Annotated in this window: 55 protein-coding genes (1 of these 55 cut by a window edge); 22 read left to right on the forward strand and 33 right to left on the reverse strand. The window is 66.3% G+C overall.

What is annotated here, in order from left to right:
- Positions 1 to 22 carry the 3' end of a hypothetical protein gene (locus tag D3D02_RS02285; RefSeq protein ID WP_121568362.1) on the forward strand. 263 nt of this gene lie to the left of the window's left edge, so only the last 22 of its 285 coding nucleotides appear in the window; the start codon falls outside the window, past its left edge; its stop codon occupies positions 20 to 22.
- 38 nt (positions 23 to 60) lie between these two features.
- Here the strand turns inward: D3D02_RS02285 and D3D02_RS02290 are convergent, their stop codons facing one another.
- Positions 61 to 906, reverse strand: coding sequence for a ZIP family metal transporter (locus D3D02_RS02290; RefSeq protein WP_121568363.1), 846 nt, complete (start codon positions 904 to 906; stop codon positions 61 to 63).
- Positions 907 to 1,060: 154 nt separating this feature from the next.
- On the opposite strand from D3D02_RS02290, the gene D3D02_RS02295 reads away from it, so the two are divergent.
- Both D3D02_RS02295 and D3D02_RS02300 read left to right on the forward strand, forming a co-directional pair.
- On the forward strand, positions 1,061 to 1,369 hold the full coding sequence (locus D3D02_RS02295; protein ID WP_121568364.1) for a MazG-like family protein: 309 nt from the start codon (positions 1,061 to 1,063) through the stop codon (positions 1,367 to 1,369).
- A gap of 98 nt (positions 1,370 to 1,467) precedes the next feature.
- The gene (locus D3D02_RS02300) at positions 1,468 to 1,932 is read left to right on the forward strand and encodes a YbaK/EbsC family protein (RefSeq protein WP_121568365.1); all 465 of its coding nucleotides are present in this window, start codon (positions 1,468 to 1,470) and stop codon (positions 1,930 to 1,932) included.
- Positions 1,933 to 1,946: 14 nt separating this feature from the next.
- Here D3D02_RS02300 and D3D02_RS02305 read toward each other — a convergent pair whose 3' ends face one another.
- The gene (locus D3D02_RS02305) at positions 1,947 to 2,975 is read right to left on the reverse strand and encodes a HAMP domain-containing sensor histidine kinase (RefSeq protein WP_121568366.1); all 1,029 of its coding nucleotides are present in this window, start codon (positions 2,973 to 2,975) and stop codon (positions 1,947 to 1,949) included.
- A 231-nt stretch (positions 2,976 to 3,206) separates the two neighbouring features.
- On the opposite strand from D3D02_RS02305, the gene D3D02_RS02310 reads away from it, so the two are divergent.
- The 3 genes from D3D02_RS02310 (at position 3,207) to D3D02_RS02320 (ending at position 6,912) form a co-directional block, all read left to right on the forward strand.
- Complete coding sequence (locus D3D02_RS02310; RefSeq protein ID WP_233560561.1) at positions 3,207 to 3,527, forward strand: hypothetical protein; 321 nt, start codon at positions 3,207 to 3,209, stop codon at positions 3,525 to 3,527.
- 118 nt (positions 3,528 to 3,645) lie between these two features.
- Positions 3,646 to 5,739 carry an acetate--CoA ligase family protein gene (locus D3D02_RS02315; RefSeq protein WP_121568367.1) on the forward strand — a complete coding sequence of 698 codons (2,094 nt, stop codon included), beginning with the start codon at positions 3,646 to 3,648 and terminating at the stop codon, positions 5,737 to 5,739.
- Positions 5,740 to 5,751: 12 nt separating this feature from the next.
- Positions 5,752 to 6,912 (forward strand): phosphotransacetylase family protein, encoded by a 1,161-nt coding sequence (locus D3D02_RS02320; RefSeq protein WP_121568368.1) that lies wholly within the window; start codon positions 5,752 to 5,754, stop codon positions 6,910 to 6,912.
- A gap of 38 nt (positions 6,913 to 6,950) precedes the next feature.
- Here the strand turns inward: D3D02_RS02320 and D3D02_RS02325 are convergent, their stop codons facing one another.
- A complete protein-coding gene (locus D3D02_RS02325; RefSeq protein WP_121568369.1) occupies positions 6,951 to 8,060 on the reverse strand; it encodes an aminopeptidase P family protein in 1,110 nt (369 codons plus the stop codon).
- A 128-nt stretch (positions 8,061 to 8,188) separates the two neighbouring features.
- Between D3D02_RS02325 and D3D02_RS20805 the strand changes: the two genes are divergently transcribed.
- The gene (locus D3D02_RS20805) at positions 8,189 to 8,365 is read left to right on the forward strand and encodes a hypothetical protein (RefSeq protein WP_199722988.1); all 177 of its coding nucleotides are present in this window, start codon (positions 8,189 to 8,191) and stop codon (positions 8,363 to 8,365) included.
- Positions 8,366 to 8,427: 62 nt separating this feature from the next.
- The gene (locus tag D3D02_RS02330; RefSeq protein ID WP_121568370.1) at positions 8,428 to 8,661 is read left to right on the forward strand and encodes a hypothetical protein; all 234 of its coding nucleotides are present in this window, start codon (positions 8,428 to 8,430) and stop codon (positions 8,659 to 8,661) included.
- A gap of 28 nt (positions 8,662 to 8,689) precedes the next feature.
- Here D3D02_RS02330 and D3D02_RS02335 read toward each other — a convergent pair whose 3' ends face one another.
- From D3D02_RS02335 to D3D02_RS02410, 16 genes are all read right to left on the reverse strand, one after another.
- The gene (locus D3D02_RS02335) at positions 8,690 to 9,475 is read right to left on the reverse strand and encodes a CBS domain-containing protein (protein ID WP_121568371.1); all 786 of its coding nucleotides are present in this window, start codon (positions 9,473 to 9,475) and stop codon (positions 8,690 to 8,692) included.
- A gap of 41 nt (positions 9,476 to 9,516) precedes the next feature.
- Positions 9,517 to 10,992 (reverse strand): bifunctional oligoribonuclease/PAP phosphatase NrnA, encoded by a 1,476-nt coding sequence (locus D3D02_RS02340; protein WP_121568372.1) that lies wholly within the window; start codon positions 10,990 to 10,992, stop codon positions 9,517 to 9,519.
- Positions 10,993 to 11,094: 102 nt separating this feature from the next.
- A complete protein-coding gene (locus tag D3D02_RS02345) occupies positions 11,095 to 12,606 on the reverse strand; it encodes an NADH-quinone oxidoreductase subunit N (RefSeq protein ID WP_121568373.1) in 1,512 nt (503 codons plus the stop codon).
- Positions 12,606 to 14,132: a NuoM family protein gene (locus tag D3D02_RS02350; protein WP_121568374.1), complete on the reverse strand. Its 1,527-nt coding sequence runs from the start codon at positions 14,130 to 14,132 to the stop codon at positions 12,606 to 12,608. The genes D3D02_RS02345 and D3D02_RS02350 overlap by 1 nt, the downstream gene beginning before the upstream one ends.
- Positions 14,129 to 16,147: an NADH-quinone oxidoreductase subunit L gene (gene nuoL / locus D3D02_RS02355; protein WP_121568375.1), complete on the reverse strand. Its 2,019-nt coding sequence runs from the start codon at positions 16,145 to 16,147 to the stop codon at positions 14,129 to 14,131. The genes D3D02_RS02350 and nuoL overlap by 4 nt, the downstream gene beginning before the upstream one ends.
- 1 nt (position 16,148) lies before the next feature.
- On the reverse strand, positions 16,149 to 16,451 hold the full coding sequence (gene nuoK / locus D3D02_RS02360; RefSeq protein WP_121568376.1) for an NADH-quinone oxidoreductase subunit NuoK: 303 nt from the start codon (positions 16,449 to 16,451) through the stop codon (positions 16,149 to 16,151).
- Positions 16,451 to 16,810: a proton-conducting membrane transporter gene (locus D3D02_RS02365; protein WP_121568377.1), complete on the reverse strand. Its 360-nt coding sequence runs from the start codon at positions 16,808 to 16,810 to the stop codon at positions 16,451 to 16,453. Before D3D02_RS02365 ends, nuoK begins: the two co-directional genes overlap by 1 nt.
- Positions 16,807 to 17,067 (reverse strand): NADH-quinone oxidoreductase subunit J, encoded by a 261-nt coding sequence (locus tag D3D02_RS02370; RefSeq protein WP_089768442.1) that lies wholly within the window; start codon positions 17,065 to 17,067, stop codon positions 16,807 to 16,809. The genes D3D02_RS02365 and D3D02_RS02370 overlap by 4 nt, the downstream gene beginning before the upstream one ends.
- Positions 17,068 to 17,180: 113 nt before the next feature.
- The gene (locus tag D3D02_RS02375; protein WP_121568378.1) at positions 17,181 to 17,642 is read right to left on the reverse strand and encodes an NADH-quinone oxidoreductase subunit I; all 462 of its coding nucleotides are present in this window, start codon (positions 17,640 to 17,642) and stop codon (positions 17,181 to 17,183) included.
- Positions 17,639 to 18,697 carry a complex I subunit 1 family protein gene (locus tag D3D02_RS02380; protein WP_121568379.1) on the reverse strand — a complete coding sequence of 353 codons (1,059 nt, stop codon included), beginning with the start codon at positions 18,695 to 18,697 and terminating at the stop codon, positions 17,639 to 17,641. Before D3D02_RS02380 ends, D3D02_RS02375 begins: the two co-directional genes overlap by 4 nt.
- Complete coding sequence (locus tag D3D02_RS02385) at positions 18,697 to 20,367, reverse strand: NADH-quinone oxidoreductase subunit D (protein WP_121568380.1); 1,671 nt, start codon at positions 20,365 to 20,367, stop codon at positions 18,697 to 18,699. The genes D3D02_RS02380 and D3D02_RS02385 overlap by 1 nt, the downstream gene beginning before the upstream one ends.
- On the reverse strand, positions 20,364 to 21,074 hold the full coding sequence (locus tag D3D02_RS02390; protein WP_121568381.1) for an NADH-quinone oxidoreductase subunit B: 711 nt from the start codon (positions 21,072 to 21,074) through the stop codon (positions 20,364 to 20,366). The genes D3D02_RS02385 and D3D02_RS02390 overlap by 4 nt, the downstream gene beginning before the upstream one ends.
- Complete coding sequence (locus D3D02_RS02395) at positions 21,071 to 21,484, reverse strand: NADH-quinone oxidoreductase subunit A (RefSeq protein WP_121568382.1); 414 nt, start codon at positions 21,482 to 21,484, stop codon at positions 21,071 to 21,073. Before D3D02_RS02395 ends, D3D02_RS02390 begins: the two co-directional genes overlap by 4 nt.
- A gap of 164 nt (positions 21,485 to 21,648) precedes the next feature.
- The gene (gene purE, locus D3D02_RS02400) at positions 21,649 to 22,299 is read right to left on the reverse strand and encodes a 5-(carboxyamino)imidazole ribonucleotide mutase (RefSeq protein WP_121568383.1); all 651 of its coding nucleotides are present in this window, start codon (positions 22,297 to 22,299) and stop codon (positions 21,649 to 21,651) included.
- 29 nt (positions 22,300 to 22,328) lie between these two features.
- Positions 22,329 to 23,498 carry a 5-(carboxyamino)imidazole ribonucleotide synthase gene (locus D3D02_RS02405; RefSeq protein ID WP_121568384.1) on the reverse strand — a complete coding sequence of 390 codons (1,170 nt, stop codon included), beginning with the start codon at positions 23,496 to 23,498 and terminating at the stop codon, positions 22,329 to 22,331.
- Between the two features lie 68 nt (positions 23,499 to 23,566).
- Positions 23,567 to 25,465 (reverse strand): flippase activity-associated protein Agl23, encoded by a 1,899-nt coding sequence (locus tag D3D02_RS02410; protein WP_121568385.1) that lies wholly within the window; start codon positions 25,463 to 25,465, stop codon positions 23,567 to 23,569.
- 113 nt (positions 25,466 to 25,578) lie between these two features.
- Here D3D02_RS02410 and ribH point away from each other — a divergent pair, with 113 nt between their 5' ends.
- From ribH to rbcL, 4 genes are all read left to right on the forward strand, one after another.
- Positions 25,579 to 25,983 (forward strand): 6,7-dimethyl-8-ribityllumazine synthase, encoded by a 405-nt coding sequence (gene ribH, locus D3D02_RS02415; RefSeq protein WP_121568386.1) that lies wholly within the window; start codon positions 25,579 to 25,581, stop codon positions 25,981 to 25,983.
- Positions 25,980 to 27,128: a pyridoxal phosphate-dependent aminotransferase gene (locus tag D3D02_RS02420; RefSeq protein ID WP_121568387.1), complete on the forward strand. Its 1,149-nt coding sequence runs from the start codon at positions 25,980 to 25,982 to the stop codon at positions 27,126 to 27,128. The genes ribH and D3D02_RS02420 overlap by 4 nt, the downstream gene beginning before the upstream one ends.
- Positions 27,129 to 27,231: 103 nt before the next feature.
- Entirely contained in the window at positions 27,232 to 29,274 is a 2,043-nt protein-coding gene (locus D3D02_RS02425; RefSeq protein ID WP_121568388.1) for a DEAD/DEAH box helicase, read from the forward strand.
- A gap of 126 nt (positions 29,275 to 29,400) precedes the next feature.
- On the forward strand, positions 29,401 to 30,666 hold the full coding sequence (gene rbcL, locus D3D02_RS02430) for a type III ribulose-bisphosphate carboxylase (protein ID WP_121568389.1): 1,266 nt from the start codon (positions 29,401 to 29,403) through the stop codon (positions 30,664 to 30,666).
- Between the two features lie 28 nt (positions 30,667 to 30,694).
- On the opposite strand, the gene D3D02_RS02435 is transcribed toward rbcL, so the two are convergent.
- The 9 genes from D3D02_RS02435 to D3D02_RS02475 form a co-directional block, all read right to left on the reverse strand.
- Positions 30,695 to 31,288 carry a hypothetical protein gene (locus tag D3D02_RS02435; RefSeq protein ID WP_121568390.1) on the reverse strand — a complete coding sequence of 198 codons (594 nt, stop codon included), beginning with the start codon at positions 31,286 to 31,288 and terminating at the stop codon, positions 30,695 to 30,697.
- Between the two features lie 62 nt (positions 31,289 to 31,350).
- On the reverse strand, positions 31,351 to 32,319 hold the full coding sequence (locus D3D02_RS02440; protein WP_121568391.1) for a ribose 1,5-bisphosphate isomerase: 969 nt from the start codon (positions 32,317 to 32,319) through the stop codon (positions 31,351 to 31,353).
- 344 nt (positions 32,320 to 32,663) lie between these two features.
- On the reverse strand, positions 32,664 to 33,101 hold the full coding sequence (gene trxA / locus D3D02_RS02445) for a thioredoxin (protein ID WP_121568392.1): 438 nt from the start codon (positions 33,099 to 33,101) through the stop codon (positions 32,664 to 32,666).
- 81 nt (positions 33,102 to 33,182) lie between these two features.
- On the reverse strand, positions 33,183 to 33,476 hold the full coding sequence (locus D3D02_RS02450; RefSeq protein WP_121568393.1) for a hypothetical protein: 294 nt from the start codon (positions 33,474 to 33,476) through the stop codon (positions 33,183 to 33,185).
- A complete protein-coding gene (locus D3D02_RS02455) occupies positions 33,476 to 33,850 on the reverse strand; it encodes a helix-turn-helix domain-containing protein (RefSeq protein WP_121568394.1) in 375 nt (124 codons plus the stop codon). The genes D3D02_RS02450 and D3D02_RS02455 overlap by 1 nt, the downstream gene beginning before the upstream one ends.
- Before the next feature lie 130 nt (positions 33,851 to 33,980).
- A complete protein-coding gene (locus D3D02_RS02460) occupies positions 33,981 to 35,054 on the reverse strand; it encodes a hypothetical protein (RefSeq protein ID WP_121568395.1) in 1,074 nt (357 codons plus the stop codon).
- A 6-nt stretch (positions 35,055 to 35,060) separates the two neighbouring features.
- The gene (gene glpK / locus D3D02_RS02465) at positions 35,061 to 36,593 is read right to left on the reverse strand and encodes a glycerol kinase GlpK (RefSeq protein WP_121568396.1); all 1,533 of its coding nucleotides are present in this window, start codon (positions 36,591 to 36,593) and stop codon (positions 35,061 to 35,063) included.
- 192 nt (positions 36,594 to 36,785) lie between these two features.
- Positions 36,786 to 37,028 carry a hypothetical protein gene (locus D3D02_RS02470; RefSeq protein ID WP_121568397.1) on the reverse strand — a complete coding sequence of 81 codons (243 nt, stop codon included), beginning with the start codon at positions 37,026 to 37,028 and terminating at the stop codon, positions 36,786 to 36,788.
- A gap of 11 nt (positions 37,029 to 37,039) precedes the next feature.
- Positions 37,040 to 37,555 (reverse strand): macro domain-containing protein, encoded by a 516-nt coding sequence (locus D3D02_RS02475; protein WP_121568398.1) that lies wholly within the window; start codon positions 37,553 to 37,555, stop codon positions 37,040 to 37,042.
- A 154-nt stretch (positions 37,556 to 37,709) separates the two neighbouring features.
- On the opposite strand from D3D02_RS02475, the gene D3D02_RS02480 reads away from it, so the two are divergent.
- The 5 genes from D3D02_RS02480 (at position 37,710) to D3D02_RS02500 (ending at position 42,047) form a co-directional block, all read left to right on the forward strand.
- Positions 37,710 to 38,576, forward strand: coding sequence for an inositol monophosphatase family protein (locus D3D02_RS02480; protein WP_121568399.1), 867 nt, complete (start codon positions 37,710 to 37,712; stop codon positions 38,574 to 38,576).
- Between the two features lie 70 nt (positions 38,577 to 38,646).
- On the forward strand, positions 38,647 to 39,327 hold the full coding sequence (locus D3D02_RS02485) for a YqjF family protein (RefSeq protein WP_121568400.1): 681 nt from the start codon (positions 38,647 to 38,649) through the stop codon (positions 39,325 to 39,327).
- Positions 39,328 to 39,482: 155 nt separating this feature from the next.
- A complete protein-coding gene (locus tag D3D02_RS02490) occupies positions 39,483 to 39,941 on the forward strand; it encodes a CopD family protein (RefSeq protein WP_121568401.1) in 459 nt (152 codons plus the stop codon).
- A gap of 8 nt (positions 39,942 to 39,949) precedes the next feature.
- A complete protein-coding gene (locus tag D3D02_RS02495; protein WP_121568402.1) occupies positions 39,950 to 40,417 on the forward strand; it encodes a PH domain-containing protein in 468 nt (155 codons plus the stop codon).
- 1 nt (position 40,418) lies between these two features.
- Positions 40,419 to 42,047: a PH domain-containing protein gene (locus tag D3D02_RS02500; protein WP_121568403.1), complete on the forward strand. Its 1,629-nt coding sequence runs from the start codon at positions 40,419 to 40,421 to the stop codon at positions 42,045 to 42,047.
- 61 nt (positions 42,048 to 42,108) lie between these two features.
- Here D3D02_RS02500 and D3D02_RS02505 read toward each other — a convergent pair whose 3' ends face one another.
- The 3 genes from D3D02_RS02505 to D3D02_RS02515 form a co-directional block, all read right to left on the reverse strand.
- Complete coding sequence (locus D3D02_RS02505; RefSeq protein WP_121568404.1) at positions 42,109 to 42,768, reverse strand: bifunctional 4-hydroxy-2-oxoglutarate aldolase/2-dehydro-3-deoxy-phosphogluconate aldolase; 660 nt, start codon at positions 42,766 to 42,768, stop codon at positions 42,109 to 42,111.
- A 128-nt stretch (positions 42,769 to 42,896) separates the two neighbouring features.
- Positions 42,897 to 43,658, reverse strand: coding sequence for an ABC transporter permease (locus tag D3D02_RS02510; RefSeq protein WP_121568405.1), 762 nt, complete (start codon positions 43,656 to 43,658; stop codon positions 42,897 to 42,899).
- On the reverse strand, positions 43,655 to 44,563 hold the full coding sequence (locus D3D02_RS02515; protein ID WP_121568406.1) for an ABC transporter ATP-binding protein: 909 nt from the start codon (positions 44,561 to 44,563) through the stop codon (positions 43,655 to 43,657). Before D3D02_RS02515 ends, D3D02_RS02510 begins: the two co-directional genes overlap by 4 nt.
- Before the next feature lie 196 nt (positions 44,564 to 44,759).
- On the opposite strand from D3D02_RS02515, the gene D3D02_RS02520 reads away from it, so the two are divergent.
- Positions 44,760 to 46,196: a sorbosone dehydrogenase family protein gene (locus D3D02_RS02520; RefSeq protein WP_121568407.1), complete on the forward strand. Its 1,437-nt coding sequence runs from the start codon at positions 44,760 to 44,762 to the stop codon at positions 46,194 to 46,196.
- A gap of 21 nt (positions 46,197 to 46,217) precedes the next feature.
- Here the strand turns inward: D3D02_RS02520 and D3D02_RS02525 are convergent, their stop codons facing one another.
- Both D3D02_RS02525 and D3D02_RS02530 read right to left on the reverse strand, forming a co-directional pair.
- Positions 46,218 to 47,135 carry a hypothetical protein gene (locus D3D02_RS02525; RefSeq protein ID WP_121568408.1) on the reverse strand — a complete coding sequence of 306 codons (918 nt, stop codon included), beginning with the start codon at positions 47,133 to 47,135 and terminating at the stop codon, positions 46,218 to 46,220.
- A gap of 383 nt (positions 47,136 to 47,518) precedes the next feature.
- A complete protein-coding gene (locus D3D02_RS02530; protein ID WP_121568409.1) occupies positions 47,519 to 48,694 on the reverse strand; it encodes a rhodanese-like domain-containing protein in 1,176 nt (391 codons plus the stop codon).
- Positions 48,695 to 49,002: 308 nt separating this feature from the next.
- Between D3D02_RS02530 and D3D02_RS02535 the strand changes: the two genes are divergently transcribed.
- The 4 genes from D3D02_RS02535 to D3D02_RS02550 all read left to right on the forward strand — a co-directional run.
- The gene (locus D3D02_RS02535) at positions 49,003 to 49,998 is read left to right on the forward strand and encodes a sulfurtransferase (protein ID WP_199722989.1); all 996 of its coding nucleotides are present in this window, start codon (positions 49,003 to 49,005) and stop codon (positions 49,996 to 49,998) included.
- 295 nt (positions 49,999 to 50,293) lie between these two features.
- On the forward strand, positions 50,294 to 51,472 hold the full coding sequence (locus D3D02_RS02540) for an NAD(P)/FAD-dependent oxidoreductase (protein WP_121568411.1): 1,179 nt from the start codon (positions 50,294 to 50,296) through the stop codon (positions 51,470 to 51,472).
- Positions 51,473 to 51,474: 2 nt separating this feature from the next.
- Positions 51,475 to 52,317 (forward strand): DUF1641 domain-containing protein, encoded by an 843-nt coding sequence (locus tag D3D02_RS02545; protein ID WP_121568412.1) that lies wholly within the window; start codon positions 51,475 to 51,477, stop codon positions 52,315 to 52,317.
- A 170-nt stretch (positions 52,318 to 52,487) separates the two neighbouring features.
- The coding region (locus D3D02_RS02550; protein ID WP_147435567.1) for a redoxin domain-containing protein at positions 52,488 to 52,686 on the forward strand (199 nt) is incomplete at its 3' end.

Here is a 52,686-nt window from a genome sequence, read left to right on the forward strand (position 1 = left end):
GGCGATGGGCCACAGTCACTGAACGCACGAGGCGGTCGCGGCTCGATCTCTTTTTCCCTTTCAGACGAACAGCAGCGGAACCATCGCGAGGAAGCCGGCTGCGACGCCCGCGGCGAGTTCACGACGGCCGCCGCCGGGCAGACTGCGCCCGACGGCGAGTGCCTCCGGAATGAACTCCGTGAGGACGAGAAAGATCATCGCACCGGCCGCGAAGCCGAAGCCCGCGGGGAGGAACTCCCGAGCGGCGCGGACGAAGTAGAACGCCAGAACCGCGCCGATCGGCTGCGGGAGGCTCGAGAACACTGACCACCAGACGAGCTTCCAGTTCGCGACGCCCATCGAGCGCAACGGGATCGAGATGGCGACGCCCTCGGGGATGTTGTGGATCGAGATCGCGATCGTCATAAAGATCGCGAGCAGGGGTACTACGAACCCAAAGAGCTGCGTTCCGCCCTGCAGCCCGAGGTCTGCGAACGAGACGCCGACGGCGACGCCCTCCGGGAAGGAGTGGACGGTCAAGACGCCGAGAATGAGCACCAGCTTCTTGAAGTCCGCTTCCTCGTACTGCCGCGGGTCGACCTCGGCGGCTTCGATGAGGTCGTGGGCGACGTAGACGAGAAGGATGCCGGCGAAGAGTCCGGCACCGAGGAGGAGCAGTTCACGCTGTGGGATCGGGTCGATGGAAACCCCACCGAGCGCCACGTGGACGTACTCGCCGAGCGCCTCTAACACGAGCCCGAAAACCGATGCGGACAGCATAATGCCGGAGGCGATCCCCCAGAGCGCGACGTTCCAGCGGTCGCTCACGTCGGAGACGAAGAAGAACGGGACTGCCCCTAACCCCGTCGCGAGCGCCGTTATCAGGCCCGCGATGAAGACGAATGCGAAAGACCACAGCTCGACCATACTCGCGTGTAACCACTGAATCGGTATAACATTTCATATTACTGATTGTTTTGGTGGGCCTAAAACCGTCGCGCAAACGAACGCGAAAGGACATCAACGGTCTATAATTTCGGAAACAAAACATTTTCTACGACGGCGTTCGCGGACCTGTCTGATGCGCAACAGTCAGCGACGCGTGGCGGAGTTCCTCGAGGAAGCCGAGTTGCACACCCACCCGGCGTATCGACTCCTGGACCTGACAGCGGAGGTCGGCGAATTGGCCGCGGATGCGACGAAGTCGACCGCCTACGGTGAGGAGCCAGAGTCGCTATCGGTGAAACGCGACGAACTTGGCGACGCGCTCTTCGCATTACTCGCGCTCGCCGAGGAACTCGACGTCGACGCCGAGGCCGCACTGGAGGAGTCGTTGACGAAATACGAGTCCCGTATCGCAGACGACGGGACGCCAGGATCCGGCGAGTAATCCCGCTCGGCGGTCGGCGCCGTCGCGGAACGCGCCGTCTGCCCGCTGTCCGGCGACCGGTCGAAGCGCTCTTCGGAACGGCCGTCACAAGAGGGCGTATGCATCGCCGCGCACGCGAGTTCACCGAACGAGCACGGGAACGCTACGATCTCGGTCTCACCGTCGAATCGTTCCCGGAAGGCACCGAGACGGCCGCCGACGCCGCTGACGCGGTCGGCTGTGAAGTCGGGCAGATCGCGAGTAGCCTCGTCTTCGAGGTCGATGGCGATCTCGTCGTCGTCGTGACGAGCGGCGCGAACCGCGTCAGCGAACCACGGCTCGAATCGCACCTCGGCGCCGAGGACGTCGCGATGGCCGATCCCGACGAGATTCGGAGTGTCGTCGGCTGGAGCATCGGCGGCGTCCCCCCGTTCTGTCACGATGCCGACTTGCCGGTCTACATCGACGAGTCACTGCTCGCCTACGAGACCGTCTGGGCGGCCGCCGGCGCGCCGACAGCGGTCTTCTCGATCGATCCCCAGACCCTCCGAGACGTCTCCGACGCGACGCCGATCGAGGTGTAGGCTGACCCGATCCCTCACTCGCGAACGACGTCGACACCGGTGAACTCGAATCGGGCACCGCCCTCGCTGTCAGCCACAGCGACCTCCCAGCCGTGCGCCTCGGCGATCCACTTGACGATTGCGAGACCGTACCCCGTGCCGTCCGCCGCGGTCGAGTACCCCAGATCGAACACGCGCTGTCGATCCGTCGGCGGGATACCCGGGCCGTCGTCTTCGAGGAAAAATCCGTCTTCGATCGCACCCACGTGGACCGTTACCTCGTCTCCGGCGTGTTCGACGGCGTTCCGAAACAGGTTCTCGAAGAGGTTCCGAAGCCGGTCGACGTCGGCTCTGATCGTCATCCCGTCTTCGACTTCGAGGGTGGCTCCCGACGTGCTGACGGTGCCCCAGCACTGTCTGACGAACTCCGAAAGTGTCACGCGCTCTTTCTCCCCGACGTGATGGCCCTGCTTCGCGAGCGTGAGCGTGTTTTCGATGATATCCCACATCCGGCCGAGAGCGTCGTCGACAGACGCTAGGTGCGCTGACTCGCACTCCTCGCTCGCGATTTCGAGATGGCCCTCGGCGACGTTCAGCGGGTTCCGGAGGTCGTGGGCGACGACGCTCGCAAACTCCTCTAGTCGCTCGTTCTGTCGTTCCAGTTGGCGCTCGTACGCTTTCCGCGTCCCGATCCGTCGGAGCGAGACGAGCGCCCCGATGGGCTCTCCGCCCGATCGCAGCGTCGTGACCCGCGCCTCTGCCGGCAGGTGGCGGGGGACGGGCGCTTCCTCGGGGTGACCCATCTCCAACTCGACCCGTTCTTCGGACGATTCGTCGGCCAGCACCGATTCGACGGCCGTCCGTAGCGAGTCGAGGCCGTCTTCGACGATCCGACCGAAGCGGTCGTAGTCGGTCCCGATCACCGTATCCGAGGAGAGGCCGGAGATCGCGTAGAACCGATCGTTCGCGAACGCGATGGTGCCATCGGCGTCGATAGCGAAGACCGGCTCCATCTGACTTCGGGAGACGGTCTCGACGTCGATCGCCTCGCCATCGCGATCCATACGGTCGTTACAGGTGAGAGTAATTTAAAAATGTAGGTGTGCTATCGTGATCGGAATTGTACATTCCTGTCCGGAACTGGTCCTCATACTGTCGGACAGTAGTTCGTAAATGACGTTGGTACCCACGGGGTGCCGATACGTTCCACATCGTTCTATCCGACGGTATCAGTCCCGCGGCTAACAGTACCGGTGCGACTGGCGATATATGTATCTCGGCACCGTAGATGGCGTATGACCGATCACTCACCGTCGGTGGACGCCCCAGCAGAGAGCGACGGCGATGCCGAACGACAGCGCGTCTGGCTCGTCGAGCGGACGTACTCCGACGACGAACAGAACATCGTCATCCTCGTGTACGCGACCCCCGATGGATCGCAGTATCTCCGCAAAGAGCGCGCCCTCACCAGTTTCGACGACGCACGCGACACGACGGCGGGGCTGCTCGCTCGCGAGTCGAGTCTCGGCACCGTGACCGACTCCGACGAGCGCAGGCGATACGCCCAGGAAGCGAAACGGACTCGTGAGCAGTACGCCCCCGACGACGTCGTCTGATCCCGTTTCACGTGATCGCCGACGGACGCCGATCAGCCTGGTGTCTTCGAAGACAGCTACTCGGAATCGAGTACCAGACCGCACGGATTTAAGCGCCGACGCCGAGTACGTTCGCGCGATGGGAGAGTTATCCGCGTTGTTCTCGCCCGAGCGAATCGCCGTCGTGGGCGCGACAGAGCGTGCGGGCTCCGTCGGCCGGGCGATTATGGAGAACCTCCTCGATTCGTTCGCGGGCGAGGTCGTCCCCGTGAATCCGAGCCACGAGGAGGTCTTCGGCATCCCGACGCTAGACGACGTCGCCGCCGCCGACGCCGACCTCGCCGTCGTCGTCGTGCCGCCGCAGATCGCCGTCGACGTCGTTCGCGAGGCCGGCGAGGCGGGCGTCCGAAACGTCGTGGTCATCACCGCCGGCTTCGGCGAGACCGGCAGTGAGGGCGCCGCCCGTGAGCAGGACCTGATTGAGGTCGCCGAGACGTACGACATCGACCTGGTCGGCCCCAACAGCCTCGGGATTATGTCGACGCCGGTCGGAATGAACGCGACGTTCGGCCCCGAGAACGCCACCGAGGGGCGGATGTCGTTTATGAGCCAGTCGGGGGCGTTCATCACGGCCGTCTTAGACTGGGCGAACGACCAGGGCATCGGCTTCAAAGACGTCGTCTCGCTCGGCAACAAGGCCGTCCTCGACGAATCCGACTTCGTCAGAGAGTGGGGCGACGACGACGACACCGACGTGATAATCGGCTATCTGGAGGGCATCGACGACGGTCAGGCGTTCATCGAGACGGCGCGGGAGGTGACCGCGGAGACGCCGGTCGTCCTCGTGAAGTCCGGCCGCACCGACGCCGGCGCACAGGCCGCCTCTAGTCACACGGGGACGATCGCCGGCTCGGATCAGGCCTACGAGGCCGGTCTCGAACAGGCTGGAGTCATCCGCGCAGCGTCCGTCCAGGAACTGTTCGACGCCGCTCGCGTCTTAGAGAGCCAGCCCCTCCCCGAAGGCGACGGCGTCGCGGTCATCACGAACGCCGGCGGGCCGGGCGTGATGAGCACCGACGCGATCGGTGACTCGCGGCTCTCGATGGCGTCGTTCACCGACTCGACGCTCGATGCCTTCTCGGAGGCGTTGCCGGCGGAAGGTAACATCTACAACCCGGTCGACATCGTCGGCGACGCCGACAACGAGCGCTTCCGCGACGCGCTGGACGTCGCGCTCGGTGACGCAAACGTCGGCAGCGTCATCGTCCTCTCGTGTCCGACGGCCGTCCTCGACTACCAGCAACTGGCCGCCGACACCGTCGAGCTACAGGCGAAACACGGCAAGCCCGTCGCCGCCTGCTTTATGGGCGGCGCCCGGGTCGAGCCCGCCGCAGAGACGCTCGCCGACGCCGGGATCCCGAACTACTTCGATCCCGCGCGGGCGGTGCAGGGTCTCGACGCGCTCTCGCGCTTCCGTGACATCACCGAACGGGAGTACCAGGCGCCGACGACGTTCGACGTCGACCGCGAGCGCGCCCGGGAGATCCTCGCGTCGGTCGAGGGCCGCGCGGACACGCGGTTGGGCGTCGAAGCGATGGGTCTCCTAGACGCCTACGGGATCGAGACGCCCGCCGGCGACATCGTCGACGCACCCGCGGACGCGCTCGAAGTCGCGGAGTCCATCGACGGCGACGTGGTAATGAAGATCGTCAGCCCGGATATCCTACACAAATCGGACATCGGGGGCGTCAAGGTCGGCGTCCCGAACGAGGAGGTCTACGACGCCTACGAAGACCTGATCTCGCGCGCGCGCAACTACCAGCCCGACGCGACGATCATCGGCGTGCAGGTCCAAGAGATGGTCGACCTCGACGACGGTGTGGAGACGATCGTCGGGATGAACCGCGATCCGCAGTTCGGCCCGCTCTTGCTCTTCGGCCTCGGCGGAATCTTCGTCGAGACGCTCGAAGACACGACGTTCCGCGTCGCGCCGGTCTCCGAACCGGAGGCCGAGGCGATGACCCGGGAGATCGACGCCGCGCCGTTGCTGCGGGGGGCGCGCGGACGCGAGCCCGCAGACGTCGCGGGCGTCGTCGAGACGATCCAGCGCCTCTCACAGCTCGTGACCGACTTCCCGGCGATTCTCGAATTGGACATCAACCCGCTCGTCGCCACCCCCGATGGCGTCGAAGCCGTCGACGTGCGACTCACCGTCGACCCCGATCAACTCTGAGGAGCCCCACAGATGCACACGAACACCCTACTCGTCGCTTCGATCCAGGAAAGCACCGGCAAGACGGCAGTCACCCTCGCGCTCGGCCGACTCGCACAGGAGCGCGGCCTCGACGTCGGCTATATGAAGCCCAAAGGCACGCGGCTCCAGTCGAACGTCGGCAAGACGCTCGACGAGGATCCGATGTTGGCGCGCGAACTCCTCGATCTGGACTGTGAGATGCACCAGATGGAGCCGATCGTCTACTCGCCGACGTTCGTCGACGGCGCGATCCGCGGGCAGGAGGACCCCGAAGAGCTCGGCGCCCTCATCGAGGAGTACTTCGAACAGCTCGCGGCCAACTGCGGGCTGATGCTCGTCGAGGGCGGCGGCTCGTGGACCACGGGCGGCATCGTCGATCTGACCGACGTGGACATCGCGTCGCGGCTCGACGCCGACGTGCTCCTCGTCGCGGACTACGAGAATCCGGGCGATCTCGACGACGTCGTCGCCGCCGCGGAGGCCTTCGGCGACCGCCTCGTGGGCGTGTTGTTCAACGGCGTGAACGACGCCGCCTTCGACGACCTCGAACAGCAGGGCGTGCCGTTCCTCGAAGGACGCGGGATCCCCGTTCTCGGCGTCGTCCCACGCGAGCGCGACCTCGCCGGCGTGACCGTCGAAGACCTCGCCGCCGAACTCGGCGCCGACGTCGCCGTCGACGGCGACAGCGGGGCCTACGTGGAGCGCTTCCTCGTCGGCGCGATGGGCGGAGACGCCGCTCTCCGGTACTTCCGCCGCACCAAGAACGCCGCAGTTATCACCGGCGGCGACCGCGCGGAGATCATCACCGCAGCGTTGGAGGCCCCCGGCGTCAACGCCATCATCCTCACCGGCGGACACCGCCCGTCGCCGGCCGTGCTCGGCAAGGCCGAACAGAAGGGCGTGCCTGTCCTGCTCGTCACCGGCGACACCCTGTCGGTCGTCGACCGCGCGGAGACGGTCGTCAACACCGGCCGCGCCCGCGACGAGGAGACGATCACCCGGATGAGCGAACTCCTCTACGATCACGCCGACGTGGACGCGCTGCTCGGTCCGGAGGAAAGCGGTGCGGACGCGGCGGACGCAGCGGAGGACTCGGCGGACCCGGAGGACACTGGCGACTCCGACAGCCCAACCGACGCTGACGAGGCGTAATCCTCGTATCCGTCAGGTGCGACTACTGCTGGCGCTCCTCAGCACTTCCACCCGCGGTCTGTCGTGTTCAAGCGTTCACAGCCGTCGTCGGTGACGACGACGAGGTCCTCGATGCGGACGCCGAACGTGCCGTCGAGGTAGACGCCGGGCTCGACGCTGAAGACCATCCCCGGCTCCAGTTCTCGCGTACTGTCGGCGACGATGTATGGCTCTTCGTGGACGTCGAGGCCGACGCCGTGGCCCGTCCGGTGAATGAAGCGCTCGCCGTAGCCCGCGTCCTCGATGGCCGAGCGCGCGGCAGCGTCGACCGCGCCGGCAGTCACGCCGGGTTCGACTGCGTCGACGGCTGCCTCCTGCGCGCGTCTGACCACGTCGTGGACCTCGCGAAAGCGCTCGCCAGGAGTGCCGTCGAAGACGACAGTTCGAGTCTGATCGCTGGGGTAGCCGTCGACGCGCGTTCCGAAGTCCACGACGACCGGGTCGCCGGCCTCGATCGTTCGATCGCCGTGGGTGTGGTGCGGCATCGCGCCGTTGGGTCCGGAGCCGACGATCGTCTCGAAAGAGACGCCGTCGCCGCCGGCGTCGGCGAGAAACGACTCGATCCGGGCTGCGAGTTCGGATTCTGTCAGCCCGACGGCGTCGCTGCCGAGGCCGCGAACGCGCTCCATCGCGTCGTCTGCGGCCCCTGCGGCCCGTCGAAGCGCGTCGAGTTCGGCATCGTCCTTTCTGATTCGCAGGTCTGCGAGCACCTCGCTGGCGAGGCCGAGCGTGGCGTCCGGACGAATCTCGCGCACGTCTTGAGTGAACGTCGCCCACATCGTGTCGTCGACGAGAAGGTGCGACGCCGCCGGGATCCCGAGGTCGTCGAACAGCTCCGACAGCGCCCGCACGGGGTCCGTCTCGTCGTCCCACGCCCGCACGTCGAGCACCCACGACTCTGCTCGGACCTGCGAGGCCGCAAGCGCCGGGACGAAGAACGTCGGGTCGCCCTCGGCGGGCACGACGAAGAGGAAGTGGCGCTCGCGCTGGGACTCGACGAGGCCGGTGAGATACTGGAGGTTCCGTCCGGGGACACAGACGAGCGCGTCCGCGCCCGCGTCCGCGAGCGCCGTCTGTGCCGCGTCGGTTCGTCGTTCGAGAGGCGTCACACCGGAGGCTTCCGCGCAATCACACAAGAAGGTACGGTCGCGTTGTGGGATCCCGGCACGCGGAAATCCGGCCAGAGACCGGCCGTAACCACTCATTAACTATTACATATCCCCGTGACACTTGGCGTATGGACTTCGACTGGCCCACGTACTTCGAGTGTGCCGCCTGCGGAGCCGAACTACCCGCGGATGCAGTCCGGTACGACGACCTGGGCTATCCCGAGTGCCCCGAGTGCGGCGCGCGCACCGGCCCGCTCGCCAGTCTGGAAGCCGTCGAGTCCGCGTCCAAAGGTCTCGCCGACTGATCGCGACGCGGTCGTGCGACTCTATTCGGAAGATACAGGCTCGCGACGTGCGACCCACCGGTATGGAGTGGACACGGACTCGTGAGGAGGAACGCCTCGTCGAGTGGACGCGCGAGGACGGGTACGTTACGCTACGCCGTCGCCGCCGACCCGACGGCGAGTGGGTCGTCAGACTCGACCGCCTGCATCAGGCGCCCGGCGGCAGAGATTACCGTCGCGAGCGCGTCGCCGACATCGAGGCAGCGAAGGCCCTGATCGAAGAGTGGAAAGGGGACGCGGATTCGCGGGAGGAATAGGAGAGAGCCAGCCGCGGCCGGTCGGGGACTACTCCTGTAACCGCTGGGTCGCTTCGATCAGCGGGTGCCGGCCGTAGTCGGCGATTTCGATGTCTTCGATCGACGAGAGCCCCTCCTTTTCGGCCGTCCGTTGCATTCCCAGATCGACGCGTTCGTCTAAGACGATCACCGTGGCGTCCATCTCCTCGATTCCGAGTTGGAACGCCGCCATCACGCGGTGGTGGCCGTCCGCCAGCAGGAGTTCGCCGCCGTTGTCGATGACCACGAGCGGTTCGGCGAGTCCGCGTTCGAGCTCGTACTGCCGCCCCTCGAGTTCGTCGGCGTAGACACGTGCCTGCGTCGGCGTGAGATCGTCCAACTCGACGACGCGAGATTCCTCGTGGAGACTGACGTCGTGGATCTGTTCGAGCGTGCGCATCAGTTTGCCGACCTTCTCCGGCGTCGCCCGCTCGATCTGCGAGCGGACGACGTCCGTATTCGAGATGATGCCGACGAGGTTGTCGGCGTCGTCGACGACCGGGAGCTTTTGGATGCCTGACCGGAGGATCACGCGCGCGGCGTCGATCACGTCCATCTCGGGGTGGGCGACGATGATGTCCTCGGTCATGACGGTGAAGATCGGGTCCTCGTCGTCCACCAAGAGCAGATCGCTGGCCGTGACGAACCCCTCGACCTTCCGGCCGTCGGAGACGGGAAATCCGTTGTGTCCTTCGCTCTCTTTGATCCGGCGTGCGACGTCGGCGACGGTGTCGGTCGGCGAGACGGTCTGCACCTCACGCGTCATATACTCTTTGACCTTCGGTCTCCCGCTCATCGTCGAGCCTACGCGGTCCCCGTGGAAAAGGGTGCCTCTCGTCACTCTTCGTTCACCTCGAACGGGAACTCGAAGGCCCACTCGGTGTCGTCTGCGCCGACGTCGAGGAGCGTGGTCGCGTCTTCGAGCGTCTCGAAGACCCGACTGGCGATGACCTCGGTGACGATCTCGGATAGTTCCTCGATCGATTCGTCGTCGGCGTCGGCGAGGATCCCGAGCGGCACCTGCGCGCCGGCCATATCCGCGTGCCCGCCGGCGCTACCGATCGCGCCGAGCGCGTCGCGGAGTGTCTCCCCGAGATCTACGTCGGTACCGCGTGCGCGCCCGGAGACGTAGACGGTCCCGTCGCGGAACCCGTAGACGATCACGATGCGGATCCCCTCCATATTCAGCAGCCGATCGGCCGCCTGCGCGAGGGCGTCGCGGTCGCTGATCGCCCCGACGTCCGAGGCCAGGGCGTCGCCGCGGACGTCGCGGTTGCGGATCGATCGCCCGAGCGTTTCCAACACCGCCGACGTCATACTTGGCGATTCGACCCGATCGAGCATCGAGAGGTCAGCGTAGGTGAGCAGCCACGCCGCCGCCTCGAAGTCGGCCGGGGAGACTTCCCGAGCGAAGTCGTTCGTGTCGACGCGGATCCCGAAGAGGAGCGACGTCGCAAGCGACTCCTCGGGCTCGATTCCGGCCCGGCGGAGATACTCCGCCAAGAGCGTACTGGTGGCGCCAATGTCGCGCCGGAGGTCGACGAAGTGCGCCTCGACCGGCGCGCGCGGCGGGTGGTGATCGACGACGATGTCGATCTCGGTGTCGCCGGGCAACCCGTCGTTGACGCCCGGGCGGGAGTGGTCGACGAGAGCGACGCCGTCGTACTCCGCGAGGTCTGTGCCGTCGTCGAGTTCGACGAGCGCCAGGTCGAGCAGGTTCACTAAGGCGCGGTTCTCTTGGTGAGAGATGTCGCCGAAGTAGCACGCGTCCGCGGGGACGCCGACGGACGCGGCGATTCGGGCGAGTGCGAGCGCGCTCGCGATCGCGTCCGGATCGGGGTTGTCGTGCATCACCACGGCCAACCGTCCGTCGATGCGACGGAGCGTCGCGAAGAGCCGATGGATTCGTTCCGCGCCGGGAGCGGTCGTCACCTCTCGGACGCGGTCGAGGAGGATCTGCTCGCCGTCGATAACGCGATCTGCGGTCCCCAGTATTCGTTCGCGTACCTGTGCGGTCGCTCCAGCGCTCAGATACACCACGACCTGTGCGTCCGGAAACTGCTCGCGGGCTTCAGCGGCCGCCTCGGCGTTCGCCGCGGCGTCGTCGCTCGCGACGAACACCAGTTCTGCCCGGTCCGGGAACGCTTCGGCGTCTGCCGGGGCGCGCCGCTTCGTCGTCACTCCGTCGGCGCCGATGGCGTCGACGACGTCGCCGCGCTGTGAGAGGATGACTAACTCGCCGGGCCACTCGGCGAGGCGCTCGATGGTTCCGCGCGCGGCCGAACCGCACCCGAGAACCAACCGCCGTTGCATACGCGGGGATCCGAACGCGCCGGCCAAAACCCTACCGTCATCTGGTCGGCCGAAGTTCGGTGGAAAAGTTAGAGATAAAACAAGAGCGCCCGGAGACGCCGATCAGAACAGCGTCGCCGCGACGGTCTGTGCGGTCTCGATGACCGGGCCGAACGCCGGGAGCAACAGCAGCGTCCCGAGGCCGGCGAAGATGACGGCGGCGTACAGCCCGACCGGGCGGCTCTGGATCTCGAAGTCACCGCTGGGCGACTCGATCCACATCGCCTTGACGACGCGGCTGTAGTAGAACAGCGACAGCGCGCTGTTGATCGCGCCGACGGCGGCGAGCCACCAGAACCCGGCTTCGATCGCCGAGTAGAACAGGGCGTACTTCGAGAGGAAGCCGCCGAACGGCGGCAGTCCCGCGAGGCTGAACATAAACACGGTCATCGCGACGGCGGCGATCGGTGCCGTCGACGCGAGGCCGTTGTAGTCCTCGAACGTCCGGCCGACGCCCCAGTGTTCGACAAGGGCGATGAACAGGAACGCGCCGGTGTTCATGAAGCCGTAGACGAGCAGGTGCGCCATCGACGCCCCGAGGACGTCCCCGTTGGGGCCGCCGGCGGTCAGCGCGGCGAGTCCGATGAGCGCGTAACCCGCGTGCCCGATCGAGGAGTACGCGAGCATCCGCTTGACCTTCTCCTGGGTCGCCGCGGCGAAGTTACCGAGCGTCATCGTGACGACGGCGAGCACCTGGAACGCGATCACCCAGTCGACGCCCGCAGGCAGTGCGCCCAGCGGGAACGCCTCGACGAACACGCGGAACGCGACCGCGAAGCCGGCCGCCTTCGACGCCGACGAGAGGAACGCAGAGATCGGTGCGGGCGCGCCCTCGTAGGCCTCCGGCGCCCAGAAGTGGAACGGCACGGAGGCGGTCTTGAACGCGAACCCACCGATCATCATCAGCACGCCGATGCCGAGGACGCCGGCCATCTCCGGCGCGTTGACCGCGGCGGCGACGTCACCGAGCACGAGCGATCCCGTGACGGCGTACACGAGGCTGATGCCGAACGCGAACACCGCAGAGGAGACCGCGCCGATGAGGAAGTACTTCAGCCCCGCTTCGACGCTCCCCTTGTCGTTCTTGAGGAACGCGACGAGCGCGTAGGAGGGAAGCGACGCGAGTTCGAGGCTGACGAAGACCGTCGCCAGCGAGTTCGCCATCGACAGGAGCGTCATCCCCGTCGCCGCGAACAGCACGAGCGAGTAGAACTCCACGCGGTGCTCGTGATCGCGCAGGTAGTCGTAGGAGGCGACAGCCACCATCGCGGTGACGATCGTGAAGATGAGCGTGAAAAAGAGGCTCATCCCGTCGACGACGAGCGCGTCGCCGTACAGCGAGATCGCGCCGCCAGTTCGCTCCTGCCCGGTGCCGGCGACGAGGAACCACGCCGCGGCGCCGAAGGCGAGCAGCGACCCGCCGGCCGACACGCTAGCCAAGAGCGCGTTGCTCGTTTCGTCCGTGCGAATCGTATCGATCCCGAGCAGCACCAGGCCGGTCAGGCCGAGCAGGATCGCCGGTGCGAGTGCCGTCCACGTCGCTGCCGGTTCTGCCTGCAGTGCGAGGTCGAACATCACAGCCCACCTCCCGAGAGGATCGGGTTCACAGCGTCTTGGATCATTCCGAAGAACAGGTCAGGCGCGACGCCGAGCACGATGACCAACAGCAACAGCACCGCTAGCGGTGCGACGTCGTGCGTCGGTGCGTTCGTGATCTCGTACTCGCCATCGAAGCTGAAGGGACCGAACAGCGTCCGCTGCATCGCGAACAGCAGGTAGCCGGCGACGATGACGATGCCGAACATCGCGGCCGCCGTGAAAAGCGGCATCGCCGAGTGGACGGTGGAGGCGAACGAGCCCTTGAAGATGAAGAACTCGCCCGCGAAGCCGGCCATCAGCGGCAGACCCATATACCCGAACGCGCCGGCGACGAAGATGCCGGCAGTGAGGGGCATCCGGTCCGCGATGCCGGACATATCGCCCACCATCCGCGTGTGGGTCGTGTTGTAGATGACGCCGACAGCCATGAACATCAGTCCGGAGATCAGCCCGTGGGCGATCATCTGGAACGTCGCGCCGCCGACACCGTAGGTCGTGTACGCGACGAGACCGAGGATGACGTACCCCATCGAGGAGACCGACGAGTACGCGACGATGCGCTTGAGGTCCTGCTGTGCGAGCGCCAGCATCGCGCCGTAGATGACGCTGATGACGGCGATGCCAGCGATGGGGACGACGAGCGCCGTCGCCACGTCGGGCATCATCGTGAAGTTGAACCGCAGCAGCGCGTAGGTCCCCATCTTCAGGAGGACGCCCGCCAGCATCACCGACACCGGCGTCGGGGCTTCGACGTGAGCGTCCGGCAGCCACGTGTGCAGCGGTGCGACCGGCACCTTCACCGCGAAGCCGAGGAACGTCGCCACGAAGGCGACCGTCTTCAGCGTCGCGGCGTCGAGGCCGGCGAAGCCGCCGAGCGCACCGGCGCGGAGCGCCTGTGCGATCTCGGGCAGCCGCATCGACGACACCGAGTCGCCGAGGCCGAACACGAGCGCGATGAAGCCGATGAACATCACGAGGGACGCGACGTTCGTGTACACGAAGAACTTGATCGCCGCGTAGCGGCGGTTCGGACCGCCCCAGACGCCGATGAGGAAGTACATCGGGACGAGGACGGCCTCCCAGAAGACGAACCACGCGAAGAAGTCGAGCGCCGTGAAGACGCCGAGCAGGTTCGCCTCCATAAAGAGCATCAGCCCGTAGAACTGCGATTCTCGATTCGAGATCGGCGTCCACGCGCTGACGATCGCGAGCGTCGTGAGGATCGTCGTGAGGACGACCAGCGGCAGGCTGATGCCGTCGACGCCGACGAACCAATGCAGGTCGAGGCCGCCGAGCGTCAGCCAGACGACGTCTGTCTCGAACGCGATCGACCCGCCCAGCAGGGCGTTCCCGCTCGCGTCGTACTGTGCCCACATCCAGAGGCTCCCGAGGACCGGGAGCGCGCTGAGTGCCGCCGCGAGCTTCCCGGCGTACTCGTCGGGGGCGACGAACACGACCAGCGCGGCGAGGAACGTGACTCCGATGAGCGCTTCAATTATCATACGAACCACCCTCCGAGAAGACCGAAGGCCAGAAGCAACGCCGTCAGGCCGAGCGTCAGTAGCACCGCGTAGTTACTCACCACGCCGGTCTGGATCCGGCGAACACGGCTACCGGAGAACAGACTGACGCTGGAGACGCCGTTGACGACGCCGTCGACGACGCCCTGGTCGAACTTGTTCGCGACGCGTGCGACCGGGCGCGTGACGCCGTTCGCCAGCCAAACCTGGTACTCGTCCTGGTAGTAGTTGTTGTACAGCAGCGTCTTGATGCCGCCGAGACGGTCGGTGTGCTCGACCGGTTCGGGGACGTTGTACAGCAGGTGCGCGAGGCCCGCGCCCGCAAGCGCGAGGCCCAGCGAGACGCCGGCACCGATGGCCACTGTCGTCGCCTCACCGCCGATGTACGCGGAACTGTACGGGATGAGTTCGCCGTAGTGGTGGGCGTTCAGCGACTCCGTGCTCATATCCAGCCACTGGTGTAGGAAGTCGATACCGCCGATTCCCAGCAGTTTCTCGACCGGCACCATATTCACGAGTCCCGTCGTCGCCGCGAGAACACCGAGGACGGCGAGCGGACCCTTCACGTTCCAGCGCACGCTGTGCGGATCGCTCGCGGTCTGGGTGCGGGGCTCACCGTGGAAGGTGAGAAACACCATCCGGAAGGTGTAGAACCCGGTGAAGAAGACGGCGAGGAGACCCATCGCGTACGCGGCGAGGAGCACGGGGCTCCCGCCGAGGCCGTGGATGAGCGTCTCGTACAGCACTTCGTCTTTCGACCAGAAGCCAGAGAACGGGAAGATGCCCGCGAGCGCGAGCGAGCCAGAGAGGAAGGCGTAGTAGGTGACGGGCATCTTCTCTTTCAGCCCGCCCATATCCCACATATCTTCGTTGTGGTGCATCGCGATGATGACCGACCCCGCCCCGAGGAACAGCAGCGCCTTGAAGAAGGCGTGCGTCATCAGGTGGAAGGTCGCGGCGACGTAGCCGCCACCGCCGAGAGCGAGCATCATATAGCCGTACTGCGAGATCGTCGAGTACGCGAGCACCTGCTTGATCTCGCGCTTGACGACGCCCATCGTCGCCGCGAACAGCGCGGTGAAACCGCCGATCAGGGCGATGAACGCGAGCGCGTCCGGCGAGAGCGCGTAGAAACCGTACATCCGTGCGACGAGGTAGACGCCGGCCGCGACCATCGTCGCTGCGTGGATGAGCGCGGAGACGGGCGTCGGACCCTCCATCGCGTCGGGCAGCCACGTGTGCAGCGGGAACTGCGCGGACTTGCCGACGACGCCGCCGAGCACGAGGAGGCCGACGATCGTGAACCACGTCTGCGGCGCGAGGCCGAACGTGTTCACGGTCGCCTCACCGTGGAGCGCGGCCTCCGCGAGCGCGGGGAACGATCCCGACCCGGAGAACGCCGCCGTGCCGAACGTCGCGAAGACGGCGACGACGCCGACGAGGAAGAAGTAGTCCCCGAAGCGGGTGACGAGGAACGCCTTCTTGGCCGCGCTCGGCGGGCCGGGTTCGCGGAACCAAAAGCCGATGAGCAGATACGAGCAGAGCCCGACCAGCTCGAAGAACATAAACGCCATCAGGAGGTTGTCCGCCACGACGAATCCGAGCATCGACGCGGTGAAAAGCCCCAGTCCGGCGTAGTAGCGCGGCAGGCCGACCTCGCCCTCGTCATTCATATATCCGAGACTGAAGACGTGGACGAGGAAGGCGATGAGCGTCACGATGAGCAGCATCATCGCCGACAGCGGATCGATCAGGATGCCGAACGTCAGATCGACCGCTTCGATCCCTTCGGCCCAGGTGTAGATCGTCGCGTCGTACGTCCGCCCACCGGCGACGGTGAGGAACGTCGCGGCCGCCAAGAGCAGTGATCCCGCCGTCGCGGCGATTCCGGCCAGCGCACCGCCTTTCGGCAAGCGGTCGCCCACCGCGAGCGCGACGAGGAACGAAACGAACGGCAACAGCACGATCGCGGGTGCAAAGTCGAATATCCCTACCATCTTACCACCTCATCGTTGTCGCCTTGGTGACGTCGACGTCGTCGAAGTTGCGATACAGCACCAGGATGATCCCGATCCCGATCGCGACCTCGGCGGCGGCGAGCGCCATCATAAACAGCCCGAACGTCTGTCCCGTCACGTTCCCCCAGACGTTGGAGAACGCGACGAGGTTGATGTTCGCGGCGTTCAACATTAGCTCGACCGACATCAAGAACAGCAGCGCGTTGCGCCGCGTCAGGATGCCGAACAGCCCGATACAGAACAGCGCGGCCGAGAGGAGCAGATAGTACTGTGGGGGGACCATCAGTCGTCGTCCTCCTCGAACAGGCTTTGCTTGAGTTCCCGCCCGCCGTCGGCCAGCAGTGACGATCCGCCCTGGTCGCCCTCGCGGCGTGCGAGGTGGATCGACCCGTCGAGCGCAACGTCGAGCGTGACGGCGATGATGATGAGCGCGGCGAGGAAGCTCTCACCGGCGATATCCCCGAATTCGAGGTTGAACATCGCGTAGCCGATGCTCGCGATGATGCTCGCATCCCCCGCGAATCCTTGCGGATCGGGGAACGACGCCGAGAGTATCGTCGCGGCCATCACGACGAACAGTGCGACAGCAGCGAGGCCGGGAACGAGATGCGAACCCAGATTCAGTTCCGGTTTCGTGGTCATGTGCTACTCACCTCCGGTTGTGTACGCGTCAGCATCACGGCGAACGTGATGAGGATGAGAACCCCGCCGACGTAGACGAGGATCTGCATCGCGGCGAGGAACTCCGCCTGTAACATCACGTAGTGCACCGCGACGCTCAAGAGCGCGCCCCCGAGCAGGAGTGCGGAGTGCCAGATGTCCCGCACGAGGACGACGCCCAGGCTGCAGCCCACGGTCACGAGGGCGAACAGCGCGAACGCGATGGTTTCATAAACCATTGTGTTTGTCTCCTTGAGGTATCCCTTTGAACATTTCGAGAAGTCCGCGGGCGGCGCATACCGCCTCAGACGGACTTTGATCGGCGATCTATCCCGCTGTGGAACGTCTCAACTCACTGGTAATCCACCTCGCCCTCGCCCTCGCCGATCCACGCGTCGCGGTCGGGTTCCCGGGAGTTGAGCGGGTCGATATCCTTGTACCACGGGACGTTCTTCAACTGCTCTTTGTTGTACACGAAGTCGTCCTTCGTGTCGGCAGTGAACTCGAAGTTCTGCGTGAGCAGGATGGCGTCGACGGGACAGACCTCCTCACACAGCCGGCAGTAGATGCACTGCCCGATGTGGAGGTTGTACTGTTCGCCGTTGCGCTGGTCGTCCTGCACGATCTGGATGGTGTCGTTCGGACAGACGTTCTCGCACTGTCGACACCAGATGCAGCGCTCCTGGCTGAACTTGTGGACCCCGCGGAATCGGGGGCTCACTTCGGGCGCGACGTCGGGGTACTCGACCGTGAACGTCTGCCCGTCCAGTGCGTGTTTCATCGTCGTTGCCATCGATTTGAGTACGCCAATCATGCTATCACTCCCACGATGATGGCCGTGAGTGCCAGGTTCGCGAACGAGAGCACGAGCATTCCCTTCCAGCCGACGTCGAGGAACTGATCGACGCGGAGGCGGGGAATCGCCGAGCGCGCCCACTGGGTGAACAGGTAGAACGCCCAGATCTTGATCGTGAACCAGATGAAGCCCGGCAGGATCGGTCCGGCCGGCCCACCCAGGAACAGCGTCGCGGCGAGCGCGCCGCCGAGGAAGATGTGGATGAACTCACCGAGGTAGATGAGGACGAAGTACACAGAGGAATACTCCGTCTGGAACCCGGCGACGATCTCGGTCGGCGCTTCCGGCACGTCGAAGGGGTTCCGGCCGACTTCCGCGAGGTTCGCGATCACGAACAGCACGAACGCGAACGGATTGACGAACGCGAACCACTGCGGGATCGTGACGCCGGCGACAGTGAGAAGCGGCTCGGCCTGCTGTGCGACGACCTCGCTCATCTGCAGCGTCCCGGTGAAGACGACCACCGACGCCGCGGTGACGACGAGCGGGATCTCGTAGGCGATGTTCGAGGCGATCGCGCGCAGTCCACCGAGCAGCGAGTACTTGTTGTTCGATCCGTAGCCCATCATCACAATCCCGAGCGAGGCGATCGAGGACGCGGCGAACGCGAAGACCAGCCCCGTCTCCGGGTCCGCGAGGTGGATGCCGTTGCCCATCGGGATCACGGCGAACCCGAGGAGCGCGGAGAACGGCACCAGAAGCGGGCCGAGGTCGTACGACGGCCGGTCGACGTCTTCGGGAATTATGAGTTCCTTCGAGAGCAGTCGGACGGCGTCGGTGACGATGGTGAGCAGTCCGAACGGTCCGATCCGGTTGACGGCGATCCGGTCGGTGAACGCGGCGGTGATTTTCCGCTTTGCCCACGGGCCGGCGACGGCCGTCTGCACCAACAGCAAGTTGGCGATGAGGAAGGCGCCGAGGAGTCCGCCGACGATCTGTCCGACCGTGCCGGAGAGTCCCAGCAGACCGGCGATCCGCTCGGGGAGGAGCACCTGTGACTGCAGCGGTACCATCAGCGGTCCACCTCGCCCAGCACGATGTCGAGGCTACCGAGCGATGCGACCATATCCGGGATGTACTCGCCGGCGGACATCTCCGGCAGCGTCTGGAGGTTCGAGAAGCACGGACTGCGGATCTTGAACCGCCCCGGCTTCTCGGTCCCGTCGGCGCGGATGTAGATCCCGAGTTCGCCCTTCGCGGCTTCGACGGCGCGGTAGATCTCCGTGTCGTCCTCCGGGCGCAGGGTCCGGGGAACGTTCGACTGGATCGTCCGCTCGTCTTCGGGCCAGTCTTCGAGGAGGTCGACGCACTGCTCGATGATCTTCGCGGACTCTTCGACCTCGCGAAGGCGGACGAGCAGTCGGCTGAAGTTGTCACAGCCGTCCTCGGTGATGACGTCCCACTCGAGTTCGTCGTAGTAGCCGTAGGGGTCGTCGCGACGCAGGTCGTAGTCGATGCCGGACCCGCGTGCGACGGGGCCCGTCGCGCCGTAGGACTTCGCGACCTCCGGCGGCAGCACGCCCGTGTCGATCGTCCGGGCCTGCAGGATCTCGTTGGAGGTGATGAGGTCGTGGTACTCCTCGAGCGCCTCCGGGAGGTCGTCGAGGAAGTCCCGGATCGTCTCGAAGAACTCCTCGCGCGGTTCCGGAAGGTCCCAGACGACGCCGCCCAGGCGGAAGTAGTTGAACATCATCCGCTGGCCGGTGAGGTCTTCGAGGACCTTCTGGACCTTCTCGCGGTCCCGCATCGCGTACATAAAGATCGCTGTGAAGTCGCCGTAGACGTCCAGCGCGAACGTCCCCACTGCGAGCATATGGGAGGCGATGCGGCAGAACTCCGCTCCCATCGTCCGGATGATCTGTGCGTACTCCGGCACGTCGATGTCGTTGAGGTCCTCCGCCGCGCGCGCGTACGCCCACTCGTTCAAGAGCCCCGAGGACGCGTAGTCCCAGCGGTCGGGGTAGGGCATAATCTGGTGGCGGTAGGTCTTCGTCTGACACATCTGCTCCTCACAGCGGTGGAGGTAGCCGATGTCGGGATCGACGTCTGCGACCTGCTCGCCGTCCAGCACCGTCTTCACGTGCAGGACGCCGTGGGTGGCGGGGTGGTGCGGCCCGATGTTGACGTACATCGTGTCGCCCTCCTCCTCGCGGTGGTCCTCGGCGAGCGGGTTCTCCCACTCCGAGAGCGTGACGATCTGCGGTCGGTCCTGGTCGTAGTTCTCCGAGAGCGGGTGTCCCTGCCACGTGTCGGGCAAGAGAATGCGACGCAGGTCCGGGTGGTCGTCGTACTCGACGCCGATCAGGTCGTAGGCCTCCCGCTCGTGCCAGTCGGCCGTCCGGAAGACCGGCTCGGCGGACTCGCTGACGGGGTTGTCCTTCGGCGCGGGCACGACGACGCTGACCTCCCGCTGCCGGTCGTCGAAGCTCGTGAGGTGGTAGATGGACTCGTACCGATCCTCGCGTTCTTCGGCGGTGACACACGAGAGGTGATCGAAGCCGGCCTCGTCGCGGAGCCGCGTCAGGGTCTCCTGTACCGCGTCCGGGCGAATCACGAAGCCGGGTGCGTTGACGTGTTCTTCGCGGTCGACGACCAGGTCACCGAGCAACTCGGCGATCTCGTCGCCCGCGGTCGGGAGCACTTCGACGGCTCCGTCTTCGGGTTCGGGTTCTTCTAAACTCATGGCGAATCAGCCCAGTTGTACCGCATAACCAGGTCCTCTTCGTCGATCTGTTCGGCGAGTTTGTCGACGACTTCGTCGCGTTCGAGGTCGTCGAACTGTTCGAGTTCGTACGGTTTCACCGTCACCGGACTCGACTCGCCCTCGGCGATGCGCTGCTGGAGCTTCGCGACGCCGTAGATGAGCGCTTCGGGGCGCGGGGGGCACCCGGGGACGTGGATGTCCACGGGGATAACCTCCTCTGCGCCCTTGATGACGTTGTAGCCCTCCTGGAAGGGGCCGCCCGAGATCGTACAGGAGCCCATCCCGACGACGAACTTCGGCTCGGGCATCTGATCGTAGACGCGCTTCATCCGCGGGGCGAACTTCGAGACGATCGTCCCCGGGACGATGATGACGTCCGCCTGCCGCGGCGACGCACGCGGGACCCCGGCCGCGAATCGGTCGAGGTCGTGCTTCACCGAGTAGGTGTGCATCATCTCGATGCTGCAGCAGGCGATCCCGAACTGCAGCATAAACATCGACGAGCCGCGGACCCAGTTCATGAACTGGTCGAACTTCGTGAGGATGAACGGCGAAGAGCCGAAGGCCTCCCGAAGTTTCGAGTTGAACCGGTTGTCCGCGCCCGAGCCCGTCATCCGAGCGTCTCGTGTCGCGGTCTGTACCTGCGTGTCGTCCGTGACGAATGGTTTGTCTCGTTCGCTACTCATGCGTTTCTCTCCGTCTTTTGGCGGTTCGCCAGCGGGCTTTTGACCCACTCGACGGCGCCGTTGCGCCACGCCCAGACCAACCCGACGACGAGCACACCGATGAAAATCAGCATCGGCAGCAACACCGCCGTGAGGTCTGCGCCCTGACTCAGCGCGGACCGGTAGATGACGGCCCACGGGAAGATGAGAACGGTTTCGACGTCGAATACGAGAAACAGCAGTGCGACCATATAGTACTGGATGTTGATCTGGACGCGTGCCGTTCCTGTCGGTACTTCACCGCTCTCGTAGGTGGCGCGTTTACCTTGTTCTGGCACCGATGGGCGGAGTATCGCCGACACAGCCATCATCCCGAGTGGGATGCCGACGGCGACGAGCCCAAGGGCACCGATTGCGATCCATTCACTCATTCCGTAGTCTCCCTAACATCCGGCAGTTAGCAGGCCCCCCCCATAAGCGTTGATTTATACCTCGACTGAGGTGCTACTACTGAACTTCGCTGGCTGCGGACCCGACGAACGTCACATCGGGCTGGACAGACGGAATCGCAGAACGGCTCGGAAGTCGGCTTTCGTTAGGACTCGTCGCGACTCGCCACGTAGCCTTCGACCCCGAGGTCGTGCAGGTCCCGCGAGTCGCGGGCGACCGCACCGACGAGCCCCTCGTGGTACTCGATCAGCCGGGATTCGAGTTCGTCGTGCTCGCGCGCGAGAATCTGTGCGGCCGACAGCGCGGCGTTGAAGGACTTGCCCGCGTCGACTGCGACGATGGGCGCCCCGGTCGGCATCCCGATGACGGAGTCGACGGACTTCTCTTGGACGGGGACGCCGACGACGGGAATCGGATACGCTATCGACGCGGTCATATTCGGCAGGTCGGCGGACTTCCCGCCCGCGCCCGCGATGATGACGTCGAGACCGCGGTCGGCGGCCGTCTCCCCGTAGGCGTACATCAGTTCGGGCGTCCGGTGTGCGGAGACGACGTACGTCTCGTAGGTGAAGCGCGCGTCGGGCGCGTCGCCGAAGTCGGTCTGCTCGGCGAACCCGAGTTCCGAGAGCGCCTCGTGCGCGCCGCGCATCGTGTCGAGGTCCGAATCCGACCCCATAATGATCCCCACGTCGGGCGTCGTGGCGGGATCGGCGTCGGCGTCGGCCTCCTCGTGAAGGCGGTCGATCAGGTCCTGTACGGTCACGTCGGAGTCGTCGTCGGGCGTGTAGTCGGTCATTGTCGATCGGGTTCTGCGGGTTCTGTTCGTCACTCGAACGTCAGCGCGTCGCGTACGTCCCTCGCGTGCGCGAGGAGTTCGTCAGTGTCCGATTCTGCGGCCGCGTCGAGTCCGCTCCCGCCGGTCAGTGTGATGTGTCCCATCTTCCGCAGCGGGCGCACCTCGTCTTTCCCGTACCAGTGCAGCGACGCGTCGGCGTCGCCCAGGACGGCTTCGACGTTGCCGAGTCGCGCTGGCTGAGGCTCCTCGACGGTGCCGAGGACGTTCGCCATCACGGTCGGGCACCGCAGGCGGGTCGAACCGAGCGGCCAGCCCAGGACGGCGCGGACGTGCTGTTCGAACTGGGAGGTGCGCGCGCCCTCGATCGTCCAGTGCCCGGAGTTGTGCGGCCGCGGGGCGATCTCGTTGACGAGGATCTCTCCGTCCTCGGTCTCGAACAGTTCGATACCGAAGACGCCGCGTCCCGAGAGCGTGTCGAGGACGTCGCGGGCGACTGCCTCGGCGCGTTCGAGCACCTCGTCGGTCGTCCTGGCTGGGAGGATCGTCTCCCGGAGGATCTCCTCCTCGTGGACGTTCTCGCCAGCGGGGAACGTGCGGACCTCGTCGTCACCCTGGACGGCGATGACCGAAAGTTCGCGCGCGAAGTCGACGAACGTCTCGGCCATCGCGGGGCCGCCGACGGCGTCCATCGCTTCTTCCGCGTCCTCGGGGTCGGTGACGGGGACGTTGCCGCGGCCGTCGTAGCCGCCGGTGCGGGCTTTCAGCATCACCGCGCCGAACGCATCGAGCGCCGCGCGAAGGTCCTCGGCGTCGTCGACCTGCCGGAACGGCGGGACCGGGACGCCGGCGTCTTCGAGCGCGCGCTTTTGGACGAGTTTGTCCTCGATCGTCTCCAGCGTCTCCGGCGCGGGGTGAACCGAGAGGTCGAACTCGTCGGCGACGCTGTCGAGTAACGCCGCGTCGGCGAGTTCGATCTCGAACGTCAGCGCGTCGACGCGCGAGGCGAGCTCGCGGAACGCTTCGGGGTCGTCGAAGTCACCGACGATCTGTTCGCGGGCGACCGGCGCTGCGGGGCAGTCCGGCGTCGGGTCGAGGACGATCACCTCGACGCCGAGCGGAGCGGCCGCCTCGGCGAGCATCCGTCCGAGTTGGCCGCCGCCGACGACGCCGAGCGTGGGGCCGGGTACGGTGACGTTCACGGGCGACGGTACTGGAGGATACTGAATAAACCTTGCCGAATCTCACGACGATGTGTGCACGGACGTGGTTATTCGCCGCTGCCCACGCTGTCCGCGTTGTCAGCGTTGTCCGCGCCGCCCCCACTCGTCTCTTCGATGCGCTCCGGGGCGACACGCTGGAGCGACTCGTCTTCGATGAACACGACGACGTCGTCGTTCCAGAGCCGGAATTTGTGCTCGAAGGCAGTGTAGCCGGGGAGTTCTGTGGCGACCTCGTCGCGGTCGTAGCCCTTCGCGATGACGACCGGCGGGGCGTCCGAGAGCGTCGTCGCGACGTCTGCGTCGGGCGGCGAACTCGTGACGTTCGCGCCGTACCGTTCCAGATACCACGGCAGCGGCAGGCGGTCGTGCCACGCGGGGCCGCCCGGCGGCGCCGTCGCGAGCGAGGACTCGTTACGGACGTAGAAGACCTCGCCGTCGTTACCCGGCGGTCGCGATCCGACGAACAGGACGTCAGTGCCGTCGTTTTCGGCCGACACGCCGTCGACGATCTCCAGTGTGGGCTTCAGCGAGTTCTCGGGCTGTGCCCACTGGAGGACTTTCTTGTCCTCCTCGGAGGCGGAGTTGAAGTACTCGGCGTTGGCCGCGGCGGCACCGCTGAAGGCCGCGAGCACGACGAGCGCCGCGAGGCCGACGCTCACAGCGTCGCGGGCGGCGAGCGCCTCGCGCGCGGAGTCGACGATGAATCCGAGTCCGACGGCCGCGGGGACGGCGAGCGGGACGAGGACGTGGATCGCCGCCCACGGGGCCTGGATGTCGGTCGCGATCGGGTAGCCGAACAGCGACGCGGCGGCCCAGTACGTCGCGAACGTGACGAACTCGCGGGGGCCGTCGCCGCGGAATCCGTACCGATCGACGACGATCCCGAGGAGGCCGAACGCGAGCAGCGCCGGCGCGCCGTAGACGAGCGTCTCGACCAGGTCGTAGAGGAACGGCAGGTACGCGTGATCCTGGTGGCTCCCCGAAGCCCACGTGTCGACGAACTTCTCGGCCGCGCCGACCGTGCCGGCGTCGGCGACGCTCGGAATCCGCGCCGGGTCCCCGAACGCCTGCCACAGATCCGGGCGCGGCGCGTAGAAGAACAGCACGACGCCGAGGAAGATGACGAGGGCGACGACCGCCGTACCGAGAACGCGGGCGAGCGACGCTCGCGAGTTCGGTCCGTGGGCGAGGAGCCGATCGACCGTCGCCGCTCGCCAGCGGGCGAAGACCGCTCGGGCGGATTCTTCTCGTACGCGCGCCGCGAGCAGTCGGTGATCCGCCAGCAGCGCCCCCGCTCCGAGGAAACAGAGGACGTAGAGGATAGCGTTCTCCTTCGTCGTGAACGCGAGGCCGAGCGACGCGGCCGCCGGGAACGCATAGCGGAGTCGACCGGTGTCGAACCCGCGGACGACGAACCCGAGCGCGAAGACGGCGAACGCCGCCACGAGGACGTCGTTGCGCATAAATCGCGAGTAGTAGACGGCGAGCGGATTCAGCGCGAGCAGCGCGGCGAACGCGACGAGTTCGACGTTCCGGAGCCGCTCGCGGAACAGCCACGCGGCCAGCGGGAGCAGACCGCCGACGACGGCGACGGGAAACCGCGCGAGGAAGTCCGAGACCGGCAGCAGGGCGAACAGCCAGTCGTTGACGACCGGGAGGAACGGGCCGTGAACGATGGGACGGTACGTGTGGACGCCCGTCTCGTGGTACCGGAGGATCCAGTAGCCGACGCGGCCCTCGTCCCAGTGGAAGATCCGGCCGCCGAGAGCGACCAGACGGAGGACGAGCGCGACGGCGGTGAATCCGACGACACCGAGGAGGGCGCGGCGGCGATCGAATTGATGGTCCGCGCGGGACTGCGAGGAGACGTCCGTGGGAGCCTCGCCCGTCGGCTCTCCACCGATCGTCGCGTCGGCGGTCCCGCCCGACACCTCGTCGGGACTCATTGTCACTTCGTGACCCCCACGCGGTTACAACTCTTGTGTTTGCCGCTTTCTGGAGGACCGCCGCGCGCGACCGTGCCGATACCTCTTTGACGCCACCGTGGGTCCGAAAGAGTATGACAACGCTGGGATTGGTGGTGACCGAGTTCAACTCCTCGGTCACCGAACAGATGGCGGCGGCCGCGCGCGAGGCGGCCGACGAACGGGACGCGACGATCGCGGAGACGCTCCAGATTCCCGGAGTGTACGACTCGCCGCTGGCAGCCGATCGGCTCGCGCGGCGTGACGACATCGACGCGGTGGCCGTCGTCGGCGCGATCGTCACGGGAGACACAGCACACGATCAGGTGATCGCCGACGCGGCAGCCCAGTCGCTGACTGACGTCAGTCTCGATCGGGACGTGCCGGTCACGTTCGGCGTCTCCGGTCCGGGCCAAAGCGGGGCCGAAGCACGGGAGCGCGTCGACAAAGGTGCGGAAGCGGTAAACGCCGCGGTCGATATGGTGGAGACGTTGGCATGAGTTTCGACTTCGCAGCCCGCGTCGAACGGGTCGAACCGAGCGCGACGCTGGCAATCAGCAACAAGGCGAGCGAACTGGAAGCAGACGGCGTCGACGTCGTCGACCTCTCGGTCGGCGAACCCGATTTCCCCACGCCGGAGAACATCGTCGAGGCCGGCAAGGACGCGATGGACGCCGGACACACCGGATACACGCCCTCGAACGGGATTCCGGACCTCCGTGCGGCGATCGCCGAGAAACTCCGGAACGACGGCATCGACGCCGTATCGGAGGAGGTAATCGTCACGCCCGGCGGCAAGCAAGCGCTCTATGAGACGTTCCAGACCCTCATCGACGACGGAGACGAGGTCGTCCTCCTCGACCCCGCGTGGGTCTCTTACGAGGCGATGGCGAAGCTCTCGGGCGGCTCGCTCAGCCGCGTCGACCTCGCGCCCTACGACTTCCAGCTCGAACCCGCGCTCGACGACCTCTCGGAAGCGGTTTCCGACGACACCGAACTGCTCGTCGTCAACTCCCCGTCGAACCCGACCGGCGCGGTCTACTCCGACGCGGCGCTCGAAGGCGTCCGCGACCTCGCAGTCGAGCACGACGTCACCGTCATCTCCGACGAAATTTACCAGGAGATCACCTACGGTGTCGAGCCCACGAGCCTCGGCTCGCTCGACGGAATGAGCGACCGAACGGTCACCATCAACGGCTTCTCGAAGGCGTACTCGATGACCGGCTGGCGGCTCGGCTACGTCCACGCGCCCGAATCGCTCATCTCGCAGGCGGCGAAACTGCACTCGCACTCGGTGTCGTGTGCGGTCAACTTCGTCCAGCACGCCGGACTGGAAGCCATCGAGAACACCGACGAGGCCGTCGTCGAGATGCGCGACGCCTTCCGAGAGCGCCGTGATATGCTCGCCGACCTCTTCGAGGAGCACGGCGTCGACGTCCCGATCGGCGACGGCGCGTTCTATATGATGCTGCCCGTCGACGACGACGACCAGGAGTGGTGCGCCGGCGCGATCGAGGACGCCCACGTGGCGACCGTCCCCGGCTCGGCGTTCGGCTCGCCCGGCTACGCCCGGATCTCCTACGCCGCAAGCGAGGAACGACTCCGCGAGGCCGTCGAGCGACTCGCCGAGCACGACTACATCTAAGCGGCGAACGCTGGCAATCTGCCCACCACGGCGCGCATTGTGAGCGGGTAGCCGCTTCGCTCCGCCCGCGAATTTTTATACGATACCGACGCCACTCGTAGACGTGCACGTCCGGGATCTCCCCGTCTCCGCGGCCGTCCGCGAGCACTACCGCGACTCGGGGATCGACGAACTGTACCCGCCGCAAGCCGCGGCTGTCGACGCCGGCATCACCGAGGGCGCGAACGTCGTCGCCGCGATTCCGACGGCGTCGGGAAAGACGCTGATCGCCGAGTTGGCGATGCTGACCGCCGACGGCCCGGCACTGTACGTCGTCCCGCTGCGCGCGCTCGCCCGCGAGAAGTACGAGTCGTTCGCGGAACTCCCCGGCGTCAGCGTCGGTATCTCTACTGGCGACTTCGACTCGCCGGCCGAGGAACTCGGCGACGAGGACGTCGTCGTCGCGACCGCCGAGAAGGTCGACTCCGCGATCCGCAACGGCGCGTCGTGGGTCGAAGACCTCGCCTGCGTCGTCGTCGACGAGGTCCACCTCCTGGGTCGTCCGCGCCGGGGCCCGACGCTCGAAGTGACGCTCGCGACGCTGCAGCGGCGCGCGCCTGGCGTCCAGATCGTCGCGCTCTCGGCGACCATCGACAACCCCGACGGCGTGGCGGAGTGGCTCGACGCCGAACTCGTCGAGTCGACGTGGCGGCCCGTCTCCCTCCGCACGGGCGTCTACGCCGACGGCTCGGTCGCCTTCGACGACGACAGCACGCTCGCGGTCGACGTCGACGCCGACGACGAACGCGACGATCACGACACCGAAGTGACGGCGGCACTCGTCGCCGACGCGATCGACGACGGCGGACAGTGTCTCGCGTTCGTTCGCTCACGCCGGGAAGCGGAGGCGCTGGCGACCCGACTCGCCCAGGCGGACCTCGTCGCGCCCGGATCAGCCCAGTCGACGTTGGACGGCGCTGCGTCGGAGGCCACATCGCCGACGGATCTCGCGGACGACATCCGCGACAGCGGCGCCACCGAGACGGGCCGGCGACTGGCTGCGGCGGTCGAATCCGGCGTCGGGTTCCACCACGCTGGCCTCGTGAGCGAGCACCGCGCGCTGGTCGAGTCCGCGTTCCGAGATCGGACGCTCGGCGTGATCTGCGCGACGCCGACGCTGGCGGCGGGCGTGAACGTCCCCGCGCGCCGCGTCGTCGTCCGCGACCTCGAACGGTACACTGGCGAGGAGATGAGTCCGCTGCCGGTCCTCGAAGTCCACCAGATGTGCGGCCGCGCCGGCCGCCCGCACCTGGATCCGTACGGCGAAGCGGTCCTCGTCGGCGACGAGCGCACGGTGGACCGGCTCTGGGACCGCTACGTCGACGCCGGTCCCGAAGCGGTCGAGTCCCAACTGACCGCGCGCGAGGCGCTCCGCACCCACGTTCTCTCGGTGGTCGCCTCGGGGTTCGCCGACTCGAAGCCCGGCGTGCTCGATCTGCTCGATGCGACGTTCTTCGCACACCAATCGCCCGACGTCGACCTCTCCGGCCTTCTCGACGACGTCGCCGACGAGTTGGCCGCGATGGACCTACTCGACGTCGGCGCCGCGGATGCCAGCCCATCCAGGGAGCGCGACGGCGACGCCCTCGCTGCGACCGACCTCGGTGCGACGGTGTCGCGCCAGTACGTCCGCCCCGAGACCGGCGCGCGACTCGTCGCGGCCGTGCGGACGATCGAGTCGATGGCCGCCGCCGACGTCACCGCCAGAACCGCGCTCGGGGCCGTCTGCGCGACGCCTGATATGCGCGGGACGTACCTCGGGAACCGCGAACGCGCCGACATCTACCGGTACGCGACGCGGCACGCCGCGGAGTTCACGACCGCACCCGACGAGGCCGACGACTTCGAGGCGTGGCTCTGTGCGGTCAAACTGGCGCGCATCCTCTTGGAGTGGAGCGAAGGCGCGACGATCGAGGCGCTCGTCGAGCGGTACCGGATCGGGCCGGGCGACGTCGAGTCCCACGTCGAACGCGCGACGTGGCTCCTCGGGGCCGCCGACGCCGTGGCTCGGACGCTCGAAGCGGACGTCGACGTCTTCGAGCGCGTGCGACGCGAGCTCGGAGAGTCCGGAGACAACGCCGAGAGCCCCGACCGAAGCCGACCGTAGAGAGCGCCAGTCCGGGTAGTCGGCGCCGGTTCCGGGCAGTCAACCCCACGCAGTCCGCTGGATTCGCTCTACCCGTACGCGATTCGGCGACGAAATTTATCAGTCCAGGGCGTGAATCGGTCCCCTATGGCTGGAATCACCTACGAGGATTTCATCGACCTGTCGTACGACCCCGCCGACGCGGATCTGGTCTGTACGTTCCGGATCGACCCCGCCGAGGGGATGGACGTCGAAGACGCCGCCTCCCGCGTCGCCTCGGAGTCCTCCAACGGCACGTGGGCCGCGCTCCCGACGGGCGAGGGCTTCACCGATATGGGCGCGACCGCGTTCGACATCTCGACGGGCGACGCTGAAGCCGACGCCGAGATCAAAGTGGCCTACCCCGAGGGGCTCTTCGAGCCCGGGAGTATGCCGCAGATCCTCTCGTGCATCGCGGGCAACATTATGGGAATGAAGGCGGTCGAGACGATCCGCCTCCTCGACTGTGAGTGGCCCGAAGGCCTCGCGACGTCGTTTGCGGGACCGCAGTTCGGCTCGTCGGTGCGCCAGGACATCTTCGGCGTCGACGACCGGCCGATCCTCGCGACGGTCCCCAAGCCGAAGGTCGGGCTCTCGACGGAGAAGCACGCCGAGGTCGGCTACGAGGCGTGGACGGGCGGCGTCGACCTTCTGAAAGACGACGAGAACCTCACGGATCAGGCGTTCAACCCCTTCCACGACCGCCTCGTCGAGAGTCTCGCCCAGCGGGACCGCGCCGAAGACGAGACTGGCGAAAAGAAATCGTATCTCATCAACGTCACCGCCGACACCAACGAGATGCTCGAACGCGTCGATCAGGTCGCCGCGGAGGGCTGTGAGTACGTGATGGTCGACGTGATCACCACCGGCTGGGCGGCCGTCCAGTCAGTGCGCGAGCGCTGTGAGGAGCTCGGGCTCGCGATCCACGCCCACCGGGCGATGCACGCCGCGTTCGACCGCCTGCCGAACCACGGCGTCTCGATGCGCGTCCTCGCGCAGATCGCCCGCCTCGTCGGCGTCGACCAGCTCCACACCGGCACCGCCGGCCTCGGGAAACTGGCGAACGAGGACACCGTCGGCATCAACGCGTGGCTTCGCGACGATCTCTACGGCCTCAACGACGTGTTACCGGTCGCCTCGGGCGGTCTCCACCCCGGACTGGTCCCGGATCTGCTGGACGCGACGGGGACGAACGTCTGCGTGCAGGCCGGCGGCGGGATCCACGGCCACCCCGACGGCACCCACGAGGGCGCGAAGGCGCTCCGCGCGGCCGTCGACGCCTACGCCGAGGACCGCTCGCTGGAGTCGAAAGCCGACGAGAGCCCCGCACTCCGGACAGCGATCGACAAGTGGGGCACCGAGACGCCGCGATAATCGCCCGCGTCCGAGCCGAGAAACGCGTTCAATCCGACCGCGCGCCGACCGATCCACGCTCGTCGACCGCGCTGCGACGACGGTACAGCGTCGCTGCGACCGCGAACAGACCGGCGCCGCTCGTGTTTACCACGAGGTCGATGATCGTATCGACCACGTAGAAGCCGAGCGTCCAGTGGTGCCAGAACGTCTTGAAGACGAACTCGTAGACCTCGAATCCGGCTCCGATCGCGAGGACGGCGGGGACGACCCAGAACGGCGAGCGGAGCGTCGGCCCGCGGAAGGTGACGCCGAGCAGCGCGGCGACGCCGAGTCCACCCATCGCGTGCGTGAGCAGGTCCCACCACGGCAGTACCGTGTAGACGTCGTAGTAGACGCCGCCGAAGTGGAGCCCCGAAACGAGGACCGACCAGATCGCGATCGCGGCCCACGCAGCGGTCAGGTGGTCGCCGCGGGGGAGTTCTCGCCGCAGGCGTCTGACCAGGACGGCCGGCCACGATCGGAGGGCGTGATTCGTGGGGTAGCCCGACGTCGCCATCGTCGCCCACGCCGCGACGAGCGCGAGGGCCACGGAACCGACTCCGACGACGAGCTTTGGAGAGAGATGCGGGGGAGTCGCCATCGACGCGAGATGGCCGGTGCGCCGGTAAAACTCTTCTGTGGCTGCTGAACGGTGCGGCGGCGTTACGGTTCTGCCCAGGGGTCGCTGGTGCTCTCACCGAACAGTTCGCGCATCAGCGTGACGATGCTCTCGGGTGGGTACTGTCCACGCTCGGTCACGATCGCGTCGACGTACCGCGGCGGCGTCACGTCGAAGGCCGGATTCAACACCGTCGGATCGCCGATCTCGGCGGCCGTCTCCTCGTCGACGACTTCCTCCTCGGCCCGCATCTCGATGTCGACGGTGTGGCCGGTGAGCGTGTCGGGGTGTAGTTTGATCGTCTGAGCCGCACAGACGATTGGTGTTCCCCGGTCGCGGGCGTTGACGGCGAGCCCGCTCGTTCCGATCTTGTTGATGACGGAGCCGTCGGCCGCGATGCTGTCTGCGCCGACGAGGACGTGATCGACGTCGTTGAGGTAGCGGCGTGCCGCGGAGTCGACGATGAGCGTCACGTCGACGCCCATCTCGGAGAGTGCCGCCGCCGTGATGTGGCCCTGGTTCCGCGGCCGCGTCTCCTTGACGTACGCCGACAGCGACTTGCCCTGTTCGACCGCGGTCTCGACGCAGGCGAGGACGTCCGTCGAGTGACAGTGCGTCATAATCGTGTCGCCGTCGCGGAGGCGGTTCGCCCCCATTCGACCGAGGTCGCTCTGGGCCGTATCCAGGCGGTCGCAGAACTCGGCGACGCTCGTGTGAACGCTCTCGCGGAGCTCCTCGACCGTTCGTCCGTCGACGTCGCGAAAGACGTACCGGAGGGCGTTCGGGAGGCTCACTGCCGTCGGCCGGGTGTTGTAGAGAATTCGAGCGGCCGCGCGGAGTTCGGCGCGGAACGCTGCCGGCGAGTCCGCGTCGCTCGCGTCTGCCTGCGCGCCGAGTGCGTCGGCGGCGGCGGCAGCGATCGTGGCCGCACCGCGAATCTCCATCGAGCCGATGTCCTCGGCCGTCCGATGGACCGCCTCCGCGACCTCGACATCTGGTGCGGGATCGCTCATACAGGCTCTTCGCAGGGGCGCGTGAAAAGCGCGCTCCCGACCCCAGCACGCTCACCGACGACGCGATGGCCGGTGTCGACGGCGTCGCCGATCGCGTGCGAGCGTGCTCTGACAACGGCGTACTCGCGCGGCGGCGGGCCTGGGTACGTGGGGTGGGAACGCCTGATCGCCGACTCACCGGCGGGGTGCCAGGGCCGGCAACGTCGGCGACGTGGGCCTCGCCGCAGCGTCGTTCGGGGCGAGCGGAAATGACGGGGGGAGACTACGGTGGTCGGGGGTCGGGGGTTGGGGATCGGGGGTTAGGGGTTAGGGGTCGGGGGAGCGCTACCGGGCGCGACTAGCCCTTACTGGTACTGCTCGATCAGCGAACGGAGGGTCGACTCGTCGCGGACGCCGACGACCTGCTCGACGGCCTCGCCGTCGCTGAACAGCATCAGCGTGGGGACGCCGCGGACCTGATACTGCTGTGCGAGCTGTTGGTTCTGGTCGATGTCGACCTTCGCGACCGCGGCGTCTGTGGACTGTGCCAGCGATTTGACCGTCGGTTCGAGCATCTTGCACGGTCCGCACCAGTCCGCGTAGAAGTCGACGAGGACGACGTCGTACTTCGAGACAGCGTCCTGAAGCTCCGAGGACCCGTGTACGTGGACCGGCTCGGACGGAGCCGTCGCGCTCTCGTCGTCTTCAGCCGGCTCGTCGTCGTTTACTTTCGATGCCAGTTCTTCGCGCTTCTGGGCGCGGATCTCGTCGAGTTCGTCGTCTGTTCCGTGAGACTCGCTCATCGACCTTCCGTAGGGAGGCCTAAAATAAAACAGTTTTGCAAGCGAAAGACAATACACACCGCGTCAGTCAGGACCCAACGGTCAGTCGGCGTACAACGAATACGTGATGACGGCGAAGCCGACGAACGTCAACGTCGCGTCGATGAGGATGCCGGTCGCGAGGTCGACGCCGAGGATGAAGTCGAAGGTCCCACCCAACAACGAGCCGAGGGTGATGACTCCGAATCCGAGCGAGAATGCGCGGAGCGGTCGCGCGCCCGTCTTCCGGTAGGCCTTCAGCGAAAAGTACGTGATGAGTCCGCCGAGGACGAGGATGCCCGTCTTCACGACGACGATTCCCGTTGCGATGCTTGTCGATGCAGTCGTGTGTGCCATTATGTTTCCTCCCGTACAGCAGTCCAGATATCCGCGAGTCGTTCTTCGGGGCCCTGCTCGGAGTAGGCGATCTGGACGTCGAGTTCTCGTGACTCCGTGAGAGCGATGCGGACCTCGTCGAACGCAACGGCGTACGTGGTCGTGTGGTGTCCGTCCGACCGTATCTCGGTGCCCTCTTCGAGGAGTTCCGCCTCCGTCAGTAAGTCGAGCTTTCGATACGTCGTCGACAGCGGAATGTCACAGTCCTCGGAGAGTTCACTCGCCGTCCGCGGTTCGTCCAGCGCCTTGATGATGGCTCTGGCGTCAACGTCGTCGAGCGCATCGAGTACTGACTGAAGGTCCGCTGGCTCCTCTGCGGACGGCTCGCGCGCCATTACCGAACCCTCGGCAAGCGACGTTATTAATGCCCTGGGATCCGCGACGCCGGAAACACGCACGACAGCGGGCGCGGCTTCGGCCGCAACCCCGAAAAAGCAGCGCCGCAACCGACGGTTTCGATCGTAGCTACAGGCCGAGGTAGCCGGCGTTGGGGAGCAGCCCGAGGAGATACAGGACGCCCACGGCCAGCATCACGACGGCGATCGAAATCGCCGGCGGGTCGACGTGCGTTTCGCCGTGGGAGTAGAACACCCGCTGGCTCACTTCCGCGACGACCCCGGTGATCCCACCGAGCGCGCCCGCAGCGAGCAGCGCCGCCGGTTCGCTCCCGAGTGCGGGCATCACGAGAATCGCCCCGACGGACCCAAGCAGCGTCATATGGTGCGTGACGGGAATCCGATCGACGCCGAGGTTGAGGAACAGCAGGCTGATCGCGGAGATCGCATAGCCCATAAACACGCTCCCGGTTTCGAGCCAGATGTACCCGCTGAGGACCCCGGCGACCACGCCGAGTGCAGCAACTCCGCTCCACTCGTACTGGTGTGGAAGCCACGGCTCCGTCGCCAAACGGCTCTCGATTGTCCCCCCGTCGGGCGCAGCACGTGGTTCTTCCCGTTCGAAGGGCGACATATCGAACAGACTCGTGCCGCCGACCTGGCCGAGGACCGAGTACCCGAAGGCGACGCGCGCGACGATGGCCGTCACGAAGACCGATACCGCAATTCCGTCCGTCGGGAGACCGAGACCACCCACGAGTCGCGTCACCAAGAGCCCGAGGACACCGAAGAGGCCCCCGACAGCCAAGATGTCCGATTTCGGGCCGAGCGCGAATCCGATGTTCTTTCCGAAGTGATAGGCCCAGCCGTCCGGTTCCATCTCGGGATACCGCTTTGCCGCATACGCCGCCGCAGCGACGCCACCCGCGAAGCTGATGTGCGGACCAGTCACCACCCCGAACCCGATGACGCCGGTCACGCCCGTCGCTAGCTCACCCTGGGGGACGAGGTCCAGCCCGGAGACTTCGCGCTGCAGGATGGCGAGTCCCTCCCCGAGGAAGACGACGAAGCCAGTGAAGATGAACGCCGGCAAGGCACCGATCGCCGCACCGAACGCGCCCCCCGCGAAGGCCGCGATCAGTAACACCACGAGCCGGTCGAACTCCAGCCCCAAGACCGGTATCTGAAGGAGGAAATCCGTCATCGCCCCTCACTCGTTCCGGGCCCAGTCCAGCGAGCGCTGCACGGCCTCGCCCCAGCGCTCGTACCGCTGGTCGATCGTCTCGGGGTCCTCTTGCGGTGTGAACTCGCGGTCGATCTGCCAGTTCGCTCTGAGTTCTTCTTTCGTGTCCCAGTAGCCGACCGCAAGCCCGGCAGCGTACGCCGAACCCAGCGCAGTCGTCTCGTCGACTTCGGGGCGAACGATTTCGGTCTGGAGAACGTCCGACTGCAGCTGACAGAGGAACGTGTTCTTCACCGCGCCGCCGTCGACCCGGAGCGATTTGGTCTCGATGCCCGAGTCGGCCTCCATCGCGTCGGCGACGTCACGGGTCTGGTACGTGATCGATTCCAGCGTCGCACGGACGAGGTGCTCCCGACGCGTCCCCCGCGTCATTCCGACGATGGTCCCGCGGGCTCGGCCGTCCCAGTGTGGAGCCCCGAGACCTGTGAACGCCGGCACGAGGTACACGCCGTCCGTCGAATCGACCGATCGAGCGAGTTCTGCGGTCTGTGCCGCGTTGTTGATCAGGTCGACGTCTTCGAGCCACTCGATCGCGGCCCCCGTGATGAAGATCGAGCCCTCGAGAGCGTACTGGACGGGTTCGCCGGAGAGCTGGAACCCGACCGTCGTCAGGAGGCCGTGATCGGACTTGACAGCCTCCGTCCCAGTGTTCATCAGGTAGAACGAGCCGGTGCCGTAGGTGTTCTTCGCGTCCCCTTCGTCGAAACAGGTCTGCCCGAACAGCGCGGCCTGTTGGTCACCCAGTGCGGCAGCCACGGGAACGGATGCACCCAAGAACCCGTCCGGATCCGTGTGTCCATACAGGCGTTCGTCAGACGACGGACGGACTTCCGGGAGCATCGCGGCAGGGACGTCGAACTCCGCGAGGAGGTCGTCGTCCCACTCCATATCCCAGATGTTGTACAGCATCGTTCGCGAGGCGTTCGTGACGTCCGTGATGTGGTTGCCGGTGAGGTTGTAGATGAGCCAGGTGTCGATCGTCCCCATCATCAGCTCGCCTGCCTCGGCGCGCTCGCGGAGGTCGTCGCTGCGCGAGTGCTGCATCTTCAGCGGGTCGGCGTTGTCGAGGATCCACTCGGTCTTCGTCGCCGAAAAGTACGCGTCGGCTTCGAGGCCCGTCTTCTCTCTGATCCACTCGATTTTTTCGGCCGCCTCCAACTCCTCGATCCGCTCGGTCGTCCGGCGGTCCTGCCAAACTAGCGCGTTACAGACCGGTCGGCCGGTGTTGGCGTCCCAGACGACCGTAGTCTCCCGTTGGTTCGTGATGCCGAGTGCCTCGAGTTGCGTCGCCTCGATGTCCGCCTCCTCGACCGCGCGGACGGCGACGTCCTGCGTGTTCTCCCAGATTTCCATCGGGTCGTGTTCGACCCATCCGGGGTTCGGGTAGTGTTGTTCGTGTTTCTCGTAGGCGTTGGCGACCACGTTCCCGTCGTGGTCGAAGATAATAAATCGCGTTCCGGTCGTTCCCTGATCGATCGAACCGATATACGTGTCTGTCATTGTGTGCGCTCGGGACGGAACGCGTTCTGCGTCTGCCCCCGGTCTGAGAAAGAAGAACACGGCGCCGAGTAATAAATTTTACTTACAAACTATGTTATTACTGTTTAATCTGAATGTTTGTATGGACCAAGGCTATTAAATATAATATAATTAACTGTGTTGTATATTCGAGGTCGGGATTGGAGGCCCCTGCTATTCGAGGTGGGCGTCGACCGGCGTCGTCTCCCCGCTGTCGGTGAGCGTTGTCTGTCCGTGTGTGTGATGATAAAACCGAACACGGGCTTCGCCATCGACGAGAACCGGATCGAAACAGACCCGTCGGTACCGTTCGTTGTCGAGGAGGTTCACCAGCAGGCCGGCGTCGTGTTCCGACACCGAATCGTACTCGGCGTCACACACCGGACAGCGCGCGGGGGCGTCGTCTGGAACGTGCACGGTCCCGGCAGTCAGGCGCGCTCCTCGCGGAGTTCGCTGGCGACGCGGGAGACTGTCTCGTATTCGTCCTCGCCGTACGTGATGAAGCGCACGTCGGTGAGCGACCGGGAGTCGAACGCCCGGATCGTCTCGGCGATGATTCGCGCCCCATCTTCCAGTGCGAAGCCGGCGACGCCACAGCCGAGCGCCGGGATCACGAGCGACTCACAGCCGAGTTCGTCGGCGCGTTCCAGCGCGTGACGCGTCGCCTCGCGGATGCTCTCGGCCGTCGCCTGTCCGTCGCCGTAGTGCGGCATCGCGGCGGCGTGGATCACGTAGTCGGCGTCGAGGTCGTACGCGTCGGTGACGGCGACGTCGCCGAGGTCGATGGGACCCTTCGCAACTGCCGCGTGGTTGAGCGCCTCACCACCGCCCCGACGGAGCGCGCCAGCGACGCCGGATCCCATCTGGAGGCTCGTTCCCGCCGCGTTGACGAGGGCGTCCGCGGACTCCGCCGCGATATCGCCTTGAACGACTGTGAACTCCATACGCTCTCTTACGCCGGCGTCGTGAAAAGCGTCGGTGTCAGCAGCGGACGCGCGAGACACCGGGGTTCCGTCCCGGGAACGGATGACGAGTCGTAGGATCCAAACACGTTCACAAACCGAACAGTTCTTGTCGCGTTCGCTCCGTGTCGCGGGTATGAACGATCGATCGCCGGACCTGGCGTTGCTGGAGGCCGTCGCCGCGCGGGCGGTCCGCGCCAGCGGCGACTATCTGGCGGACGCCTTCCGCGACCTCTCGATCGAGGCCGAGTACGGCACCGACGACGTGAAGTCGGCCGCAGACCGGGAAGCCGAGGCCCGCGCCCTCGACGTGATCCACGACGCGTACCCCGACCACGCCGTCCACGGCGAGGAGTCCGGCCGCGCGGGCGAGCACCGCTACGAGTGGGTCGTCGACCCGCTCGACGGGACGAACAACTTCGCGGCCGGGATCCCCTCGTTCGCCACGGCCGCCTGCGTGCTGTGCGACGGCCAGCCGCTCGTCTCGGCGATCTACGAACCCCTCCCGGACTCGCTGTATCTCGCCCGACGCGACGGCGGGGCGACTGCCGACGGCGAGTCCCTCAGCACCGAGAGCGATCTCTCACTCTCGCAGTCGACCGTCTCATTCGTCGTCGGGCTGCCGGCCGTCCGCGACGACGAGCGCCGTGCGGCTGCCGAGCGCGTCGAAGCGGCGGTCGACGCGCGCTGCAAGCGCGTCATCAACACGTGGTCGCCCTGCGTCGACTGGGGTCTCCTCGCCCGCGGCGGGATCGAGGGCCTCGTCGCCTTCCTGCCGGACGTCTACGAGCAGTACGCGGGCGAACTCCTCGCGGCGGAGAGCGGCGTCGAGAGCCGGGTGCTCGACGTCGACGTCGCCGCACTGGACGGCGCCGACGAGTCAACGGACGCTGCAACGGAACACGGCACCACGGAGACCGGCGTCGGCGGGCTCTACGTCGCCGCGACCGACCGGGCGAAACTGGATCAGCTCGTCGACGCAGCGTCCGGAGCGATCGAGTGAAGCGACGGGAGAGTACGAAAGAGACTCACACACAGGGAAGCCGCAAGTGTCCGGGACCCCTACGCTCGGTATGGACCTCCTCCAGATGCGGTGGCGCGACGCGCTGTTCGCACACTGGCCGGTCGATCCCGCCGTCGTGTCGGCTCGGCTACCAGAGGGTCTCCAGGTGGCGACGTACGACGGCGACGCGTGGCTGGGCGTCGTCGGCTTCGTGATGGAAGACATTCGGCCGCGAGGGGCCCCGCTCGGCCTCTCGTTCCCGGAGTTGAACCTCCGAACGTACGTCACGCGCCCCGGACGCGACGACCACAGCGTCTACTTCTTCAGCCTCGACGCTGACGACCGCCTCGGCGTGCTCGTTGCACGAGGGCTCTTTCGGCTCCCGTATTTCAGTGCCGAGATGCGTGTTTCGCGGGAAGACGACGCCGTGACCCTCCGTAGTCGCCGCACGCAGTCCGGCGCTCGGCCGGCGCACTTCGAGGCTACGTATCGCCCGACCGGTGGGCAGTTTACGCCAGAGGCGGGGACGCTGGAACACTTCCTGACGGAGAACTACCGCTTCTATACGGACGGCGCGCGCCTCTACTACGGCGACATCGCCCACCCGCCGTGGCCGCTCGTCGAGGGGAGCGTCGAGATCGAGACGAACACGCTGTTCGAGGCCGACGGATTCGAGCGACCCGCCGGCGACCCGCTCGTCCACTACTCGCCGGGCACGGAAGTGACGGCCGAGCGAATCCGGACGGTCTGAGTCTTTCGGTGTCTGGATCTTACGGTGTCTGAGTTTCCCCACTTGCGGGTGTTGCACGCGGCGTCGACACACGACACGCGACGCCGACCAGGCGTGGACATCGACGCCGACACGAACCGCCGGGTTTCAAGCGCCGTCGATCCTTTTGCGCCAGTATGGTAATTGACACGGTTATGACGACCCTGCACGTCCTCGTGGGGGCGTTGTGGGTCGGCAGCGTCGTCTTCGTCGCCGGAGCGATTCTTCCGGCCGCAGTCGAAGGTGCGCTGGACGCGGCGCCCTTAGAGAAGATCGCCGATCGCCTCGTCTATCTGTCGCGTGGGGCCTCGGTCGTGATGTTCCTGACCGGCGGTCACCTCGCCGGGACGGGCTACACGATCGAATCGCTCACCGGCACCGGACGCGGCCACCTCGTGCTCGCGATGCTCGCGCTGTGGCTTGTGTTCACCGCGCTCGTCGAGATCGGCCGGAGCCGACTCGTCGACGGCCTACAGGAGAAGCGCGTCCGCACGCCCGCCAAGTCGGTGACGACGATCTTCCGGGCCGCCGCGGTGGTCGGTGTCCTCCTGCTCGTCGACGCCGGCCTGCTTTCGGCCGGCCTCGTCCCGTACTGAACACAACAATGAACCGTCTGCATCCCCGCGTCCGACTTCTCTGGGTCGCGCGGGCCGTCCTGACCGCAGCCATCCTGGGTGGCGTCGCCCTCGCCGTCCAGCGGATCCTCGCACCGCCGTGGCTCCCCGCGTGGACTCCGATGGCCGTCTTCGTCGGCTTCGGTGCGCTCGGCGTCGTCGTCGCGCTCGCCCGCTACCGCGTCTGGCGCTACGAGGTCCGAGAGGACTCGCTGTACCTCGAACGCGGGGTGCTCACGCGAGTTCGGACGGTCGTGCCGTTCGTCCGCGTCCAGCACGTCGACACCGCCCGGTCGCCGATCGAGCGCGTGGTCGGTCTCGCGAGCACCGTGGTATACACCGCCGGCTCCCGCGGGGCCGACGTGTCGATTCCGGGACTCGCACCGGACGATGCAGACGACCTTCGCGAGCGGCTGAAACGGTTGGCGATCCGCTCGGAGGGCGAGGACGCGGTCTGAGATGCCGCAGTCGCTCTCACCGCTGTCGGTTCCCTATCGCGTGCTGCAGCGGGGAAGCGGCATCGCCATCGCGCTCGCGTTCGGCCTCGGCGGCGGCTTCGAGATCCCGGGCCTCGGCCCGGCCGGTCCGATCGTTCTCCTCATCGTCGCCGGCCTCGCCGCCCTCGGACTCGTCGCCTACGAGACGGCCTACGTCCGGCGGTTCAGCTACGAACTCACCGCCGACACGCTCGATATCGACTCCGGCGTGTTCTCCCGGCGCAGCCGCGAGATCCCGCTTCGCCGGATTCAGAACGTCGACATCTCGCGGAACGTCATACAGCGCGTCCTCGGAATCGCCGTCGTCTCCTTCGAGACGGCCGGAGGGGGCGACACCGAAGCCCGACTGCGGTTCGTGTCTTTCGAGGAGGCAAAGCGCCTCCAGCGGGAGCTCCCGCGGCTGAAACGGACGGCAGAGCGGACTGACGAAGAGGGCGAGGCGACCGAATCGGCCGAGCGTGGCGCCGTCGAACCGGAACTCGAGGAGCTGTTCGCGCTCGACCGGAGCGAACTCGCCATCCTCGGCGCGCTCTCGGTCGATCCCCGCGTTCCGGGTGTCCTCTTCGTGCTCGTCTCGACCGTCGGGTCCACGATCGTCCCGGCGTATCTCACGACGGTCCGCGGGACGACGCTCGTCGGCGTCGCCGCGGCCGTGCTCGTCGGCGTCGCGGTCGTCTCCTGGATCGTCGGGGCCGTCGCGGCCATCGTGGAGTACTACGACTTCCGACTGGTTCGATCGGGCGACGAGTTACAGTACGAGCGGGGTCTCCTCCAGCGCTACGACGGGTCGATCCCGTTCGACAAGATCCAGACGCTGACGATGGCCGACAATCCCCTCAAGCGGCACTTCGGCTACGCGACGCTGTACATCGAGACGGCCGGATACGCCCCCGGCGGAAGCTCTGGCGGCGGGTCGCGCGGCTCGGAAGCGGCGATCCCGCTCGCCAAGCGCGAGCACGTCCTGACTCTCGTCGAAGAACTCGAACCCCTCGGCGACGTCGACTTCCGACGGCCGCCAACGCGGGCGCGGCGTCGCTATCTGGTCCGATATCTGCTTGTCGTCGGCGTCTTCGCGGCCGTGCTGTACGCCGCCCGCTCGCTGCTCCCGGTCTCGTTCCCGCTGTGGCCGCTGTTGCTGTTGGTTCCGGTCGCGGCCGGGTTCGCGCACGCGACCTGGAAGCACCGGGGCCACTGGCTCGGCGACCAGCACGTCGTCACCCGGAACGGCGTGCTCCAGCGGGAGACCAAGATCGTCCCCTACTACCGGATCCAGACCGTGATCGACTCCCGGACGGTCTTCCAGCGGCGACTCGGTCTCGCGACGGTCACCGTCGACACCGCGGGGTCGCTCTCGCTCGGGGGGCAAGACGCCGCCGCGGTCGACGTTTCGGGCGAGCGGGCCGACGAACTGCGCGCGGAACTCGAAGCCCGCCTGGGTCGCGCCGTCGACGCCTACCGGGCGGGACGGGCGGGCATCGGCGTCGACGAAGCCGCAGACGCGACGTCGAACGACTCGGTCCCAGGCTCGTCCGCGGAGGGCGGACCGGACGATTCAGGCGCTCCGGACGAGTCCGGTTCCACAGACGCGTAACGGCGGAACCGGCGGCAAGCGGAGACAGCGACGCTCGAACGGATTCCACCCCACCGGTGTGTCAGTTCTCACGTGCCGCGTCGACGACGCGCGTGAACTCCCGTGCGGTCTCGGTGATCGATTCGAAATCGCCCGCGGCGATCGCCTCGTCGTCCATCAGTGCGCTGCCAGCGCCGACGACCACCGCGCCAGCGTCGATGTAGTCGGCGGCGTTGTCGACGTCGATACCGCCGGTCGGCATCAGTGGAATCTGCGGCAGCGGGCCGGCGATGCTCGACAGGTGGTCCGGCCCCATCGACGACGCGGGAAAGACTTTGACGATGTCGGCGCCCGCCGCGTAGGCGTCGAGCGCCTCGGTCGGCGTGAGAGCGCCAGGTGCCACTACCGTCCCGTATCGATTACACGTCTCGACGACCCCTGTGTCGAACGTCGGGCCAACCACGAACTCGGCACCGCTCGCGATGACCGCGCGCGCCGTCGCGGCGTCGAGGACCGTCCCCGCGCCGACGATCGCCTCCTCGGCCGAGAACGACGCCGACACCTCCGCGATGAGGTCCATCGCGTCCGGGTTGTCGGCCGTGATCTCGAAGGCGGTCACGCCCCCGTCTGCGAGCGCCGACGCGACGTCGATGATCGTGTCCGCGTCGGCCCCCCGCATCACCGCGACGACGCCGCTGTCCACCAGTCGTTGTACATCCTCGTTCGTGTCGGGAGTGACCATCTCGTCTACGGACTCGGCGTCTGCGAGAATAAATCCCGGCGGCGCGATGGCCGCAGTCCAGCGTGCGCGCGGTCCGGCGTGCGTCGCCTCCGGCCCGTTCGCGGCACCGCACGCGTCCAGCCGACGCGTCAGTCTGTCCGCGGCACCGCGAACGCGCCGGCGACGAAGAACGCGATCGCGAGCACGACGACGGCGGCGAGGTTCGGAAGCGCGACCGTCGTCGCGTCGGCGTACGTCACTGCACGAATGCCGCGGGCGACGTACGTCAGCGGCGAGAAGCCGAGCGCCGGGCGGAACCACGCGGGCAGGAGATCGGGCGTGACGAACGTCTCCGAGAGGAACAAAAGCGGCAGCGCGATCGCGTTCGAGGCCGCGATGACGCCGTCCTGTGAGTCCGCGACGCGGCCGATGATCGCCCCGAGCCCGCAGAACAGGACGACGCCGAGCGCGACGAACGGGACCACGAGCAGCGTCGCCGGCGTCGCCGGAATGGTCGTTCCGGTGACGAGGATCGAGAGCGCGAGCAGCAGCAGCGCCGCGACGCCGATCACGACGACGTTCACGAGCGCCTGCGCGAGCAGCCACTCGACGCGGGTCAGCGGCGTCGTCGCCAGTTTCTCGAAGCGGCGGCCCTCCCGATAGCGGGCGACTGTGCTCCCGACGCGCGACAGCGGCGTGAACAGCACGACGACCGCGAGATAGCCGGCGATGTAGTACCCCTTCGGCTCGGCGAACAGGCCGCCACCGGTCGGCTGGGTCTGTACCAGCGCGCCGAAGATCACGACGATGATCGCCGGGAAGAAGAACGTGAAGAACACCGCAGTCCGGCGCCGGAGGAAGGCGTGCCAGGAGGCGGTGAACTCCGCGCGGATCCGACCGAGCCGAGTCATCGTTCCGCCTCCTCGAACGAGGTTCCGGTGAGTTCGAGATACACGTCTTCGAGATCGGGCTGTTTCCACGTCAGCGATTCGAATTCGACGCCCTGGCTCTCGAAGGCGGCGACGACGTCACCGATCTCGCGCGGGCCGACGTCCTCGACGACGAGGTGGCCGTTCCGCGCCGACACGTCGTAGCCGGCGCCGGACGCGTCGAGAGTCGTCGGCGACGCGTCGGTCTCGAAGAGGAGTCGGCTCCGCCCGCCGTGCGCCTCGACCAGTTCACGCGGGGGTCCGCGCGCGACGAGGCGACCGTCGCTCAAGAAGCCGACGCGGTCCGAGAGCCGCTCGACCTCCGCCATCGAGTGGCTCGTGAGAAGCACCGTCGTCCCCCCGGACGCGAGGTCTTCGAGCAGCCCCCACAGCGCGCGCCGCCCCGCGGGGTCGATCCCGGTGGTCGGTTCGTCGAGAAACAGCACGTCGGGATCGTTCACGAGCGCGATGGCGACGCAGACGCGACGCTGTTGTCCGCCCGAAAGCGTCTCGTACCACTGCTCGGCCGTCTCGCCGTCGATGCCGACGTCGGCGAGGACGGCGTCGGGATCGCGTGCCTCGTCGTAGAGGCCGGCGTACTGCCGGGCCAGTTCGCGCGCCGTGAGTCGGCCCGCCGGCGAGAACGACTGCGGGAGGAGTCCGATCTGTGACTCCTCGACTCGGTCGGGGGCACTCCCCAGCACGGAGATCTCTCCTTCGACTTCGGTGGTCCCGGTCAACGCCCGGACCAGCGTCGTCTTTCCGGCCCCGTTGGGGCCGACGAGGCCGAACACCTCCCCGGGATCGATCTCCAGCGAAACGCCGTCGAGGGCCGTCACGTCGCCGTAGGACTTCCGAACGCCCTCGGCGACGAGTGCCGCTGTCATACTTCTGCGTCGGGTCCGTCGGGTGGTAAGGGGTTCGGATTCGCTCTCGGAGCGACGGGGGATCGGGACCGGAGCCCGGGCGGACGAGTTGGCGCCGGACGGGCGAGTGCCTTCCGACGGGCGAGTCTTCTCCGACGGACGAGTGCCTTCCGACTCGGACGAACTACCCTTGTAGGTTCGGCCCTTCCGTCGCCGTATGGATCGACTCCGCAGACGCCGATTCCTTCGCGCGGGCGTCGCCGCCGGATTCGCGGCGTTCGCTGGCTGTAGCGCTCCGAGCGGATCTGACGAGGCAACCGAGACAGATGGGCCGGGCGCGGGAACTGACGAAGGCGGGGCGGCGACGGACGGATCGACGACCGACGAGACGGGTGGGGCGGGGACGCGAGTGCCGACGCCGACGGAGACGGACGGGCCGCGACCCGAACTCGCCGACGCGCGGGTCGCGCTCGACTCCGTGGCGTCGGGCTTCGCAGCGCCGCTGGATTTCGTCGCGCCCGCGGCCACCGACCGTCGGTTCGTCGTCGACCGCGACGGCCGGATCTGGGAGCTCACCGACGAGGGCCGGCGCGAGAGGCCGTTTCTCGATATCTCCGATCGCGTCGTACTCGGGAGCGAACGCGGTCTGCTCGGCGCCGCGGCGCATCCGGACTTCGCCGACAACGGTCGGCTGTACGTTCGCTACAGCGCAGCGTCGCGGGCGGGAACGCCCGGCAACTACAGCCACACAGCAGTTCTGGCGGAGTTCACCGTCGACCCGGATGCACGCACTGCCGCCGCCGACCGGGAGCGCACTGTACTCGAAGTACCCCAACCACAGGGCAACCACAACGCCGGCGCGGTCGCGTTCGGCCCGGACGGATACCTCTACGTGCCGTTCGGCGACGGCGGCGCGGCCAACGACGTCGGGACGGGTCACGTCGGAGACTGGCACGACGCGGTCGACGGCGGGAACGGGCAGGACGTCACGGAGAATTTGCTGGGGAGCGTCCTCCGGATCGACGTCGACGGGCGCGGCGGCGTGGACGGCGCCGACGGCGACAAACCCTACGCGATCCCGGCGGACAACCCGCTCGTCGGTCGCGGGGGACTCGACGAGCAGTACGCCTGGGGGTTTCGGAACCCCTGGCGGCTCTCCTTTTTCGGCGAGGACCTCTACGTCGCCGACGTCGGCCAAGGCGCTTGGGAGGAGCTGAACCTCGTCGAACGCGGCGGCAACTACGGCTGGAACGTGCGCGAGGGCGCACACTGCTTCCGCCGGGACTCCTGCCCGACGACGACGCCCGATGGCACCCCCCTAGTCGACCCCGTCGCCGAATATTCACACGACGGGGGCGGAATTTCGGGCGTCTCGATCATCGGCGGCTTCGTCGTGAACACCGAGACGCTCCCCGGCCTGCGCGGCGCGTACGTCTTCGCGGATTACCTCGCGCGCGGTCGACTCTTCGCCGTCGATACGGGCGCACGGCCGCCGTGGGATATTGCGCCCGTCTCGGTGGTCGGTGACACTGACCTCGGACAGTACGTGCTCGGATTCGGTCGCGACCAGGATGGCGACCTCTACGTCCTCACGACCGGAGGAACCGGCGGCGGGGGCGACAGCGGTCGCGTCGCTCGCCTCGTCGCGCCATAGCCTGGGCGGCTGCCGCCAGATTCAGGACTCGGAGACCTCGTCTTCGTCGTCGTCCGCTGTATCCGCTGACGTGGCAGTCGCGGGCGTCTCGCCGTCGTTCTCCTCCGATCGCTCCTCGCGCGGTTCGACGTCCTCTTTGATCGAGGCGAGTTCGGCTTCGACGTCGACTTCGGGCGCGTCAGCAGACGTCTCGTCGGTCCGTTCTCCGTCACTGGTCCTCTCCTCGTCGGTGGCTGCACTTTCGCGTTCGTGACTGCCGCGCTCGCGGCGGTCACGCTCGTCCATAACGTCGATTTCGACCCCTCCGGATTCGGAGACGCCCCGGTCGAGAGAGTCATCACCCCCCTGTGAACTCTCGTCGCGGCGGTACCCGTACCGCTCGGCGTCACTCTCGCGGGACGTCTCTGCGAGGCGCGTCGACACCTCCGCGGAGAGCCGACGGGCGTCTTCGAGCAGTTCCCGGGAGGACTGCTCTTCCGGCAGGTCAGACTCCGAGAGCGCGGTCTGAAGCTCCGAGAGCGCGCGCTCGACGCCCGAGACAGCGCCCCGGCCCACGCCCGCGACGCCGTCGCTCAGTCGCACCGACGACGACCCGCGCGCTCGGTCGCTCCGCTCGAACGCCGACCGCTCGGGGTCCGCGAGCCGGAGCATTCCGCGGAGCAGTTCGAGCGACTGGATCGCCGTCTCCAGCGTAGCGATGAGCGTCGGGAGGGTGTACTGCTCGGTGAACCGGAACAGTTCCGAGAGGGACGGCGGTCGCGGACGAGTTCCCCGCCGTCGCCCCCGCTCGTCTCCGAGGCGGCTGTCACCGGCCGTTTCCGCGCGCTGTCGGGAGGGATCGTCGGCCTCGCGAAGTTCGTCACGAAGCGCTGTGAGCGTCCGGTCCAGGTCGTCGAGGAGCGCCGGAAGGTCCTCGTCTGCGGGGTCTCTTGAGGCCATATTCGGTCTACGTCTCGGGCGCTGAAAAGCGTGTGCGCCGCTCGGGGACCAGTTCACGAGGAGACGAGCGCTCACGGGTGGACGGATTTTGACTGCCGCACGGGCAGCGCACAAAAGGACAGCCGTTCCGAGTCGGGACTGACGCTCGTGTGGAACGACGGCTCGACGCACCAGGGAGAGAGGTGGTCGAGGTGCGGTATCGAGTGCGACTTTTCCCTGATCGATCGCACGTGGCGTGCGGCCGAGCGGGAAACTCGCAGACGATACCTGCTATAGTAGCATTTGCAAGTCTTCACTCATTCGATCGTACGCTGTCGTGTGATCGGATGAGCAACCAGTTGCAAATGCTACTATAGATGGGGACTACGGGAAGGTCGCGCCGATTAGTCGTCGGCGACGGTGCTCTCCTCGGTCGCCGCACAGCGGTTCGGGCCCAGTTCGAGTTCGGTCTCCTCGCTCTCGTCTTCGGGCTCGTACTCGCCGGCGTTCGTCGCGATGACCTGCTCGTAGTTCGGCGGCTTCGACGGGAGGTTCTCGAACATATGCTCGACGAACTCGTCTTCGGACTGCCGGATGAGCGTGTTGTTCTCCCAGATGTAGCCGACCGTGGAGAACATCGGCTGGCCGGGCGTGACGTCGACGTACTCGCCGTCGTTGGTGACCGAGAAGTGACCCGGCAGGATCTTCACGTCGTTCGGCTCGGTCATGATGACGTTCTGGAGCGTGTTGTACTGGACGCGGGCGCCGTCGCGGGCGTCCTTGTCGGCGAACTGGAGCTCCGTCCGGCCGATGGACTCGACGAACAGCGTGTCGCCCGTCATCAGGGCCTCGTCGTCGACGAGGTACGACGTCATCCCGGTCGTGTGCCCGGGCGTGTGGACGGCCTTGATCTCTACGTCGCCGAGTTCGACGGCGTCGTTCGGCTCGATGGCGTCGAACTCGAACTGCGGGTCGCGCGTCTCGGCGGGCGCACCCAGGTGGTACGGCACGTCGAGCTTGTTCGCGAGCTTTCGACCACCGGAGATGTGGTCGGCGTGGATGTGCGTGTCGAAGACGTGCGTGACCTTCAGACCGCGCTCGTTGGCCGCTGCGACGAACTCGTCGCTCGCGCGGGTGACGTCGATGAGCGCCGCCTCACCGGCGGACTTCGAGCCGACCACGTAGCCCAGACAGCCCTTCGAGCGCCGCTGGAGCTGCAGGATGACCAGGTCGTCGTTGGACGTGGCGATCGGTGCCACGTCGTAGACCATACTCCAGGACTCCATTCCGCCCTCGACGGTCTTGACGTCGTGGGCGTAGCCCTCGCGCTCGAGGTACTCTGCGAAGCTTTCGGCGGAGTTCCCCGTCGCACAGATCGTCACGACGGTGTCGCCGGCGCCGATGTCGTCCTCGTCGAACTCGCCGACGAGTTCGTCGTTCGAGCCGGAGTACTCGACGTTCTCGGCTTCGGCGATGTGCCAGTCCTCGAAGGACTCCGGATCACGCGAGTCATAGAGGATGAAGTCCTCGTCGGCGTCGATCATATCTCGCAGTTCTTCGGCGGTGATTGTCTCGACCATCGTCGGTGCGATATTGTAGGCGTGTACCTAAACCATTTCCAGCAGGGAGAATATTTTGTGCAAAACCGGGCCAGGCGGGGCGATTGCGGCAAAGAACCAGAAATTATTGTGTATATATCTTCACCGTGTGCGCCGCGGGACGTTCGAGATAATGGTTTAAGACCGTGGGAAGCACCAATAACGTCTTGTATCCGTACTCCCAAATTCGTATTGTACTGAAAATGCAATATAATGGGGCTGAGGAATCACTGTCAGAGCTGCCGCCCAGCTCGAAGTTTATCTATCACGTCCTCTCACACGAAGGGTCGATGACGTTGAAACAGATCACAGAAGAGACGCTCCTGTCCTCGCGGACGGCCAGATACGGGCTCAACGAACTGGAAGACGCCGACCTCATCCAGTCGGCACCCGCCCTCCACGACGGTCGGCAGACCTGCTACAGCATTCAGCAGCGGTCGATCGGGGACGACAGGACCGGCTACTCCGAGTCAGTACTGGTCAAACCCGACTTCCTCGCACGAGAGATCCCGGACTTCGAGGAAGACGATCCGGATCTCCGCTTAGTCGAGGTCTCTGCGACGTACGACGAGGGGCACATCCCTGGCGCGATCGAACTCGACCCCCGCCGCGACTTCTCGGCGTCTGGGCGTCGCGTCATCCCGGACGCCGATCGCCTCGAAAGCGTACTGGGCGAGCGCGGTATCACGCCGGATTCGACGGTCGTCCTCTACAGCGACGGGTACAACGAGTTCGCCGCGTTCGTCTACTGGACGCTCAAGTACTACCAACACCGGGACGTCCGTCTCCTCAACGGGGGCAAGCGCTACTGGACGGAGAACGACTACCCGACGACGACGTCGGAGCCGACGGTCACGCCCGTCGAGTACGAGGCGTATCCCCCGAACGACCGGATCCGCGCTCACCGCCGGGACGTCCGCGATGCGCTCTCGGACGACGTCGCCATCGTCGACGTCCGCTCGCCCGAGGAGTACCGGGGCGAAGCCGACGACCCGGCGCGTGCGAGCGGCCACATCCCGCACACCGTCAACATCGAGTGGACGAGCGTCGTCCGCGAATGCGGCCGTTTCGAGCACGCTCGGGCCCTCGAACGACCCTTCGCCGAGGCCGACATCGATCCGACAGACGACATCATCGTCTACTGCAACATCGGTGAACGCTCGGCGCTCGTGTGGTTCGCCCTCTCGGAACTGCTCGGCTACCCCGACGTCTCGAACTACGACGGCTCGTGGTCCGAGTGGGGCAACCTCGTCGACGCACCCGTCGAAACCCCGGACGAAGAGTAACGCCCCCAAGCCCCCTCGCCGTCTCGTGTGCCGGCGACCGACCGATCAGCAGTGTTCTCCCTCTTTTTGCCCACCGCGCCCTGTCACCCTGTACTATCTGCCAATTTCCACTAGGTATTTGTAGTGATCGATGATCTAGTATACGTATGAATAGATTGTCACCAGACAGATTGCTGCGACCCGCCGCCGGAATGCAGCAATTATTTCTCCAAACCTCCGTAATGTGGGATAGATTATGCAAAATACGTGGTGTATGTCACCATTCAGGTGGATCTCAAACTAAGAACGGATGGCTATGGATCAGATAGTAGTTCTCGGTGCTGGGGTCGGTGGCGCGATGTCCGCCAATATGCTCCGGCGTCGACTGGATAGTAGTGACGCGGAGATCACTATCGTCGACAAGAGTACCCAACACGCCTATCAGCCATCGTACTACCTGCTGCCGTTCGGCTATATGGAGCCGGAAGACCAGTTCCGCGACGTCAGCGAGGTAATGCAGAGCGGCGTCGAGTTCCTGCAAGGTGAGGTAACAGGCGTCGATCCGGACGCCAAGACAGTCCAACTGGCCGACGACGAACTGTCGTACGACTACCTCGTCGTCTCGCTGGGACACCGCCTCGCGGCGGAGGCGACGCCCGGAATGATGGAAGGATGGGAAGACACCGACTCGGTGTTCCCGTTCTACTACTTCGACGCGGCGATGGAGATGCGCGAGGCACTCCAGGATTTCGACGGCGGCACGTTCGTCGTCTCCGTTCCCGATACGCCGATCAAGTGCGGCGGCGCGCCGCTGAAGATGACTATGCTCGCGGAAGACTACTTCCAGCGACAGGGCATCCGCGACGACGTCGACGTGGTGATGACGAAGGGCGGCGACGCCGTCTTCGGCGTCTCGCCGTACCGTGAGAAACTCGAAGAGATCTGGAGCGACCGCGACATCGAGTTCCGTGGCGGCTTCACCGTCAGCGAAGTCGACCCCGACGAACAGGTCATCCACTCCGAGGACGGCGAGACCCAGGAGTACGACTTCTACGCGCCCGTCCCGCCGCAGTACGGCCAGCCGGCGCTCACCGACAACTCGCCGCTGACGGAGGGCGACGACGAGCACGACGGCGAGTACGTCACCGTCGACAAGCACACGCTCCAGCACACCGAGTACGAGGACGTCTTTGCGCTGGGCGACGCCGGCAACACGCCGAACGCCAAGACGGCCGCCGCGGCCCGCAAGCAGGCGCACGTCGTCGTCGACAACCTCGAATCGCATATGGAGGGACGCCCGCAGACGGCCAAGTACAAGGGCTACGCTGCCTGTCCGCTCCTCACGAAGAAAGGGAAGGCGATGGTCGCTGAGTTCGACTACGAAGAAAGCATCTCCGCACCCGTCGAGAGCCGGATGAACTGGATTATGGACATCAACATCCTACCCAGTTTCTACTGGAACGCCTGGCTCCACGGGTACGACCCACTCCCCTGACTATGGCGAGCGAAAATCGATCCCTCGACGCCGACAGCGAGATGGAGATCGAGAACCGGGAAGAACTACTCCGGACGATCGACGAGAACGCGGACGAACTCGCAGAGCTCCTCCGGATGCTCGCACAGACGGAGGACCTCGCAGAGGACCTCCTCCCCGAACTCCGCGAGACGGTTCGCGAGAACCGCGAACCGATCCGCGAGCTGCGTGTGGCGTTCGAGCGTGAGGAGACCCTCACGCTGCTGACGAAGGTCGGCGAGGAATCGGACACGCTCTTGGAACTCCTCGACGTCCTCGCGGCGTCGAAGGGGCTCGCCGACGACCTCATTCCGGAGCTTCGTATCGTCGTCCAAGAGAACCGGGAAGTCCTCGAACGGCTCCGGCTCTCCCTGGAGAAAGAAGAGACTATCGTCCTGCTCGAACAACTGGGTGAGAACGCGGACACGCTGATCGAGATGCTCGATCTGCTCGATGCGACCCACGACCTCGCGATGGAGCTCACGCCGGAGCTTCGCGACGTCGCCCAAGACAACCGCGACGTCATCCGCGACTTCCGGATGGCGGCCGCCGGCTTCGCAGACGCCCACGCCGAAAGCGATGTCGAGATGTACGAGCTGGGGCGGAACGCGGGCAATATGGTCGCACTCGTCGAGACGCTCGGCGACCCGAAGGTCACCAAAGCGCTCGACGAGACAGTAGAAGGGCTCGCACAGGACGATCCCAAGCCGGTCGGGTTCTTCGGGCTCATCGGCGCGCTGTTCGACGCTGACGTGCGACGTGCGCTCGGACGGCTGCTCGCCGCCGCTCGGGGTCTCGGGAGCGTCGACTTCGACGACTCCGAGTAACTGAAACCGATCGGTTTTTATCCCTTGGGTCGTTATACTTCGGTACTACGAAAACAGAATTTCGCTTCTGCGGAAGTTTTGTTCTATTCTTCGAAGATTCGCCATCAGAGGGCGAAAAAATAGGTTCTATAGCGCCGGCTTAATACACAACGTCCTAAGGCCGAACTGCAATGACAGAGCCTACGGCAGACCCCGACGAATCGGCCGGTGCCCCGGGAATCGGCGATCAGTTCCCCCAGCTCACCGTGGAGACGAGCCACGGCGAACTAACTATCCCCGACGACTACGAGGGCAAGTGGCTCGTCCTGTTCAGCCATCCGGGCGACTTCACCCCCGTCTGTACCTCCGAGTTCGTCGCCTTCGAGCAGC

This window comes from Halobellus sp. Atlit-38R (assembly GCF_003665925.1).
Taxonomy (GTDB): Archaea; Halobacteriota; Halobacteria; order Halobacteriales; family Haloferacaceae; genus Haloquadratum; species Haloquadratum inordinatus.

Coding starts and splice junctions, on each gene's coding strand:
- D3D02_RS02440 (WP_121568391.1), bottom strand. CDS start 32,319: ATGAGCGATCCCGCACCAGATGTCGAGGTCGCGGAGGCGGTCCATCGG.
- D3D02_RS02500 (WP_121568403.1), top strand. CDS start 40,419: ATGCCGCAGTCGCTCTCACCGCTGTCGGTTCCCTATCGCGTGCTGCAG.
- D3D02_RS02380 (WP_121568379.1), bottom strand. CDS start 18,697: ATGGTACCGCTGCAGTCACAGGTGCTCCTCCCCGAGCGGATCGCCGGT.
- D3D02_RS02320 (WP_121568368.1), top strand. CDS start 5,752: ATGCACACGAACACCCTACTCGTCGCTTCGATCCAGGAAAGCACCGGC.
- D3D02_RS02385 (WP_121568380.1), bottom strand. CDS start 20,367: ATGAGTTTAGAAGAACCCGAACCCGAAGACGGAGCCGTCGAAGTGCTC.
- D3D02_RS02390 (WP_121568381.1), bottom strand. CDS start 21,074: ATGAGTAGCGAACGAGACAAACCATTCGTCACGGACGACACGCAGGTA.
- D3D02_RS02475 (WP_121568398.1), bottom strand. CDS start 37,555: ATGGAGTTCACAGTCGTTCAAGGCGATATCGCGGCGGAGTCCGCGGAC.
- D3D02_RS02540 (WP_121568411.1), top strand. CDS start 50,294: ATGGATCAGATAGTAGTTCTCGGTGCTGGGGTCGGTGGCGCGATGTCC.
- D3D02_RS02525 (WP_121568408.1), bottom strand. CDS start 47,135: ATGGCCTCAAGAGACCCCGCAGACGAGGACCTTCCGGCGCTCCTCGAC.
- D3D02_RS02395 (WP_121568382.1), bottom strand. CDS start 21,484: ATGAGTGAATGGATCGCAATCGGTGCCCTTGGGCTCGTCGCCGTCGGC.
- D3D02_RS02530 (WP_121568409.1), bottom strand. CDS start 48,694: ATGGTCGAGACAATCACCGCCGAAGAACTGCGAGATATGATCGACGCC.
- D3D02_RS02340 (WP_121568372.1), bottom strand. CDS start 10,992: ATGCAACGGCGGTTGGTTCTCGGGTGCGGTTCGGCCGCGCGCGGAACC.
- D3D02_RS02435 (WP_121568390.1), bottom strand. CDS start 31,288: ATGGCGACTCCCCCGCATCTCTCTCCAAAGCTCGTCGTCGGAGTCGGT.
- D3D02_RS02330 (WP_121568370.1), top strand. CDS start 8,428: ATGGAGTGGACACGGACTCGTGAGGAGGAACGCCTCGTCGAGTGGACG.
- trxA (WP_121568392.1), bottom strand. CDS start 33,101: ATGAGCGAGTCTCACGGAACAGACGACGAACTCGACGAGATCCGCGCC.
- D3D02_RS02305 (WP_121568366.1), bottom strand. CDS start 2,975: ATGGATCGCGATGGCGAGGCGATCGACGTCGAGACCGTCTCCCGAAGT.
- D3D02_RS02480 (WP_121568399.1), top strand. CDS start 37,710: ATGAACGATCGATCGCCGGACCTGGCGTTGCTGGAGGCCGTCGCCGCG.
- D3D02_RS02370 (WP_089768442.1), bottom strand. CDS start 17,067: ATGGTTTATGAAACCATCGCGTTCGCGCTGTTCGCCCTCGTGACCGTG.
- D3D02_RS02375 (WP_121568378.1), bottom strand. CDS start 17,642: ATGATTGGCGTACTCAAATCGATGGCAACGACGATGAAACACGCACTG.
- nuoK (WP_121568376.1), bottom strand. CDS start 16,451: ATGGTCCCCCCACAGTACTATCTGCTCCTCTCGGCCGCGCTGTTCTGT.
- D3D02_RS02495 (WP_121568402.1), top strand. CDS start 39,950: ATGAACCGTCTGCATCCCCGCGTCCGACTTCTCTGGGTCGCGCGGGCC.
- D3D02_RS20805 (WP_199722988.1), top strand. CDS start 8,189: ATGGACTTCGACTGGCCCACGTACTTCGAGTGTGCCGCCTGCGGAGCC.
- D3D02_RS02520 (WP_121568407.1), top strand. CDS start 44,760: ATGGATCGACTCCGCAGACGCCGATTCCTTCGCGCGGGCGTCGCCGCC.
- D3D02_RS02290 (WP_121568363.1), bottom strand. CDS start 906: ATGGTCGAGCTGTGGTCTTTCGCATTCGTCTTCATCGCGGGCCTGATA.
- ribH (WP_121568386.1), top strand. CDS start 25,579: ATGACAACGCTGGGATTGGTGGTGACCGAGTTCAACTCCTCGGTCACC.
- D3D02_RS02460 (WP_121568395.1), bottom strand. CDS start 35,054: ATGACGGATTTCCTCCTTCAGATACCGGTCTTGGGGCTGGAGTTCGAC.
- D3D02_RS02295 (WP_121568364.1), top strand. CDS start 1,061: ATGCGCAACAGTCAGCGACGCGTGGCGGAGTTCCTCGAGGAAGCCGAG.
- D3D02_RS02300 (WP_121568365.1), top strand. CDS start 1,468: ATGCATCGCCGCGCACGCGAGTTCACCGAACGAGCACGGGAACGCTAC.
- D3D02_RS02545 (WP_121568412.1), top strand. CDS start 51,475: ATGGCGAGCGAAAATCGATCCCTCGACGCCGACAGCGAGATGGAGATC.
- D3D02_RS02345 (WP_121568373.1), bottom strand. CDS start 12,606: ATGTTCGACCTCGCACTGCAGGCAGAACCGGCAGCGACGTGGACGGCA.
- D3D02_RS02485 (WP_121568400.1), top strand. CDS start 38,647: ATGGACCTCCTCCAGATGCGGTGGCGCGACGCGCTGTTCGCACACTGG.
- D3D02_RS02490 (WP_121568401.1), top strand. CDS start 39,483: ATGGTAATTGACACGGTTATGACGACCCTGCACGTCCTCGTGGGGGCG.
- D3D02_RS02310 (WP_233560561.1), top strand. CDS start 3,207: ATGACCGATCACTCACCGTCGGTGGACGCCCCAGCAGAGAGCGACGGC.
- D3D02_RS02315 (WP_121568367.1), top strand. CDS start 3,646: ATGGGAGAGTTATCCGCGTTGTTCTCGCCCGAGCGAATCGCCGTCGTG.
- D3D02_RS02515 (WP_121568406.1), bottom strand. CDS start 44,563: ATGACAGCGGCACTCGTCGCCGAGGGCGTTCGGAAGTCCTACGGCGAC.
- D3D02_RS02505 (WP_121568404.1), bottom strand. CDS start 42,768: ATGGTCACTCCCGACACGAACGAGGATGTACAACGACTGGTGGACAGC.
- D3D02_RS02450 (WP_121568393.1), bottom strand. CDS start 33,476: ATGGCACACACGACTGCATCGACAAGCATCGCAACGGGAATCGTCGTC.
- glpK (WP_121568396.1), bottom strand. CDS start 36,593: ATGACAGACACGTATATCGGTTCGATCGATCAGGGAACGACCGGAACG.
- D3D02_RS02365 (WP_121568377.1), bottom strand. CDS start 16,810: ATGACCACGAAACCGGAACTGAATCTGGGTTCGCATCTCGTTCCCGGC.
- nuoL (WP_121568375.1), bottom strand. CDS start 16,147: ATGGTAGGGATATTCGACTTTGCACCCGCGATCGTGCTGTTGCCGTTC.
- purE (WP_121568383.1), bottom strand. CDS start 22,299: ATGACCGACTACACGCCCGACGACGACTCCGACGTGACCGTACAGGAC.
- D3D02_RS02410 (WP_121568385.1), bottom strand. CDS start 25,465: ATGAGTCCCGACGAGGTGTCGGGCGGGACCGCCGACGCGACGATCGGT.
- rbcL (WP_121568389.1), top strand. CDS start 29,401: ATGGCTGGAATCACCTACGAGGATTTCATCGACCTGTCGTACGACCCC.
- D3D02_RS02510 (WP_121568405.1), bottom strand. CDS start 43,658: ATGACTCGGCTCGGTCGGATCCGCGCGGAGTTCACCGCCTCCTGGCAC.
- D3D02_RS02535 (WP_199722989.1), top strand. CDS start 49,003: ATGACGTTGAAACAGATCACAGAAGAGACGCTCCTGTCCTCGCGGACG.
- D3D02_RS02350 (WP_121568374.1), bottom strand. CDS start 14,132: ATGATAATTGAAGCGCTCATCGGAGTCACGTTCCTCGCCGCGCTGGTC.
- D3D02_RS02420 (WP_121568387.1), top strand. CDS start 25,980: ATGAGTTTCGACTTCGCAGCCCGCGTCGAACGGGTCGAACCGAGCGCG.
- D3D02_RS02335 (WP_121568371.1), bottom strand. CDS start 9,475: ATGAGCGGGAGACCGAAGGTCAAAGAGTATATGACGCGTGAGGTGCAG.
- D3D02_RS02455 (WP_121568394.1), bottom strand. CDS start 33,850: ATGGCGCGCGAGCCGTCCGCAGAGGAGCCAGCGGACCTTCAGTCAGTA.